Raw genomic sequence first — 57,671 nt, forward strand, 5'->3', positions numbered from 1 at the left:
CACATTTGCAGCATGGAAATAATCGGATATCTCGCTTCTATTGTTATTGGCATTTCGTTAGGACTCATCGGCGGAGGTGGTTCTATTCTGACAGTACCGGTTTTGGTCTATCTGTTTGGTGTGAACCCGGTATTGGCAACCGCTTATTCCTTATTTATTGTTGGAGCCACTTCACTGGTAGGCGTTTTCCCGAAATACAAGCATGGACTGGTAAATATTAAAACAGCTTTGATCTTTGGCGCACCAGCCATTGCAGCCGTTTATGCCACACGGAAATTTATAGTACCGGCTATTCCCGATGAAGTGTTTACCCTTGCTGGTTTCACAGTAACCAAACCCATTTTAATGATGCTGCTGTTTGCAGTACTGATGGTGTTTGCATCCTATTCCATGATCAAGGGAAAAAATGAAGATGAAAACGGTAATGGCGGCGAACAGAAATTCAATTACCCTTTAATACTCGTTGAAGGAACGGTGGTAGGCATCTTAACAGGATTGGTTGGTGCCGGTGGTGGTTTCCTCATAATTCCTGCATTGGTATTGCTCAGCAAATTGCCAATGAAACAGGCAGTTGGTACTTCTCTTTTAATTATAGCAGCCAAATCATTGATCGGCTTCCTTGGTGATATTGGCCATCAGGTTATTGATTGGAAACTACTCATCATTGTAACAGCATTGGCCATTGCAGGTATTTTTATTGGCAATTCACTCAGCAAAAAAGTTTCAGGTGATAAACTGAAGAAATGGTTTGGCTGGTTTGTGTTGGTGATGGGCATTTACATTATTGTGAAAGAATTGTTTATTCGCTAAACTTCTTTTCCTCCGGCGCTTCTATGTGACAAAAGTCATAGTTCACTGTCTCCTGAAAACACAACTTTGTATCATTCAAATCAACAATTAAAAAATAAAAAAAGCATATGAAAATTGAACAGATCTATACCGGTTGCTTAGCACAAGGTGCTTATTACATTGAAAGTGAAGGCGAGGCCGTAGTGATCGATCCGTTGCGTGAAGTAAAACCTTACCTGGAAAAAGCAAAACGCAACAATGCCAAGATCAAGTATGTATTTGAAACACACTTTCATGCGGATTTTGTGAGCGGACATATTGATCTTGCAAAAGAAGCTGGTGCAAAGATCGTGTACGGTCCGAATGCAAAACCTGATTTCGATTTTCATTCAGCAAAAGATGGTGAAGAGTTGAAAGTGGGTAAGCTTACATTCAAGGTGTTGCATACACCCGGCCATACAATGGAAAGTACCTGTTACTTATTGAAAGATGAAAACGGAAAAGATATTGCCATTTTCACGGGTGATACATTATTCATTGGTGATGTTGGTCGCCCTGATCTTGCTCAAAAAATTGTAGCGGATCTTACACAGGATATGCTTGCAGGTTATTTGTATGATTCATTGCGTAACAAGATCATGCCACTTTCTGATGATTTGATCGTATATCCGGCGCATGGTGCAGGCAGCGCATGTGGTAAGAACATGAGTAAAGAAACATCTGATACATTGGGCCATCAAAAAGCAACCAACTATGCGTTGCGTGCCAATATGACCAAAGAAGAATTTATTAAAGAAGTTACAACAGGTTTAGTGGCGCCTCCACAATATTTCCCGCTGAATGTAATGATGAATATTCATGGATACGACAGTATTGAAGAAGTGTTGAAGCGTGGTACGCAGGCGCTGAGTCCTGATGCGTTTGAAACAGCCGCTAACGAAACGGGTGCGTTAATTCTTGATACAAGAGATGCAGAAGTTTTTGCAAAAGGATTTGTGCCAAACTCCATTAACATTGGTATCGATGGAAGTTTTGCGCCCTGGGTTGGCAGTATGATTCCCGATGTAAAACAGGAAATCTTACTGGTAACTGATGAAGGACGTGAAGAAGAAGTGGTTACCCGTTTGGCCCGTGTAGGTTACGATTATTCGCTGGGGTATCTGAAAGGGGGATTCAATGCATGGAAAGAAGCTGGTAAAGAAATTGATCAGATCAAACGTGTATCTGCAGAAGAGCTGGCAGAGATCGTAACAAAAGATAACAATGCAAACATTCTTGATGTGCGTAAAGAAAGCGAGTATAAGAGCGAGCATCTGCTGAATGTAGAGAACACACCCTTGGACTTTATTAACGACAGCATGTTAAAGGTTGATAAAAACAAAACCTACTATGTGCATTGTGCAGGTGGTTACCGCTCTATGATTTTTGTTTCTATTCTTCGTGCACGTGGATATGATAATTTAATCGATGTGCGTGGTGGCTTTAAAGCAATGAAAGAAAGCGGCAAGTTTAATTTAACCGATTACGTTTGCCCAACAACACTTTTATAATCAGTCATTTTTAAACTGATGAAAGGAGGTTGTTATACAACCTCCTTTCATTTCAAATCATACTATGAAAAACCGAATCTTTTTCCTGGCAGTTGGATTCTTTGCTGTTCTCTCAGCAATGGCGCAAACAAAAAATGTATCGCCAGCATTTGCTGAAAAGAAATTCAATAAAAAGAGAGTGGTAGTACTGGATGTACGCACCACACAGGAATTCAACGAAGGACATTTGCCCAATGCAGTTCATATTGATGTGATGGATTCAGTTGCATTTGTGCAACAGGTAGCTACACTTAAAAAAAGTAAGACCTACCTGGTTTACTGTAAAAGCGGACGACGCAGTGCCAAAGCAGCAACCATTATGGAGCAACAGGGATTTCGCCATATCTGGAATATGGAAGGCGGTATTACTGCCTGGAAAGGAACAATTAAACAATAAACGAAAAACCATTTGATATGAATCTAAAAGAAATCGTTCAGAACCCACAGACAAAGTTTGTGGATGTACGTTCAAGAGAGGAGTTTGCCGACGGACACTTTCCTGGTGCAACGAATATTCCGTTGCCGGAAATTGCTGCGAAAGCAAACGAATTAAAAGCATTTGACAGTCCAGTGGTATTGTATTGCCGCTCCGGTGCAAGAAGTATGAATGCGTACTTTCTTTTGAAACAACTGGGGCTTGAGAATGTACATAATGCCGGCGGCTTGCAAGATTTATTAACCTTGAAAAATCTTAATTAACATGTTCAACTTCTTCAAGAAATTATTTGGCCCGGGTACAGATTTTAAGGCATTGCAACAACAAGGTGCAGTCATCATTGATGTACGTACGCCAGGCGAATTTAGTGGTGGCCATATTAAAGGCTCCATTAACATTCCGGTTGACAGTATCCGTTCAAAGATCAATGACATTAAGAAAAAAGGAAAGCCTGTCATCACCTGTTGCGCCAGTGGAATGCGCAGCGGCTCTGCCACCTCTATTCTAAAAGAGGCTGGTGTAGAAGCATATAATGGCGGATCATGGATCAGCTTACAGAATAAAATAGCAGTATGATCATTCAGTGGTTAAAACAATGGAACGGGCTGCGGCTACTTCGTCTTGGCATCGGTATCGCAGCAATTGTACAAGGACTTTATTCGCCTACCCCCTTACTTTGGGTAATAGGTGCAGTGTTGGTGATCCAGGCTGTTATGAATATCGGATGCATGGGCGGCGCCTGTGCTGTTCCGCAAAACAAACCACAAATCAAGAAAGTAAATAAGCATGAAGAATCTCTTTAAAAAAGCAATCTGGGTTTTACCGGGATTGGTTTTGGGCGCTGTTGGTGGTTTTTTATATTGGAAATTCTATGGTTGCGATGGCACCTGTTTAATCACTTCAAGCCCGATAAGAAGTATGATCTATTTTGGGGTGATGGGAGCCATTGCCAACAGCATGTTTCAACCAAAGCAAAAGGAAACAAAAGAACAAAACGAGGTTTCGAACAACAATTGATTGTATCCGTTTTATTCTTCTGTACCTTACAGAAACAACACTTTCCAGTGTAATATTTATCACATAATTCCGGCAGGTGGAACTCTACCTTGCATGAACTTAAACGAAACAATACATGAGCCTGATTGAATTTATTAAACAACCCTGGCCCTGGTACGTAGCCGGTCCGTTGATTGGGTTAACAGTGCCCACATTGCTTATCATTGGTAACAAAACCTTTGGTATTTCTTCTTCGCTGCGGCATATCTGCGCAGCATGCCTCCCGGCGAAAATTCCATTCTTCAATTACGATTGGAAAAAAGAGATCTGGAATTTGTTTTTTGTAGGAGGTATTTTATTAGGAGGCTTTATTGCTTTTCTGTTCCTGCAAAATCCTGAGCCAATGATCGTGAATCCAAACCTGAGTGCCGAGTTGGCGACGTATGGAATTACCAATTATGATTCGCTTGTTCCTACAGAGGTATTTAACTGGAGCAGCCTGTTTACACTGCGTGGTTTTATCATGATGGTGGTGGGAGGTTTCCTTGTTGGCTTTGGAACACGTTATGCAGGTGGCTGCACCAGCGGGCATGCGATCATGGGTCTTTCCACATTGCAATGGCCCTCACTAATAGCAACCATCAGTTTTATGGCAGGCGGCTTCATTATGGCCAATCTTCTTCTTCCGTTCATTCTTAAACTCTAATTCGAACTATTCATGGAACAAAATAAACATATAGCAGAAGAGGAATTGGTGGTGGAACAAAAACACCATGAGTTCCTTACCGAGAATACCGATTTTGAAATGCGATCGTTGGATGCTACCTGCTTCAACGAATCAGAACTTCAACATCCGTGGTGGCATAATTTCAAATATGCGTTTGTAGGATTATTGTTTGGTATTCTCTTCGTAAAAGCAGAGGTAGTTTCCTGGTTCCGTATCCAGGAGATGTTTCGCCTGCAAAGCTTCCACATGTATGGCATCATAGGTTCTGCAGTTGTGGTAGGTCTTATTAGTGTATTGCTTATCAAAAAATTCAAAATCAAAACCATTTATGGTGAACCGATTGAATTTGTAGATAAGAAGTTCAACAAGGGACAAATTTATGGCGGACTTCTTTTTGGTTTAGGTTGGGCCGTTACAGGCGCATGTCCGGGACCGTTATTTGCACAGATAGGAAGTGGCGCCACTGTTATTGCTGTTACACTGTTAAGTGCAATTGCCGGCACCTGGGTATATGGTAAATTCAGAGAGCAACTGCCACATTAAATTTCGGATTACTAAAAAGTGAATACACAGAAAACCATACTTGTTTTTATCATCCTGTTGTTATTAATTACAGCTACACAGTTTAGTTGTAATGATTCAGGCAAAGAGGAATCAACTGCAGTTGACTCAACCATTCAACAAACTGTTTGGATGGGGCCACCTGCAAACCAGATTCCGTATTATTCAAGAGAAGATGGTAAACTCATTTGGTATGGTCATCAACTAATATCAAACACATCAAAATATCTTGGTCCAAAGGGTTCTGTTATGCAAATCAGCAATGGCATGAATTGTCAGAACTGTCATTTAGATGCGGGTACAAAACCATGGGGGAATAATTATAGCGCTGTTTATACAACCTATCCGAAATTCAGAGAACGCTCCGGTGGCATTGAAACCATTTACAAACGGGTGAATGATTGCATCGAACGGAGTTTAAACGGAACAGCACTTGATACATCTTCAAAAGAGATGCAGGCTATTTATGCCTACATCAAATGGCTGGGCGAAGATCTGAAGAAAGGTGATAAACCAAAAGGCTCAGGTATAGTTGAACTTCCTTACCTCAACCGTGCTGCTGATCCGCAACAAGGTAAAACAGTGTACGTGCAGAAATGCCAAACCTGCCATGGAACAAATGGTGAAGGATTACTGAACATGGAAGGTAATGCGTATACTTATCCACCACTATGGGGTAAGAACAGTTACAATAGCGGCGCTGGTTTATTCCGTTTATCACGCTTTGCAGGTTATGTAAAAAATAATATGCCGCAGGGAACCGATTATCATGCACCGCAATTGAGTGATGAAGAAGCATGGGACGTAGCAGCATTCGTTAACTCGCAACCACGCCCTTCAAAAGATCTAAGCGGTGATTGGCCCGATATTTCAAAGAAACCAATTGACCACCCGTTTGGTCCCTATGCTGATTCATTTACTGAACAGCAACATAAATATGGTCCTTATGGTCCCATCAAGGATTTTAAGGAGCAGCAAAAAAAGTCCGTTTCTCAAAAATCAAAGTAAACGATTGCAATGCCAGACACAAACATTACCCACCTGAACAATTGTTCATGCAACAGTTGTTCAGATGGTCAACAAATCGCACCCATCTCTCAAAACTCAAGAAGAGATTTTTTTAAATCAGCATCGGCTATTGCTGCCGGCGCAGTGTTGCCATCATCAATTGTAAATGCAGTTAGCGGAGATGAATATCATGCAAAAGAATTATTTTCAAATAAAGCGGTGAAAGATGGTAAAGCAAATGTGTTTACTCTTTTGCACACATCCGATATTCATGCACAGCTCCACACACACGATGAATTCTTTTTTGAAAACAACCAACCGGTTTATAAAAAACGGGGTGGTTTTGCGGTATTAAAAACAATGCTGCACACACTCAAAGCACAAAACCCGACCAATACAATTATTATTGATGGTGGCGATTGCTTCCAGGGTGGTGGTGTGGCGGCATTAACTGAAGGAAAAGGAATTGTACCGCTGATCAACAATATTGGATACGATTTGATTCTGCCGGGCAACTGGGAAGTAGTGTATGGAAAAGATATGATGCTGAAAGATCTTGGTGGTTACAACAGTGCAAAGATCTGCGCCAACATGTTTCATGACAGTACTGATGAGTATAAGAACGATCTGATTTTTCCTCCCTATTGGACAAAAATGTTGGGCGGTGTTAAAATCGGCTTCATTGGATATAACGATCCGCTTACACCCAAGCGTCAATCACCTGCTTATAGCAAAGGCATCAGGTTTACAAAACCGGAAATGAATGTGGCGAAGTATATCAAAATTCTGAAGGAGTATGAGAAATGCGCCATGATATTTTTAGTTACCCATATGGGTTTGGCGCAACAGGTTGATCTTGCCAACCAACCCGAATTACAGGGAGTTGATTACATACTGGGTGCCGATACACATGAACGTGTTCGTGTTCCCATACAAGGCAAATATGCAAAGGTTACTGAGCCGGGTGCTTTTGGTTCGTTTGTTGCAAAACTTGATATCGTGATTGAGAACGGACAGATAAAAGATGAGAACTATCAATTGCTTGATGTAGATCCGGAAAAATATAAACCAGATCCTGCAATGGAAAAACTGGTTGAAAAAATAAGTGCCCCACTTAAAAAAGAACTCAATAAAGTAATTGGCAAAACCAAAACAACATTGGTGCGCTATTATGTTATTGAAAATCCGATGGACAATTTGATCACAGATGCGTTGATGTGGAAATTTAAAGACGCAAACGTTGATGTGGTGGTGAGTAATGGATTTCGTTTTTGTCCGCCGTTAGTGGCTGATCCCAAAAAGGGATATGCAGAGATCACAAATGATTTTTTATGGAGTATGCTCCCTGTTGAAAGCGATGTAAAGATGGGCGAAGTGAGCGGCGCACAAATACATGATTGGATGGAACAGGAGTTGCACAATGTGTTTGCAAAAGATCCTGCCAAACGTTTTGGAGGCTGGGTGGTTCGTTTCAAAGGAATGGAAATGAACTTCACCATGAACAATGAGTTGGGAAAACGGGTGAACCGGATAACCATCAATGGCAAACCGCTTGATAAGAATAAGCAGTACACGATGCTTGCCTGCGAACGTGAAGGTGATCCTGATGATACCTTGTGCCGTCTGGAAAAAGTAAAAAACCCACGCAAACCCGGCTATACTTTGCATGGCATTATGCGTGAATACCTGGCTGCACATCCAATGGTAGCCCCAAAAATTGAAGGCCGTGCAACAGCAACTGATGCCCCGTCAACATTATTATCGCAATTGGAAGGATATAATTATACATTTATCTGATAAAACAACTCATATGCAAGGATTAAAATTCTTTCTCGTATCAGCACTGGTTATCAGTTCATCTTTTTTAAAGGCGCAATCGAAAATTGTTTGGGAAATGGCATCAGGCGATACTGCCCAGCAACGCATCCTGTTCAGACAGGTAGGTAATGTACTTGCAGCTGCTCCTGATACAAAAATTGAAATTGTATTTCATGGAAATGCTGTTTGGGGATTGCTGAAAGACACTGGTTATTTTAAAGAACAGATCATTGGCTTTCATAAAAAAGGAGTAGTAATGGCTGTTTGTAACAATGCTTTAAAAATGAGGAATATTAAGACAGACAGAGTTATACCCGAAGGGACTGTTGTTCCTGTTGCCATTCTTGAATTAGTAAAAAAACAGGAAGAAGGCTGGAGTTATATTAAAGCAGCCAATTGATCTGATTGAAAAGAGGAGCGTGAATGATGAAGCAAGGTTTACACGAAAATAGAAATCAATTTATTCTACTGGTGCTTGTAAATGCATTCGTAGGTGCAATGGTTGGTTTGGAACGAACAGTGATGCCCGATTATGCAGCTGCACGTTTTCAAATGGATTCAACGGTTGCATTGGTTTCATTTATTGCAGCGTTTGGCACAACGAAAGCAATATTCAATTTGCTTACGGGTTATTTGCATCAACATTACAACCGTAAACAGATCTTATTACTAGGATGGGTTGCAGCCGTGCCCGTTCCCTTCCTGTTACTTTATGCGCAAGACTGGTGGATGGTGATTGTTGCCAATATTTTCTTAGGAATCAATCAAGGGTTGGCATGGTCGTCAACGGTTGTGATGAAAGTAGACTTGGTAGGATCGAAAAATCGTGGACTGGCAATGGGCATTAATGAATTTGCAGGTTATGTTGCTGTGGGCTTAGCCGGGTATCTTGCAACAAGTCTTGCACATACATACGGTGCAGGATTTTATCCGTTTGTACCCGGAATCTTTTTTGTGGTGATTGGTTTTTTGTTATCGTGGTTATTAGTAAAAGATACCACTGCATTTGTAACCCATGAACAGCAGGCAACTGAACAACGAACATTCAAATCACTTTGGAAAGAAGTAAGCTTTCGTCATTTCAACATGGGTAGCGTTAACATTAATGGTTTTGTCAATAATCTGAACGATGGTGTATTGTGGGGTCTGTTACCCATTTGGTTACTATCGAATGGTTACAGTATTTTAGAAACGGGAAGTATTGCTGCCATCTATCCTGCTGTGTGGGGCATCAGTCAGTTGTTTGCAGGAAAACTGGGCGATCATTTTTGTAAAAAACAATTACTTACTGTTGGTATGTTGTTGCAGGCCGCAGGTATTGTGCTTCTTGTAATTGGCACTGCAAAAATATTTGTGATCACGGCCATGGTGCTGATGGGATTGGGAACAGGGTTAGTGTATCCAAATTTCCTCACCGTTATTGCAGAAAATCTTTCACCTGCGCAACGTTCAAAAGGATTAAGCATTTTCCGTTTCTGGAGAGATTTGGGTTATGTGGCCGGCGCACTGGGTGCCGGACTTATTGCTGAACTCTTCAGCATACCTGTTGCATTTACAGTTGTTGCTGTATTAACAGCAGCAGCCGGCATAATGGCCAATGTACGGATGTGCTGCACCTTTAAACTATTATGGCGCAGCCACACCTGCACTGAAGCTGCTGCTTTTTGAGCCGCTCCAATTAAACAAAACAACTACGTTCGCCAGCTATATAAACAGCATGTGAACGCCTTCGCCTTCGCTGCGTTTATAAAAATCACCTACGGTTATAATATCATCAACGCCTTCGTATAAGTCTTCTTCTTTGTAATGGAACATATCAAACGCAAGTTTGCAGGCCCACATTTTTACTCCTGATGCATAAAGGATATCTAGGAATTCAGGTATCTCCGGCATATCCACTTTCTCCATTTCTTTCTTCATCATGGTTGTTGCCAGTGCTTCCATACCGGGGAGCCCGCCAATCATTGTGGGTATATGCATAGCAGGATTACCTACGGTAGCAACGTGCAGACTGTCCAGTTTCTTTTTATTGATTGCTTCCAATCCAAAGAAGGTAAAGAATATCTCCGATTCAATTCCCTCCATACGTGCTCCATTTGCTAATACAAAAGCAGCATATACATTTTCCAATGATGCTTTTGATAAGATGATCATCATCTTTTTTATTTTGCCTTTATTCTCGGTCATGGCTTTAATTTTTTTGATTGTTAAATACAACTGGCAGGCTTGGGTATACCGGCAATTTTTGTAGATGTTTTCAATGGTGCATTGGGGAATAAAGAATAGAATTCTTTAATATCCACCACACCGCTTTTTCCCACACGACGGATGCTGAGTGCAACCTGGTTCTGCTGTTCTTTTTGCAGATACTTCAGTACTTCCCAATGGCGGGGTGTAAGATCAATATTGGCTTCGGTTGCTAATTCCTTTCCTACATTCTCATCCCATTGGCTGAAATCAGTTAAATAACCTTCTTCGTTAACGGCAATTGTTTTACCGGCTATTGTCTTTTCCATAACATGTATTTAATTAGTGAATGATTTAATTATAATGTTTTCCGCTTTCGCTCATAGTTGCTGATACAAACGGAATATGTCTTCCTTTGAGTAATACATTCCAATAGATCCATCGAAAGGCGAGTTTACCCATGTGGTTCATGCGACTTTCTTTCAACAAACGCAACGGACCAATTCCTGCAAAAGGAAAACTTCCTTCCACCGGTTCGTGTGTATAGTTGAAGTCGATCAGTAATGCTTTCCCTCCACCTGTTTCAATAAAGCAGTTTGCATGTCCATCAAATTCTTCTTTCAATGGCTCGCCTTTTACATAGCGAAGAATATTTTCTGTTAAGATCTCCGCTTCAAAGTGTGCAACCGATCCTGCCTTGGATGCAGGTATATTACTTGCATCACCAATTACAAATACATTCGCATAATCTTTCGATTGCAGGGTTGCTTTATGAGTCGGCACATAGTTGAGATCATCGCCCATGCCTGAACGTTCCATCAATGCATCACCTTTGTTTGTAGGAACTGTAACAAGAATATCAAACGGAATTTCTCTGCCGCCATAGTCAACAATGGTTTTGTTTTCGTTATCTACATGCTCAATTGCAAAATCACTTTCAATGTTAATTCCTTTTTCATGCAGCAAATGTTCCAGCGCTTCTGTTGCTTTGGGTTTTGTAAAGGCTCCGCTTAAAGGCGTTACATAAGTGATCTTTACTTTATCACGCATGTGCTTATGCTTAAAGAAAGAATCGGCCAGGAAAGCAAATTCCAACGGTGCAACCGGGCATTTGATCGGCATTTCGGTGATATGCACCACCAGCTTACCTCCTTCCCAATCTCTCAATTTATTACGTAATGCCAATGCACCTTCAAATGTGTAGAAATCAAAAACAGATTTCTGCCATTCTTTTCCTCCCATGCCTTCTGTTTCTTCGGGTGCAATTTTTGCCCCTGTAGCAACAATGAGAATATCATAATTTAATTCAGCACCATCTTTCAATTGAATTTTATTTTCGGTTGGAACAATGCGTTCAATTTTACGTTTCAGCAGTGTTACATCATTTGGAATAAACTCTTCTATTGTTTTAACAATATCATCGGGTGTATAAATATCAAACGGGAGAAAAAGATAACCGGGTTGATAGTGATGTTCATTGCGCTCATCGATAATCGTGATCTGCCAATCGGGTTTCTTTAATTCATGATGCAGATGATTGGCCATCATGGTACCTGCAGTTCCGGCTCCGAGTATAACAAGACTTTTCATTGTTCCTTATTTTATTGCTTGATTTATGACGCAGTAAAAGTCGATCAGCAACAGTTATTGTTTAATGACCACTATGCGTATGTAAAATGATCCTTATCAAGAAAAAATGCAGAATCGTTTATAAGCTTGCTGTTGTGTGATTTTTGTCACAACAAAAACTGCTGAAACCCTTGTTCTATGTGACTTTTCACACATAACAAGGCCTTTCCAATAACAGGACTTTATATGATTAAAATCACAAGTTGCACTTACTGCTTACTCTACTTTTGACTCATTAAAAAAGTATAAAAAGTAAAGAATGAAGTACATCATTGTAGGTGCCGTTGCAGGCGGAGCGAGTACAGCAGCAAGAATCAGAAGATTAGATGAACATGCAGAGATCATCATTTTTGAAAAAGGTGAATATATTTCGTTTGCCAACTGTGGACTGCCATACTATATCGGCGATGTGATCAAAGACCGCAACAAACTCTTTGTACAAACAGCAGCTGCTTTCAATCAGCGTTTCAATATTGATGTGCGTGTACAAACAGAAGTAACTGCAATTAACCCATCAGCCAAAACCATTACTGCGGTTAAACAGCTAACCGGAGAAATATATGAAGAATCTTACGACAAACTGATTCTCTCACCGGGTGCAGAACCTGTTCGTCCACCTTTACCCGGCATTGGAATCGAAGGTATTTTCACCTTACGCAATGTACGAGACACTGATTATATTAAAGCGTATGTACAGCAAAAGCAGGTAACCCGTGCAGTGATCATTGGTGCAGGTTTTATTGGACTGGAAATGGCAGAAAACTTTTATGAGCTTGGTTTGGATGTAACCGTTGTTGAAATGATCAACCAGGTAATGGCTCCTGTTGATTATCCCATTGCTTCGTTTGTGCAGCAACATATCCGTTCAAAAAGAGTACAACTTCGTTTGAACACAGCCGTTACCGGCTTTACAAAAGTGGGCGAACGAATTGAAGTGACATTGAATAATGGCGAAATATTGATTGCCGATGTGGTGTTACTTTCCATTGGTGTTCGTCCCGATACAAGACTGGCAGCAATGGCCAACTTAAAAATCGGACCGGCAAAAGGCATCTGGGTAAATGAATTTCTGCAAACATCCGATCCGGATATTTATGCAGTAGGTGATGCAATTGAATTTGAAAATCCCATCACACATCAACCGATGATCACTTACCTCGCAGGCCCGGCTAACAAACAAGGACGCATCTGCGCCGATAATGTGGTGCTTGGTAATGTTCGCTCCTACAAAGGTTCAATCAATACGGCAATTGTAAAAGTATTTGATATGACGGTGGGTACAACCGGTACTGCATCCAAACATTTAACTGCTGCAGGTATTGAACATATTGTTTCCACCACACATAGCGGATCACATGCAGGTTATTATCCCGGCTCAAAACAAATGACGATACAACTTTCGTTTGCACCAAAAGACGGACGTTTACTCAGTGCACAAATTGCAGGTTACGATGGGGTTGATAAACGTCTCGATGTATTTGCATCATATATCAAACAAGGAAAAACAGTTTACGACTTGATAGAGTTTGAACATGCGTATGCACCTCCCTATTCATCAGCCAAAGATCCGGTGAACATGGCTGGCTTTGTGGCAGAGAATATTTTATTGGATCGGTTGCGTGTGTTTTATTGGAATGAAATTGAACAACAAAAACCAGCTGATCTGTTGATTGATGTTCGCCGCAAAGATGAGTTTGAAGCAGGTAATATTCCCGGAGCAATCAATCTGCCTGTTGATGAATTAAGAAACAGGTTAAGTGAAATTCCTAACAACAAGACAATTTATATCTATTGCGAAGCAGGTTTGCGTGGCTACCTGGCACAGCGTATACTCCGTCAGAATGGATATAACAAAGTAGCCAATCTTTCCGGTGGCTATATTTTGTGGAATGCATGTACAACTGAAGCCAAAAAGCTGATAACTGTTGCCGAGGATTTTCTTGTTCATCAATAATAATGAGAACTGTTCCTCGCCTACCTTTGCCAACGTTATGACGCAAACTTCCACTTCGCAAAAAGCCGTTGCCAACTGGTTACTCTTCGGCGTGTTCATGTTAATTATTCAGATCTTACTAGGCGGCATCACCCGTTTAACGGGAAGCGGCTTAAGTATAACGGAGTGGGAAGTTGTAACGGGCACCTTGCCGCCATTGAATGAAACGAAGTGGCTGGAAGAATTCGCAAAGTATAAAGGAACACCGCAATACCAATTACTCAATACTGATTTTACACTCAGCGATTTTAAATTCATTTTCTTCTGGGAATGGTTTCATCGTTTATGGGCTCGTGTAATGGGGATGGTGTTTGCAGTAGGTTTTATTTACTTTTTAGTACGCAGGTATTTTAAACAGGAGATGATCAAACCGTTGCTCATCTTGTTTTTGCTCGGCGGATTACAAGGTGCCGTAGGTTGGATCATGGTGGCAAGTGGTTTAGTGGGAGATGCTGTGTATGTAAAACCCACAAGACTGGCACTGCATTTTATTTTAGCAATGGGTTTGCTTTGTTACACGTTTTGGTTTGCATTGCAGCTGCGTGTAAAAAAAGAACAGATCACACATAACCGTGCTATCAACAGCTTTACATTGTGGCTATTGGTTTTGCTGGTTGTACAATTAATGTTTGGTGCATTGATGGCTGGGCATAAAGCAGCCACCGCTGCACCATCGTGGCCCATGATCAACACCGAATGGATTCCTGCTGCATTATTTAAAGATTCACCGTGGCTCATCAACTTTATTGAGAACAAAATCACCATTCATTTTGTACATCGTGGTCTTGCATACTTACTTACTGCACTCATCATTGTTTGGTATTACAAAGCTGCCAAAGTAAAAGGCTCCGATCTTTTTCAGGTAACACGTTTTCTTCCTTTGTTCCTGGTAGTTCTACAGGTAGTATTAGGTATTGCTTCGGTACTAACATCGCCACAAATTATTCCCAACCGCTGGGGTTTGTTTGAATGGATGGCGCAATTGCATCAACTGGTGGGCATGTTCTTATTGCTCAGCTTTATCTGGGTACTTTACCTGGTACGCAGAAAACAAGTGGCATAACATTTACATCCAAGCAGCGTTCTAACGTAAATTGTTTTCTTTTACGTAACTTCTGTCCCATGAAGAAATACCTGCTTGGCATATGGTATTCATTCCCTGTTCAATTGATTTTTCTGCATTTCAGGAAATATCAACTCATGTTACTATTCTGGATATTGCTGACAAGTGCTGCGAGCGGTGGCTTTATGAGTGACTATGGTGCTAATTCACTTTTTCTTTCACCAGAATATTTAGGCGAAGTAAATTTTTTCAGTGCTTTTTTTGTTGGGGTTGCGTTTGGTGGTTTCGTTATGAGCTGGAACATTACAACATTTATTCTGTTCAGTGGTTACTTTAAATTTTTAGCCACTACTTCCAAACCATTTTTAAAATACTGCATCAACAACGCAGGCATACCGGTCATTTTTATTATCAATTATTTTATCCAGGTTGTCCGGTTTGGCAAATACAAAGAGCTGATGGATAACGGAGAGGTCATTTTGATTATGTTTGGTTTTATTGCAGGGCTTGTGATCTTTCTTCTGTTCTCTATGCTGTATTTCTATGGCTCGGAAAAAGCTATCCTTCGTGATATGCAACCAGTGCTGAGAGATCCGCAACAATTCAAACAACAGTTTAAGCCACATCATAAAGCAGAAGATCATCAACAGGTAATTAAAGTTCAGTATTTTTTAACCAGCTTTCTTACCTATCGAAAAACAAGAAACGTAACACATTACAGTCGCTTGTTTCTGGATGTGATCTTTAAACGCCATCACTTTTCTGCAGTGCTTGCAATCATTCTTGCATTTCTATTGCTGATGGTGTATGGTTTGTTTCTCGACCGGCCTTCGTTGCAGCTTCCTGCAGCAGCCAGCATCTTTGTATTCTTTGCAATCCTCATCGGCGCATCAGGTGCACTGGCACATTGGCTCGATACATGGAGCATTCCTGTAGCAATACTTCTTGTTCTTGTTTTCCATATGTTATTCCGATACGAATACATTGATATCCGCAACAAAGCATTTGGATTGAATTATGAAGATCGTAACAAGCGACCTGTCTATTCGCTGGCTTCAATGGTGAAACTGTGCACACCTGAGCAAATGCAGAAAGATAGTTTGAATATGATCAATGTACTGGAAAACTGGAAACGAAAACAGTCAGAAGAAAAACCATTCTTTTATGTAATCAACGTAAGTGGCGGCGGCAACCGTTCTGCTACGTTTACGGCGAACATGTTGTGCAGGATCGATAGTTTTATGAATGGGAAACTGATGCACAAGACTGCAATATTTTCAGGAGCATCCGGTGGCATGTTGGGTTTAACTTATTACCGGGAGTTATACCGCCAGCAGCAAAAAGGAAAACCATTATCATTTACGAATGAAATGATTTCTGCCAATATTTCAAAAGACTTACTCAACCCTATTTTCTCTGCTTATGTTACAAGAGACCTTGTTACACCTGCACAAAAATTTTCGGTTGGGCCTTACCGTTTTGTGAAAGACAGAGGCTACGCATTTGAACAACAATTTAACTTCAACACAGGAAATATTCTTACTGATCAATTAATCGATTACCGAACTGATGAGTTTGAAGCAAAAATTCCATTGGGCATTTTTAGTTCAACCGTTTCACAAGATGGAAGAAAGCTGATGATCTGCAGTCAGCCCATCAGTTTTTTAATGCGGCCAAAGTTCGACAGTTCAAAAGGTATCACTGCTGAGCCTGATGCGATTGATTATACAGCTTTCTTTAAAGATCTTGATCCTTACAATCTCCGGATGCTTACTGCACTTAGGATGAATGCAACATTTCCTTATGTGCTGCCCAATGTATGGTTGCCTACCAAACCAATTGTAGATGTAATGGATGCAGGCTTACGTGATAATTTCGGACAGGAAATTACTTTGCGATTCCTTCATGTGTTTGCAGATTGGATAAAAGAAAATACTGCCGGAGTAATTTTTATTCAGATACGTGACCGGAAAAAAGGTGAATGGCATGATGATTTGCGTGAACCGGGTGTGGGTGATATTCTTTATAAACCTGTTACAACACTGCAGAATAACTTTTATAAAGTACAGGATTACATGCAGGAAAGTATGCTCAGTTATTCAAAAGAAACAGTACCAATAAACAGATTCATGTTTATGTATCAACCTTCTGCAAATAAAAAGGGGGCAGCACTCAGCTTTCATTTAACAGAAAGGGAAAAACTGGATATTTCAAGAGCTGTGTTTGATAATACAAATGAACAGACCATACAACAGTTGATGCGTCTGCAGGAAACGCAACGTCCTGCTCAACTTGCTCAGGGCACCAGCAAAGAATAAGCAGCGGGCAATACTTTTACATAAAAGGATGCTGCTGTTGGTTTACCATCGCCATCAATGTGCAAAGGCGCATTGTCAATATTGGTAATGGTTAACTCAGCCGTCTGGAAATAAGTGATCCCTCTTCGTTTTGTAAAATCACCGGTAAACTTACCGAAACGTATATGCCACAAAATGCGCATCAGCACAAAAAAGATATTTGTTTTTTCTACAGCTACAATATCAAGCAATCCATCCTGTAAACTTGCTTTTGGTGCTATGGTGAATTGATTTCCGAATTGATTGCTATTAGCAATACTGATGAAGTAAGCCCTTAATTGCAGATCTGTTTCTTTTGCTTTGATCACAAAACGATAGGTCTTTATTCGTTGAAGATTTTTTAATGTGAGCTGAATATATTTTTTCAATCCTCTTTTCTTTTCTCTGTCGAATTCATGTGCAACCTGCGCATCGAAACCAATACCGCTCAACATGCAGGAAAAATGATCGTTGATTAGAAATGCATCAACCCGATTTGCATTTCCATTGAAGATAATATCAATCGCCTTGTTCACATCTTTTGAAATACCTGCTGCCAGTGCTAATCCATTTCCGGAACCTCTTGGAATAATACCAATGTTCACCGGAAGATCTTTAATGGATGCAACAATAGTACTGATGGTTCCATCTCCTCCTGCAATAACAACGTCAGTTACTGCTTCATTTATAATCTTTTCTTTTAGTGAGGAATAATCGCCATCTGCACGGCTGTGCTCAATACTGAATTGTACAGCTGCCCTTTGGCAACGCTCGGTAATGATCTCTGCCAGAGATTTTCCCTTTTGTACACCTGAACGGGGATTGAATAAAAAGATAAAGCGACGTTGCATTGCGTGGCAAAACTACAGGCGAAAATGTAAACCGACGAAAAAAGCTCTAAAGGCGTAGATATAAGACATCACGGTTGTAAGACCAGATTGCATCTTGAAGATAACTGCCGGCCTTTCGACGAAACAAAGAACCAATGAGATTGATCGTGTTACCGCTAATGACCGTGATATAACCCGGTGTTCGGTTTTTTTGTGCCACAATAATTCCTGTAATAACCGCAGCAGTTCCAAATATTGGTAACACATTGCCAACACGTTTATTCTTGAGGTATTGTTTGTAGTATGCAGTTGCCTCGGGAGAAATGAGCATCAGGTTCTTTACCGTTTGCGGGCCGAGCAACGAACCGTTTATGGTAATACGGTTGTTAAAGCGCAGGGTTTTTTGATTGTATTGCATGCGCAGGGAATCGATATTGAGTTGTGCATCACTATCCGCAGCAATAACAAGAAAAAACAGAAACATTAATGATCGCATCATGCCTTAAAAATAAAATCGTTGTTAGTTTTATTTCGGTTATTCATGACTGAAAGTATTCTTTTCTGTGATGAGTTATCCTGTTTCTTCAAGTAATGATTAAACAAACATGATTTCATCTGCTGATAACACAGTAAGGTTGTCAATCTGATGCCGTTCCCTTACATTTGCCGAAACTTACGATTACCAGATGCAACATCACACCTTACGAATAACGCTTTCTATTTTACTAACAGTTGCTGCGTTTGTTTTCTTTGCACAATTCATGACCCTTTCGCTTAATGAAGATCAACGTTTTTTTCTTATTGTGCAGGCGTTATTATTCTTATTTCTTTCTTCAGCAAATTACACCGATCGAAAAAAGGCCCTACTTGGCAAAGCTAAAACTCATTTAGCTATACTCATCATTCTTGCTGTTGTACTGTCAATCAATGGATATTTCTTGGTAAAAAAAGAAAACATTGATGTTGTTACTTCACAATCTTCGAATGGAAACAGGACTCTTTAATTAAGTCCCTTTCACTTACCATTTCAGTAATGCACTGGCCCAGGTAAAGCCACTGCCAAAAGCTGCAAGGCACACGAGATCACCTTCGTTAAGTTTACCTGCTTCCCAAGCTTCGCATAATGCAATAGGTACCGATGCTGCTGTTGTATTACCGTATTTCTGAATATTGTTATAAACCTGGTCGTCTCTGAGCTTTAATTTTTGTTGTACGAATTGCGCAATGCGCAGGTTTGCCTGGTGTGGTATCAGCAATTTCAGATCAGCCGGTTGATAACCGTTAGCAGTAAGCGCTTCTACAATTACTTCAGGAAATTTTACAACAGCTGTTTTAAATACTGCGGGACCATCCATATTCGGGAAGAGTTCGGCTTTATCAATCATTTCATGACTCATAAACATATCCGCCATTTCGGCGTCATTAAAACTCGCCAGGTTTTCTTTCCAATGATTGGCATGCGTGCCCGGATTGTACATGGCCAGTATTTCCGCATCATTCCCATCACTGTGTAAATGAGTGCTGAGGATGCCCCGGTTCTCATCGGTTGTAGGTTGTAATACAACAGCACCTGCACCATCACCAAAGATCACACTTACATTTCGTCCTCTTGTACTAAAGTCTAATCCAAATGAATGCTTCTCTGCTCCAACAACTAATATGTTTTTATACATACCCGTTTTTATAAACTGATCGGCTACGGAAACAGCATAAACAAAACCGCTGCATTGATTACGCACATCCAATGCGCCCACCTGTTTCATTTTCATAGCACGTTGTAACAATACGCCGCAACCGGGAAAATAATAATCGGGACTTAATGTAGCGAACACAATAAAATCAATATCCTGTGGAGTAATACCTGCACGTTTGATTGCAATGGTTGCTGCCTCAACACCCATCGTCGTTGTAGTTTCTTCCGTTCGATGAGCGAAGCGACGTTCTTTGATACCGGTCCGTTCCTGGATCCATTCATCGTTGGTATCCATATACTTTGTGAGATCGTTGTTTGTAACAACGTTGGAGGGTACATACATACCTATCCCTGCTATTTTACTGCGAACCATATGGCAATCAATTTTAAAGAAAGTTAGGAAATAGAACCCAAATGAAACTGTTACAGACAGAACCGTTACAAATGCGCATTAAAAAAGGGGCATAGCCCCTTCCTTATTTATTCTTTATAGTGAACATCATGCCATGATCTCCCACACTTCGTTACCACGTAAGAGTTTATCAAGATTGCCAACTCCTTTTGTTCCGATGGCTTCATCGATCTGCAGTTGCATCACATCTTCGTAACAAGCACGTTCTGTTTCATAAAACACACCGAAAGGACGTGGTAAATGACCGGCAATGCGAGGATCATCAAACATGCGCACTAATATCTGAGCTTTGTAAAAATCCTTTTCATTATGGATCCACAGATCATCTTTGCTGAATCCTTCGTCGAGATCAACGATCACCGGACTAAAACCATCAAGCTTAATTCCCTTATTTTTTGCAGCACCAAATACCAATGGCTCACCATGTGTCAGGAACAATGTTTCGTCTTGTTTACTTGACTTTTCGGTGAACACTTCAAATGCACCATCATTAAAGATGTTACAGTTCTGGTAGATTTCTAAGAAAGAAGCGCCCTTATGTTGTTGGCTGCGGATCAGTGTTTCCTGCAAATGCTTCGGATCACGATCCATACTGCGTGCAATAAATGTTGCATCGGCACCCATCGCCAAAGCCAACGGATTGAACGGATGATCGATACTACCCATTGGTGTACTCTTTGTCACCTTCTTTTCTTCGGAAGTAGGGGAATACTGTCCTTTTGTTAAACCATATATTTGGTTGTTGAACAAAAGAATATTCACATCGAAGTTGCGGCGTAACAAATGGATGGTATGATTACCGCCAATACTCAAGCCATCACCATCGCCGGTAACGATCCATACACTCAGTTCAGGTCTTGCTGCTTTTAATCCACTGGCAACTGCGGTTGCACGACCGTGGATGGAATGCATACCATAGGTATTCATATAATAAGGGAAACGGCTGCTGCAGCCGATACCACTTACGATCACAATATTTTCTTTTGGGATACCAAGTGTTGGCATCACTTTCTGTACCTGAGCTAAAATGGAATAATCACCACAACCGGGGCACCAGCGAACTTCCTGGTCGGTTGCAAAATCCTTAGCGGTAAGGGCAGGGGCGGTCGTTACTTCACTCATAGAATTGTATTGCCTCAAATTTACGCAGAAATTCAACTGCACAGCATTTTAAACAACTGTAATTGATCATTTCGCTGTTAATTCCTCCCAATATTCTGCTGCTCTTCTTGTGTGTGGGATCACAATTGTGCCGCCAACAATATTGGCCACAGCAAAGATCTCATACATCTGTTCAGTACTGATACCTTCCTCATGGCATTTACCCAAATGATACTTGATACAGTCATCACAACGCAATACCATGCTGGCAACAAGACCCAACATTTCTTTTGTTTGGGTTGAAAGGGCGCCTTCAGCATACGTATTGGTATCGAGGTTCCAAAGGCGCTTGATCACCAGGTTATCTTTACTCAAAATCACCTCATTCATTTTGGTGCGGTATTCATTAAACTCCTGTACAAGATTGCTCATAGCTTATTTTTTGCCAAAGATATTTGATTGCATTGCTGAAAAAACAAACCCCCGATGAATCGGGGGCTAGTTATCAGGTATCTTAAGAAGATTAGTAACGGTTGTTGCTGAAGCTTCTGTTACCAGAGAAAGAACGACGGTCGCTATTGCTGCGTTCTTCACGTGGTTTAGCTTCTGTTACTTTAATAGCACGGCCTTCTACCATACCACCATCGAGCTCGCTGATTGCTGTTTTGGCAGCCTCATCATCACTCATTTCCACAAATCCAAAACCACGGCTACGGCCGGTGAATTTGTCGTTGATCACTTTAGCACTGGTTACATCACCATAGCTTTCGAAAAAACCCCTTAAGTCATCATCGGTTACGTTGAAGCTTAAGTTAGAAACATAAATGTTCATGTTGTTAATTAAACATTGAATTAAAAAAATCTGAGAAAATACGGGCGTAAAAGATGACTAACTATTAGCAGATCCTTCGATAAACTCAGGACAAGGGCGTAGCAGATAATACGATTCACTTACAAAACACTGTATAACTCAAAATAACGGCGCAAAGATAAGGTGGATACAGTTGCAGACTATCGTAAATATCCGTTGTATGCTCAGTTTATACCTTTTTTTAAAAATATTTTTTTGACTAAAGAGTCCCAATTAATGCATTAAACCACAATTGCTTAGCTGCGCTTAATACGAAGCTAGTATCGTAGATTAACGATACTCTGTAAGAAAAATACTGAAAAAGATTAGGATAATTTAAAACTACCTTATACTTTTGCTAAGCATTTACCCCTAGAGAACGATACATACACAACTAAATAGCTAATTCTCAGCTGTTTTTTTACCATCGCACTTCTTAGGGTATTTACTAGAAAACTAAACGTACCCGTACCATGAAACAAAAATTTACCCCCGTAATTTGTGCAATTGTTATTGCCCTCACTTTTCTCTCAAACAACATTTTCGCTCAATCTTTATTAATCGGTGAGTATCCAGCCGCTTCAGAAACTCTGTTGGGTGTTCGTTACCGTAAAATGAACTTTGGAAACAGCAATCAAAGTAGTGCAGTATTTTCAGGCATTCCTGATCTTACTAACGGAAACAAAGCAACCGGTGATTTAACTTATGGCACTACAGGATCATTTTCATTCTCCATTACTTTTAACAGCGGCAACAATACATTTACAACCGTAACAACCGTTAACGGCAACCCGGTTAGCACTTCATTTGCAAACGTATCTGGTAACTTATCAAGTGCCGGTAAGATTGCTTCTGCAAACAATATTAATATGTTGACATTGGCTATTAAAACGCCAAACAACGGAACTATTACTGTCTCTGATCTTACGATTGATGGCATGGCCATCATCGGTAGCTATACACGCAGCAACTCAAATGGCACTTCAAACTGGTATATGCCTTCATCAGCCTTAACAGGCGGGTTTGTGGTGACCGGCACAGTTACCATGTCTGGAACAATGGGTAATGGTAACGAAGCTCAATTGGTAGAATTAGGTTTTGCTAATTCATCTTCAGCTCCCGGTCCTCTTCCTGTAGTTTGGGGTGGTTTTGCCGGTAAGCGTGTAAACAGTTCAACAGTTGGCTTGCAGTGGAGAACGTTACAAGAACAAAACGCTTCACACTACAACGTACAACGTTCTGAAGATGGTATCCGTTTCCGTACAATAGGTATGGTAATGGCTCAAGGTACTACTGCTTCAATTACTGATTATACTTTCAATGATAAGAATGCAACCGGTACGATGTATTATTACCGTTTGCAACAGGTTGATCTTGATGGCAGCATTGACTACTCATCAATCATTAAACAAGGTAACGGTGGTCAAAAAACTTTGGTTGGTGGCTTAGGCAGTAACAAAATCATGGTACAGTTCTTTAGTAATGATACACGTAACCTTCGCATCGTAAGCAACAGCGGTATCATTGTAAAACAAATGAACAGCTCTGCACAACAACAGGTGTTAGATGTAAACAATCTGCCTGTGGGTGTTTATGCTCTCCAAATAATTAACAGCGACGGTACCTCAGAAGTACACCGCTTTGTAAAATAATTTCCAGGTTCTCTTATGGTACGGATCTGAGGGCATTGGTTTCTACTTAAGCCTGAACAAGATCTAAAGAAAAAGCCCCACATTAAATATGTGGGGCTTTTCTGATTATATTACTAATGCAATTATGCAGTTACTGCTTCACCATATAACTCCTGCTGCAATTGTTTTACTCTTGCATCTTCAAGATACTCATCAAACGTTGTAAGCCTGTCGATGATTCCACCCGGCGTTAGTTCAATAATACGATTAGCTGTTGTATGCATGAATGTATGATCATGTGATGTTAACAGCACCACACCTTTGTATTCAATACATTGTTCGTTAAAGCTTTGGATACTTTCCAGGTCGAGATGGTTTGTTGGCTGATCTAACACGATCACGTTTGGATTCTGCATCATCATTTTGCTAACCATACAACGAACTTTTTCGCCACCACTCAGAACATTGGTTTTCTTCATAATATCATCACCACTAAACAACATCTTACCTAAGAAGCCACGCAGGAAAGGTTCATCTGCATCAGTTACATGACTTGGTACATATTGACGCAGCCATTCCATCAAATTCAATCCTTCAGTAAAAAAGCTGTTATGCTCAACAGGTAAATATGCTTTGGTAATTGTTGATCCCCATTCGTAAGATCCGTGATCTGCAATTTCTTCAGCGTTAATAATATCGAAGAAATGAGTTACTGCCAACGGATCTTTACTTACAACAGCGATTTTATCGCCTTTATTAACTGTAAACGTTACTTTATCGAAAAGCACACGGCCATCGATTGACTTTTTCAAATTCTCAACGTTGAGGATCTGGTTACCCACTTCACGCAACGGCTGAAAAATGATACCCGGGTATTTCCTGTTTGATGGTTCAATTTCTTCAATCGTAAGTTTTTCGAGGGCTTTCTTACGGGAAGTCGCCTGCTTACTCTTCGAAGCGTTCGCACTGAATCGGGCAATAAAGTCGAGCAAAGCCTGGCGTTTCTCTTCTGTTTTCTTGTTCTTATCACCCATCTGTCTGGCCATCAACTGACTACTTTCGTACCAGAAGCTATAGTTACCTGTGAAAACCTTGATTTTTGAACGGTCCACATCGGCCACATGCGTACAAACAGCATCAAGAAAGTGACGATCATGGCTCACCACCAGTACAATATTTTCATAATCTGCAAGGAAGTTTTCTAACCAACCGATGGTTTCAATATCAAGTCCGTTGGTAGGTTCATCCAGCAACAGGATGTCGGGGTTGCCAAACAAGGCCTGCGCCAATAACACCCTCACTTTCAGATTAGAGGGAATCTCCTTCATCAAACTCTGGAGATATTCTTCCTTTATTCCCAATCCGCTCAGAAAACTTGCCGCATCACTTTCGGCCGTATAACCACCCATTTCGCCAAATTCAGCTTCCAACTCCCCGGCACGCATACCATCTTCTTCACTGAAATCAGGTTTCAGGTAAATAGCATCTTTTTCCTGCATCACCTCCCACATTTTTTTGTGGCCCATGAGTACAGTGTTCAATACGGTTTGCTCATCAAACTCGAAATGGTTCTGTTTCAATACCGCCATGCGTTCGCCCGGGGTTATTTCCACTGTTCCTTTATTGGGCTCAATTTCGCCACTCAGGATTTTTAAAAATGTACTCTTGCCGGCACCATTGGCACCAATTACACCGTAACAGTTGCCCTTGCTGAAGTTGATATTCACTTCATCGAACAACACCCGCTTACCGTAGGAGAGGGTTATATTTCTTGCACTGATCATAGTTGTGATTGTTGCTCACTGATTGAAGCATGTTCACAGATGTTTGTTTCTGAACATTTTCTGTAACCAGTAAGATTTTTGAAGCTGCAAAGGTATGGAAAAACGGGCAGGGAAAGGGTTTGAAAGATCGATGGATTCAGAATAACCGCTCTTTAACTTATATAAACAAGACTTGAGGTTATATTTCACGAATGCAACGCCAAAAAGGAATCAGCTGTCAACCTAAAACCAACTAATCATATTTGTGAGAAATACGTTGATTATTATACTCTTCTGCACTTTTGTTTTTTCCTGCAGTAAAGATAGCAGGCTTGAAAATTTTAAAAATCAGATTGCAGGGAAATGGGAAATCGAGAAAAGAGTTTGTGGCGAATGCATGAGCCCACTTATAATATATCCTGAAGGAAATGGTAGTATTATCGTTTTACTTAATGATGGAACATTTGAAAGACGCATACATGATTCCGTAACTTTTAAAGGCAAGTTCTTTTTAAACAAAAGTGATGAATGTGGCAAGCCGGATTCGGATATATCCATGTCAACAAATGAGAGCTTAAATTCAACTCCGCTTTTTGTGAAAATAGAATCCGGCAAGCTGCAATTAAGTACTCCGTATTGTTATGCCGACGGTGTAAGTACTTCTTACAGAAGGATTCAATAAAAAAACACCAGATATGGGGGAACCTCCGTTTGCATGATTCAGATTGATACCTGAAATCATTCTTCTTTCTTCACTTCTCTCTTAAACAAGTATAAGTAATCACTGTTATCAGTACTGTTGCTTACAGTGTGTACCAATTTCCAACCTTGCTTACCCATATAGTTCAATGCATCAACCGGTGATTTAAAACGTATGAGATTATTACTGCTGTCACGCAGTCGCTTACCGAGCCTGTGCATTATCTCATCATCTTTGCCTTCATCAATTGTAATGGTTGCTCCGTCAGCAATAATGGAATAATAGATCTTCATACTGCAATACTGTTCAATTGTATTTGTCTGTTGCGCCATAACAAACGCAGTCATGAAAAACAATAAGGTTGTAATAAAAAGATGTTTCATCTGAATTTTTTAAGCAAGCTACTCACTCAATTGAAAAACTGCCGTTAAAGCAAAAGCTGCGGCACAAGAAGTGCCGCAGCTTTTGCAGTTTATTAACGTGTGTCTATGCTTTATAATTTCCTGATCTTAATATTCCGGAACCATACTGCATTATCATGATCCTGCAATACGATCTTTCCTTTTTTAAATGTACCAAAGCCGGGCCATTGTTTAAACTTGCTGGCAGCGATCATCTTTGTCCAGTTATCATCCCACATGGTAGTTGTTACAACCGTTACACCATTCAAACGGTGTTCAAGCTTACCGTCTTTTATAATGATCTCTGCAAGATTCCATTCACCAACAGGTTTTACTGTTTCAGGTGAAGCAGCAATCAAATCATACAAATCACCAGCACGGTGTTTGTTGATTTTTGCATCGGGATGACCATTATTATCCAGTACCTGCATTTCAGGACCTGATTCATATGGATGCTTAAACTTTGCTGTGTCTTCATTAGAAAGGAAAATGATGCCACTGTTACCGTTTGGCGATATCTTCCATTCAATTTTTAAATGAAAGTTTTCATATTCTTCATCTGTAAGAATATCGCCACCATCAACTATTTTTCCTTCTTTTCTTATTGATGTATCAAGATACAATGCACCATCCACAACTTTCCAGGCATTGCCTGCAGACGTGCCGCCATACTTATGCCAACCCTTCGTACTTTGTCCGTCAAATAATGACACCCAACCTTCTTTCACTTCTTCATCAGTTAATAGTGGCGGTGTGGGTGCAGGCAATTCGGCTGTTGAGGTATCATTTGTAATTGAAGTTTCGCCTTCGTTGTTACAGGAAGCAAATAAACCCACGGCAGCAATCATTAAAATTGAACGAATCATGTTTATTTGTTTTTAAGTAAGAGAATATACTTTACCATTTGTTCCGCATCTGCTATAGTTACAACAGCATTTGGCGGCATAGCAACATCACCCCAAACTCCACTACCACCTTTCACTACTTTTTCAGCCAGCATTTTAATATTCGCTTCTGTTGGTTCATATTTATTTGCAACATCACGATAAGCAGGACCAATTACTTTTTCATCAATCTTATGACAGGTTAAGCAAAGGTTCTCAGGTTTGGCAACAAGTGCAAGACCCTTTTCGTAATCGGGATTATCACTTGGTGATGGAGGAGTTGCTTCCGCTTCCTGTTTTGGTTCTTCTTTTGTTTGCTCTTTATTTTCTGTACCTGCACCACCACAGGCAATTAATGCAAGCATTACGGCTGAGGTAAATAAAATCTTTTTCATGTGTATGTTTTTTAATTGTTTTTAATTGTCACATAGTATGCCCATAATCATTTTCAATTGTTATGATAAGCTTATGGGCATTTCATGATGTATTATTTTAAAGTTGAAAATGAGATTAATCGAGACCTAAAATACGTCGGTTAGTTGCAACATCGCTGCCGCCACCTGCAAAATCATCGAATGTTTTGTCAGTTACACGAATAATATGGTTTTTGATGAACTCCGAACCTTCTCTTGCGCCATCTTCGGGATGTTTAATGCAACATTCCCACTCCATTACGGCCCATCCATCGTAACCGTATTGAGTAAGTTTACTGAAGATAGTTTTAAAATCAACCTGACCATCACCAGGTGAACGATAACGACCTGCTCTGTTTAACCAACTTTGATACCCACCAAATGTTCCCTGCCGGCCGGTTGGATTGAATTCTGAATCTTTTACATGAAATGCTTTGATGCGTTCGTGATACAGATCGATGTATTCAATATAATCGAGTTGCTGTAATACAAAATGCGATGGATCATACAACAAACAGGCACGTGGATGATTATTTACTTTCTCTAAAAACATTTCATAAGTAATGCCATCAAACAGATCTTCACCGGGATGAATTTCATAACAAACATCTACACCACATTCGTCAAAATAATTCAGAATCGGCAACCAACGTTTGGCCAATTCTTTAAAACCTTCTTCTACCAATCCATCAGGACGTTGCGGCCACGGATGAAATGTATGCCATAACAAGGAGCCACTGAATGTTGCATGTGCTGTGATACCCAGGTTCTGCGATGCTTTTGCGCCATACATTAATTGTTGCACTGCCCATGCTTGTCTTACTTTGGGATTGTTCTTTACTTCATCTGCTGCAAATGCATCGAACATTGTATCGTAAGCCGGGTGCACTGCAACAAGCTGACCTTGTAAATGTGTACTGAGTTCAGAAATCTCTAACCCATAACTGTTGATCTTTCCCTTCAACTCATCAGCATATGTTTTACTTTCTGCTGCGAGTTTCAAATCGATCAATCGTTTTTCCCATGTTGGTATTTGCACAGCTTTAAAACCGAGTGATGCTGCCCATTCACAGATTGTTTCCAAACTGTTGAAGGGAGCTTTGTCGCCCATGAACTGTGCTAAGAAGATGGCTGGTCCTTTTATTGTTTTCATAAACCCCAACCCCTAAAGGGGCTTTTTAGTTTTAGTTATGTAATGATCAACTGAATATTTTTTCAACAGTTGAGTTTCAAATTAAAGATCATTAAAGATTTGCAGCAGCAAGTCTCCCTTTAGGGAGATTTAGAGGGTAAACTCTTTCCACTTCTCTTCACTCTGTCCACTCTCGATCACATTATTCACAAATGCCATTCCACGAATACCTTCATTCACACTCGGGAAATCGAGCCACTCGTCTTTTGGTTGTTCGTTATTCATTTTTGCACGAACGGTTAATACAAAGTTGCGGTAAAGATTACCAAAGGCTTCTAAATAACCTTCCGGGTGACCGGCTGGTACACGTGTATTGTGTGCCGCAAAAGAACTATTATAACCACCACCGGTTCTGTAAATCTCTGCTGGTTTATCGAGCCATTTTACCAATAAAGTATTTGCATCTTCCTGTTTCCATTCAATACCACCTTTCTCTCCATATACACGAATCTTTACATTATTTTCTTCGCCTGCTGCAATTTGTGTTGCCATCAACACACCTGTTGCACCATTATTGAATTTTAAAAATGCAGCACCATCATCATCCAGCAATCTTCCTTCTACAACAGTATTAATATTGGAACAAAGATGTGTTACTTCTAAACCTGTAACATATTCTGCAAGGTTAAATGCATGTGTGCCGATATCACCCATTGCGCCGGCCTTACCACTTTTCTTTGGATCAGTACGCCAGCTGGCTTGTATATTACCGGTTCCTTCAAGGAACGTACTTAACCAACCTTGCGGATACTCCACATAAATTTTTCTGATCTTACCCAATGCACCACTTTTCAAAAACTGTTTTGCCTGTTTCACCATCGGGTAACCGGTGTATGTATGACAAAGCAATAACGTCAACCCTGTTTCATCCAGTTTTGCTTTGATTTGCTTTGCCTCTTCTAATGTAAACGTGATGGGTTTTTCAATCACCACATTAAATCCTTTTTCCAATGCCATCATTGCCGGGTCGAAGTGAACAAAGTTGGGCGTAACAATGCTGACAAAATCAATACGCTTATCAGCTGGCATTGCTGCTTCTTTTTCCAACATGATTTTGTAATCGGTGTAAATGCGGTCTTCATCAAGAAACAACATTTTACCCGATTCAATTGCAACAGCAGGAACTGCGCTTAATGCACCTGCAACCATTTCAACCTGTCCGTCCATGTTTAACGCAATGCGGTGTACGGCACCAATAAAGGCATCTTTACCGCCACCAATCATTGCCATTCGAAGTTTTCTACTCATAGTATCAATCGTTCTAAATGAAAAAAATATTTTGTTATCGTCGTTTGGTTCTTTGTGTGGCTGTTGTTGCCACGCTCGCTTGTGCGTTTGGTAATTCTATTCAACAACCCACCCCTTTCAGTTATTGCACATGTTTAAGATTTTGCTGCCCCTCCAAGGAGGGGATGAACACACTCATTATTCATTCACCTTCTTACCACCCCGTTCTATACTCCCTCTTCACAAACTGGTTGGCTTCATCAAAGTTGGTGATCTTCATGTTCGCCGCATCCCACAATAACTTTTTGCGACCAAGATATTTATCACCCCAACCTGTAAGCTTAGGATTCTTGATCATCCATGAACGGATAGCAAGATTACCCATTAATATACTTTCAGTAAATGGACCTGCATATTCAAATGGTGAACTTGTTTCACCTTTACCATAACCTTCAATACATGCATTTACCCATTGAACATAATGACCTTCGGGTACACGTTTTAATTTTTGTGCAGGAAGTTTTTCCTGTTTCATGCGTTTTGTTGGTAACAATGTTGGCTTTTCTCCGTAGCATCCACTCATCATCTTACCTTTTGTTCCTTCAAAAATCACTCCACCATCCCAGTTACCCATTGCTTCATCAGGTAATAATTCTTCCGGACGTTTAGGTAACAATCCACCATCCATCCAGGTAACTTTTATTTGTCCTTTACCATCGGTACGAGGATAGTTAAGATGTATTATTGAAGCTGGCGGACAGCTATCAATATAACCTGCTTCTGTCCATGCAGCGGTAAACTGATTTGGCAGACTACATTCTACTTCGTTTGGATAAAGAATTGGTAAGATGCGATAAATAGGATCCATGATATGACAAGCCATATCGCCCAATGCGCCTGTACCGAACGACCACCAACCTCTCCAATTAAATGGATGATAGGCCGGGTTATAATCTTCAAATTTTGATGGACCGATCCATAGATCCCATTTGAAATTTGCGGGAACAGCATGTGTTCCTGTTGGCTTTGCTAAACCTTGTGGCCATACTGGACGATTGGTCCATGCATTAACACTGGTTACTTTACCAATAAGACCGGCATCATACCATTCTTTCATTAAACGAACGCCATCGCCGCTACCACCCTGGTTTCCCATTTGTGTAACCACTTTATATTTTTTTGCAGCTTCAGTGAGCATACGTGCTTCATAAATATCATGCGTTAACGGCTTTTGTACATACACATGTTTGCCCATTTCCATTGCAGCTAACGTTGCAATAGCATGTGTATGATCGGGTGTTGATACTGATACTGCATCAATATTATTCTTTTCCTTCTCCAGCATTTCACGGAAATCGTAATAGAATTTCGCTTTAGGGAAACGCTTAACCGAGCCTGCAGCCTGTGCTTCATCAACATCGCAAAAAGCAACAATATTTACTTTCGGACTTTTTGCGAATTCAGCCAAATCACTTGCTCCTTTACCACCGGCACCAATACCTGCAATATTCAACCGATCACTTGGTGCAACGTAACCGGGTCCGCCCAATACATGCCTTGGTACAATAAAGAACCCTGCTGCAGCAATAGATCCTGTGCGTAGAAAATCCCTTCTTGTTTTGTTTTTGCTCATTTAAATAGTATATGGATCAAATAAAGTATTATGCTTTTGTATCGAATGAAACACATTCTTTCAATTCCTTTTCGGTGTAAGCCAACCCGTATTGTTTTAACACATCATCTGGTACACCATTCCATTGATTAGGTTTGTTACCCATATAGCCCAGATCTTTTACACCAATTTCTGATGTATAAAAGCCTGTAGATGTTAAGTTGCGCATGAGATTGAAAAATGCAACACCTTGTTTCATTTCCGCTTTTGCTTTTTCAGGATAAGCAATATCATCAACAATAGCGATCTGTTGTTGAGTAGTGCAATCTTTGAATGCTTTTTGAAAACGTTTGCTGCTTTCCAGATCGAGCCAACGCAAACCACCACGCATTGGTGTTTTATGTTGCGGCATATCTTTTACAATAAACTCAATAAAATCGGGAACACCCGCTTCACTTGCGCTGCCACTCACTTCATCTTTTGGAATAATGATATCAGCAAGTATGGTGATGGTAGCCATTTCATGTGGCGTAAAGAATGTTTCCGCCATCAGCTTTGCTTCTATCTCTGCTTCAACTTTTGTACGGTCGATGGTACTTGCAGGTGTTGTTGAAGATGAAGCTTCAGGAGCGTTTGCTTTTTCATCAGCTGTTTTACACGCATCAACTAATACCGATGATGCAACTGTACCAACTAAAATGGCTTTGATGGAATCTCTTCTTTTCATAAAAAAATATTTCACGCAGAGACCCTGAGGTCGCTGAGAGTTATAAGTTATTTTTTTTGAGCTGGTCAACAATGTATTCACTTGCCCGCATGCTCAGTGCCAAAATCGTCCACGTAATATTCTTATCAGCTTGCGATACAAATGCAGCACCGTCAACTACAAACAGGTTTTTACAATCGTGTGCCTGGTTGTATTTATTCAATGCACTTTTCTTTGGATCGTTACCCATGCGTGCAGTTCCTGCTTCATGAATAATTTTTCCGGGTGCTTCCAAACCATAATCATTTTCGGGACCATCGTCTCCACCCCATGTAATAATAGCGCCCATGTTATGCATCACCTCTTTAAAGGTTTCCTTCATGTGCTTCGCCTGTTTTATTTCATGTTCACTCCACTTTACATTGAACTTCAACACAGGGATACCATACTGATCTACCACATCCGGATCTATTTTACAATAATTACTTTCTAAAGGAATTGCTTCACCACGACCTGCCATACCTACATTGGCACCATAGAAATAACGCTGGTCTTCTTTCAATGATGCACCATAACCACCTGCTTCTTTTTGTTTTCCTGCCACCGCATATTTCCCGTTCATCATTTGAATATTCATGCCGAAGCCATAAGCCGGTTGACCCATGCCTCCCCAATATTCAATATGATAACCCCGGGGAAAATCAAGTTTCTTATTATCTAACCACCAGGGCGAATACACATGCATTCCACCCACACCATCTTCATTGTATTTTTTTCGGCCAAAGAGCTTAGGTAATACACCCCCTAATGCTGCACCTGTACTATCATGTAAATATTTCCCAACCACATCGCTGCTGTTAGCCAACCCGTTTGGATGACGTGGCGATTTTGAATTGAGTAATAATCGTGAAGTTTCGCATGCGCTTGCAGCAAGGATCACTACTTTACCATTTACCTGGTATTCATTAAGATCATCTTTGTTTACATAGCTAACACCTGTTGCCAACCCTTCTTTATTCGTAAGCACTTCACGTGCCATTGCATTTGCAATAACATCAACATTTCCTGTTTTAAGTGCGGGGTAGATCAATACATTGGTTGATGAAAAGTCGGCTTTCGCCATGCTGCAGTTGCGGCCACACTGTGCACAATAAAAACAAACACCCCTTTCAGTTGTACTTTCTATTTTTTTTGTAAGGATCGATAAACGTGAAGGAATAACCCGAACACCAGCCTGCGTTGCTGCATTTTTAATAAACAGTTCGTGCAAACGTGGTTTAGGTGGCGGAAGAAAAAATCCATCAGGATCATTTTCCAAACCTTCGTTAGTACCAAAGATGCCAATGAGTTGATCTACTCTGTCGTAATAAGGTTTTATATCATCATAACCTATCGGCCAGTCATCACCTAACCCATCAATACTTCTGCGTTTGAAATCTTTTGGACCAAAGCGGAGAGAAATACGACCCCAGTGATTGGTACGTCCGCCCAACATACGTGCACGCCACCAATCCCATTTTGTTCCGGCCTCTTTAGTATACGGTTCACCATCAAGTTCCCATCCGCCGTAGCATGCATCAAAATCGCCAAAGGGTCTGTACTTTGTGCTTGCACCTCTGCGTTTACTTTCCCACGGATTCTTTAATTGTGTAACGTTCTTCTGCGGATCATACATGGTGCCTGCTTCAAGCAAACACACTTTCAATCCTGCTTTACTTAACTCGTAGGCAGCCATTCCGCCACCTGCGCCAGAGCCAACTATTACAACATCGTAACTTTTGGGCTGAACTTTTACCTGGAAATCTCCCATGACATGCAATTGGTTTGAAGGTTCTAAAGGTAATGACTAAATGAAAACAACAAAACGAAATAAAACTGAAACGAACTGTGAATATTAAATGACTCAAATAGATTATTCGAATCTTACCAGTACTATTTTATCAACCAGTGATGCTTTTTTGTCCAACCGATAATACGCATATAAACAGTTGATAGTTTCAAACGATTGCAGTTGCTTTTTTTTAAAAATTAACAGCTTGCTCTATGCATAAATACCCTAAATTTATTTTTTGCTTTAACCAACCTAAACTTTAAACGATTGTAGAATGAATTCCATAAACCGTAATCAACTATTTATTGGCAGCTGTCTTGCATTATTAGTTACTTCTTTATCATTTGGCATCAGAGCCGGTATACTTGGTAAACTTGGAACTGATTTTAATTTAAGTGCCACACAATTGGGTACAATTGCTGCCACAGCCTTTTGGGGTTTCCCTCTTGCCGTAATTATTGGCGGGTTGGTTGTTGATTTTATCGGCATGAAGCGCCTGTTAGAACTTGCATTTTTCTTTCACCTTGGCGGTATTTTGTTGACCATTTTTGCAGGAGGATTCTGGAGTTTATTCTTTTCAACTTTATTAGTTGGTATTGCTAACGGTACTGTAGAAGCAGCCTGCAACCCTTTAGTAACTACATTATACCCCGATAAAAAAACGACAAAACTAAACCACTTTCATTTATGGTTCCCCGGTGGTATCGTCATAGGGACATTGATCAGTTTTTATTTTTCGAAATTTAATATCGGCTGGCAGGTACAGGTAGGCACCATGCTTATACCAACACTCATTTATGGGTTCCTCTTTTTAAAACTGAAATTCCCTGTTACAGAACGTGTGGCAGCTGGAGTAAGTACAGGTGAAATGTATAAATCATTGGGCAATCCATTATTCCTGTTTATGATCATCTGTATGTTTGGTACAGCTATCACTGAATTGTTTACCGGCCAGTGGATCGATGTATTACTTCGTAATGTAACTGACAATGCACTTCTGATCCTTACTGTAACAACCCTGGTTATGGTGATAGGACGTGGTTTTGCAGAACCAATTGTTCACCGCCTTTCACCAACAGGTGTATTACTTATTTCAGCTATTTTATCTGCCGCTGGTTTGTATTTATTAGGACACAGCAGTGGTAACACTCTTTTTATAGGAGCAATTGTATTTGGAATGGGTGTATGTTTTTTCTGGCCAACCATGTTGGGCTTTGTTGCCGAATATTTACCTAAAACCGGAGCAGTTGGGTTAAACCTGATGGGTGGCGCCGGTATGTTTGCCGTTTCGGTTTATATGATGTTTATGGGTAAGTTTTATGATGAAAAACTCATTGCTAAACTTCCTGCAAATTCCAACTTAGCCGACTACAGCGCCGCTGCAGCAGATTCTGAAATGGGAAAAGCATTGGCACAGGCAAAAGTTACAGCGGGTCCTGAAATAATCAACGCCACACTTATTATACCCATCATATTAATTGTTGCATTTGCAGGCTTGTATTTGTTCATGCGTGGTAAAAGCAAACAAAGTTTAACAACAGCATAATCTTATCACTCAAGTCAAAAAAAATCAGTAGCAATACAATGAGTAATACAAGAAGAGAAGCCATTAAGAAATTTGCTGCCGCAACTGTTGCCGTTACAGCCGGCAATGTTGTAACCGCAGGCACAATTGAAAGAGTTATGGGAGAAGAAAAGTATAAATTAAAAGGCAACATCAACCATTCAGTTTGTAAATGGACACATAGCTATTTATCGCTCGAAGAATTATGTATAGAAGTAAAGAAGATGGGCTTTACTGCCATTGATTTACTTACACCCGATGAATGGCCCATTGCAAAAAAACATGGCATCCATTGCTCCATGTGCTATACAAAAGGCAAGGTGAGTTTAACAGAAGGTTGGAATGACAAAAAAAATCATCCACAACTGATTGCTGCTTTTACAGAAACGATTCCTTTGGTGGCGGAAGCAGGTTATCAGAACCTGATTTGCTTTAGTGGAAACCGTAATGGCATGGATGATGAAACAGGTTTGCAGAATTGTGTGGAAGGTTTGAAACAGATCATGCCATTGGCAGAAAAGCATAATGTCATCATCCAGATTGAAGTGTTCAACAGCAAAGTAAACCATCCGGATTATATGGCCGATAATACCAAATGGACGATCGAATTATGCAATCGCCTTGGTTCACCCAACTTTAAAATTCTGTACGATATCTATCACATGCAGATCAGTGAAGGTGATATCATTAGTACGATCAAAAAGAATCACCAATACTTTGGTCATTATCATACAGCAGGTGTTCCCGGCCGTCATGAGATCATTGAAAACCAGGAACTGTATTACCCGGCCATTATGAAAGCAATTCTTGAAACAGGTTACAAAGGATACGTAGCACAGGAATATATACCCACCGGAAAAACAAAAGAAGAAAAACTGGCTGCATTAAAAGATGCAGTAATGAGATGTGATGTGTAAAAAGTGAATGGTCAATAGTGAATAGACAATTTGCAAAACAATGATCGTATTCACCATTGACAGTTCTCAAGTAATTTAAGCTTAGTTCATATAAACAATAACCACTCAAATAAGACAATATGCCGGATAGTTATGTATATGATGCCATTGTAATTGGCTCAGGAATCAGCGGTGGATGGGCCGCCAAAGAACTCACTGAAAAAGGTTTAAAAACGATCATGCTTGAGCGTGGACGTAACATTGAGCATATCAAAGATTATGTAAATGCTACCAAAGAAAGTTGGGAGTTCCCTCACAGAGGTGCAAGGCCAACGCAGCAAATGCTTGAAGATTATCCTGTTTTAAAACGTGATTATGCGTTAAACGAAACTGTACTCGATTATTGGGTAAAGGATAAAGAATGTCCTTACACAGAAGAAAAACGTTTCGACTGGTTTCGTGGTTACCATGTTGGCGGTCGTTCATTGATGTGGGGTCGCCAAAGCTATCGTTTCAACAAATGGGATTTTGAAGCTAATGCCAAAGAAGGTATTGCAGTTGATTGGCCTATTCGTTATGATGATATTGCTCCATGGTACAGTTACGCCGAACGTTTTGCGGGTATCCAGGGAACAAAAGACGGGCTTGAAGTTTTGCCTGATGGTGATTTTATGCCGGGCATGGAACTCAACTGCGTAGAAAAGGAAGTAAAAAAACGTTTGCTCGAACACTATAAAGGTTCTCGACATATCATTATTGGCCGCAGTGCAAATATTACGCAACCACATCACAACCGTACAAACTGTCAATACCGTAACCGTTGCTGGAGAGGTTGCCCTTTTGGTGCGTATTTCAGTACACAATCAGCAACATTGCCAGCTGCAATGGCAACCGGAAATTTAACGCTTCGTCCTTTTTCGATCGTTACAAAAATTCTCTACGATAAGGATACAAAAAAAGCAACCGGTGTTGAAATACTTGATGCTGAAACAAACCAAACATATGAGTACAAAGCGAAGATCGTTTTTGTTTGTGCATCTTCATTTAACTCTACTTGGGTGTTAATGAACTCTGCTACAGATGTATGGGAAGGTGGATTAGGAAGCAGCAGTGGCGAACTTGGTCATAACGTAATGGATCATCATTTCCGTTGCGGAGCAAGTGGTAAGGTGGAAGGCTTTAGCGACAAATATGTTTATGGCCGACGACCCACAGGCGTTTATGTACCCCGTTTCAGAAACATTTATGATGATAAACGTGATTACCTCCGTGGCTTTGGCTACCAGGGTGGTGCCAGCAGAGGAAGAGGTGTTGAAGTTGCAGAGATGACGTTAGGAGCAGAATTGAAAGATGCGATGAGTGTACCTAACGATGAATGGAATATGGGTATTACCGCTTTTGGTGAGATATTGCCATATCATGAAAATAAAATATCACTCGATAAAACTGTAAAAGATAAATGGGGTTTACCTGTTTTGAAGATGGATGTGGAGATAAAAGAGAATGAAAAGAAGATGCGGGTGGATATGATGAATGATGCAAAAGAAATGCTGGAAGCAGCAGGAGTAAAAGATGTAAATACATATGATCATGGTTATGCCGTTGGTATGGGTATTCATGAAATGGGTACTGCACGTATGGGTCGTGATCCAAAAACATCTGTTCTCAACGGCAACAACCAGGTATGGGATGCCAAGAATGTATTTGTTACCGACGGCGCTTGTATGACATCAGGATCATGTGTAAACCCATCTTTAACTTATATGGCATTAACAGCTCGTGCCGCTGATTTTGCTGTAAGCGAATTAAAAAAAGGCAACCTGTAATTTAACCATTATGGCAGATAACACATTTGATGCAATTGTAATCGGGTCGGGTATCAGCGGAGGCTGGGCAGCAAAAGAGCTTTGTGAAAAAGGTTTGAAGGTGCTGATGCTGGAGCGTGGTGCAGAGCATAAACATATCACCGATTATAAAACTGCCAACAAAATGCCATGGGAATTTGAACACCGTGGCAAAACAACTTGGCAGCAAAAAGAAGATTATCCTGTTATACACAGAGGATGGGCTGCTAATGAACGTGTAATGGATGCGTGGGCAAATGAAAAAGATTCGCCCTATACAGAAGTTAAACCATTTACCTGGTGGCGCAGCTACCGTATGGGTGGCCGTTCTGTTTTATGGGGACGGCATAGTTATCGCTGGAGCGAACTTGATTTTGAAGCCAATGCTAAAGACGGGTTTGGTATTGATTGGCCTATCCGTTATAAAGACATTGCTCCATGGTATGATCATGTTGAACGGTTTGCAGGTATCAGCGGCTCAGTGGAAGGTTTACCTTATCTCCCCGATGGACAGTTTCTTCCTCCTGTGCCGTTGAACATTGTTGAAAAAGATGTGGCAGCAAAGATCAAAGCGTTTTATAAAGGAGAGCGGCAAATGATCAACAGTCGTGTAGCCAATATTACGGTGCCACACAATGAAAGACCTGGCTGCCAGTTTCGTAACCGTTGCTGGGAAGGTTGTCCTTTTGGTGGTTATTTCAGTACGCAATCTTCAACATTGCCTGCTGCTGTAAGAACAAACAATCTCACTGTTCGTCCATTATCAATTGTAACAAAGATCCTTTACGATAAAGACAAGAAAAAAGCAAGCGGAGTGGAAGTGCTCGATACCATGGATAATAAAACCTATGAGTATAAAGCAAAGATCATTTTCGTTTGTGCATCAGCTTTAAACTCTACCTGGCTTTTATTCAATTCAGCTACTGATATATGGCCGGGTGGTTTAGGCAGCAGTAGCGGTGAGTTGGGACATAATGTAATGGATCATCATTATAATCTTGGTGTAAGCGGCGAAATAGATGGTTATGAAAATGTAACAGAATATGGTCGCCGCCCTGCCGGGTTTTACATCAGCCGTTTTGCCAACACACCGGGTGATAAAAAAAGAAATTTCTTAAGAGGATATGGTTACCAGGGAAGCGCAAGCAGGCAAGGCTGGGGAAGAGTTGTTGCTGAACTTACTATTGGCAGCGAACTGAAAGAAGCACTTACTGAACCCGGCGGATGGCGTATAGGTGCAACAGGCTTTGGAGAAATACTTCCTTATCATGAAAATAAAATTTCACTGGACAAAGAAGTAAAAGACAAATGGGGTTTACCTGTTCTGTCAATGGATGCCGAATTGAAAGAGAACGAAATGAATATGCGTAAGGATATTAAAGAAGATCTGCAGGCAATGTTTGAAGCTGCCGGCGTAAAGAATATATCTTCTTATGATTCAGGGCATGCAATGGGCCATGGTATTCATGAAATGGGAACAGCCCGCATGGGTCGTGATCCCAAAACATCAGTACTTAACGGCAACAACCAGGTATGGGATGCGCCTAACGTTTTTGTTACTGATGGAGCATGTATGACAAGTTCATCCTGCGTAAATCCTTCTTTAACTTATATGGCGTTAACAGCACGTGCTGCTGATTATGCTGTAAGTGAATTAAAAAAAGGTAACTTATAATAATATAATTAAGCAATTTTTAAATCAACTTTTTATATGAATCGTCGTGATCTTCTAAAACAAATAGCATTACTAACCGGTGGTGCAGTAATTGGTGGCGAATTGTTTTTAGCCGGTTGTAAAACCGGGCCAAAAGCAGCAGCAGATTTTTCTGCCGCCAATATTTCGTTGCTCGATGAAGTGGCCGAAACTATTATTCCGGCAACATCAACGCCAGGCGCAAAAGCTGCCAAGGTTGGTGAGTTTATGAAAGTAATGGTTACAGATTGTTACACCCAACGCCAGCAGGATGCATTCATGAGTGGCATTGGCGAGTTAGATGCTGCCTGTGAAAAAATGCACAGTAAATCATTTATGGAATGTACACCTGAACAACGCAATGCATTACTGGTTAGTTTAGAAAAAGAAGCAAAAGAGTTTAACCAGAAGCGTGACGAGGCTGATAAACCGCTTCGTGAAGAACATAAGAAGAAGAACGAAGCATTGGCGTGGAAAGATCAAAAAGAATTTGAAGGCGCACCAAGTCATTATTATACCATGATGAAACAATTAACCCTGCTTGGTTTCTTTACATCAAAAACCGGTATGACAGAAACATTACGTCATGTGCCTATACCCGGCAAATACGATGGTAATCTTGCCTACAATAAAGGAGATAAGGCCTGGGCGGAATAAGGAACAAAGCAACGGCTTAATTCCTGCAACCGTCTTTCAACAGTAAACGCTTACTTTAAACATACACTTCCGCTAAATGAATGTTTAGCGGAAGTTTTTAATCTTACAAAACATGGCTTACAATCGCAGATCATTCTTAAAAACTTCGGCAGCAGCCACTGCGGGTATTTCACTGGCAGGTTTGCCGTTAATTTCATGTGCAACTAAATCACTGGCTGATACAAAGAAGTATGGTCTTCAGTTGTACACTGTGCGTAATGATGTGGCAAAAAATCTTGCAGGTACACTTGACTATGTTGCCAAAGCCGGTTATTCGCAAATAGAATTATATGGGTTTGATGGTACCAACTTCTTTGGAAAATCTCCAAAGGAATTCAAAGCTATGTTTGATGGATTGAAACTAACATCACCCAGCGGTCATTATAATTTCGGACCGGTGTTACAAAGTGGTAATCTTGATTTCTGGAAAAAAGTGCTGGATGCAGCCAACATCATGGGGAATGAATATGCTACTGTTCCTTGGTTAGATGCAAATCAACGTGGCGCCGATACACTTCCAAAATTGGTGGAGCTGGTAAATAAAGCCGCCGAACTTACAAAAGCAGCAGGTATGAAACTGGCTTATCATAACCATGATTTTGAATTCAAGAAAATCGATAATGGTAAATCTTTCCTGCAAACATTGTTAGATGGTACCGATCCTTCTATGGTTGATTTTGAATTGGATATTTACTGGTCATCTTTTATGAATGAAGATGCTGTGGAATGGTTCAACAAATATCCCGGTCGCTTCACCATGTGGCATGTAAAAGATCTTACTGTTAATAAAGAAGGGAAAAAAGAAAGTACACAGGTTGGTGATGGCACAATTGATTTCAGCAAAATTTTTGAACACAAGAAACACGCAGGACTTAAATATGCATTTGTTGAGCAGGAAGCATATACAATGCCCGAAGAAGAGTGCATTAAGAAAAGCATTGCTTACATGAAGAAGAAAAACTGGGGTAACGGTTGATCTTTGTTCATCAATGATGCAAAGCACAGGACAAACGCCTGTGCTTTTTTATTTACGGTCAGTTCATAAAATTCGTGTAATTGGTGGCTTCATTTTTACTACATTCAAATTATGAAACAACTATTCTTCCTTTTCTTGCTGATTACAGCAATCAGTTCAAACGCACAAACAAAAGATGAGCAACGCATCCTTTCCATACTTGACGCACAAACCAACTACTGGAATGCAGGTGATCTTGAAAATTTTATGAAAGGCTACTGGAAAAGTGATTCACTTATGTTCATCGGCAAGAGCGGTGTTACGTACGGTTACAACAATACATTAGAGAATTACCGCAAAGGATATCCCAACAGGGATGCCATGGGTATACTCAAGTTCAATATCCTGAAAGTAGAAAAGATATCGACTGATGCATACTTTGTTGTGGGCAAGTGGCATTTAACAAGAGAGAAAGTTGGTGATGTTGAAGGACATTACACCCTACTGTTTAGAAAGATAAAAGGTGAGTGGGTGATTGTGGCTGATCATAGCAGCTGATCACATCTTCCCCTTCCACAACTTGTAATAGAAATAGATGAGCCCTGCAAACGAAGCAAGAAAAACAATGTAGTAAATGATATTGCCAATACCGGGGCTGCCTTCAAAGAAACCCCAGTTGAGATATAAACCAAAGGTCATGTGCAGTAACAGAAAAAGTATGCCCATTGAAACCGTTTGAACGATCCGCTTCAAAAAATCCTGGGCTTCCGGTTCCATACCACTCATAGCAAGTAAATTTTAAGGAAAGTTACGAACATAAAAAATGCTGTTGCACAAGAGTACAACAGCATAAATATGATTTTGTTTTGTTACAGCGTAAAACGAATGGCAAAACCACCCCAGTTACCATAAAAGCCGTTGCGGTCAGCACCACCTAATTCAAAAGCTGGTTGCCAATCGAGCGCAAGATTCAATGGAATATTACTGAATTTATAATCAATACCCACAACACCATCAATACCCACTGCAGTAGAGTTTTTGTATAAACTTACGTGCGCACCAGGTCCTACATACCATTTCAACGACCCTTCTGTACTCAGGTTACCGTGAAATTCATACAAGCCCGTAATGCGTGTACCAAACCGATCGAAATAACCGACAAGCTCTATTGCATTATTCTCCTTAATAAATGTTTTGATGGATACGCCGGCACCTGCCCACACTTTTACACCAATGGCTGTTTTATATTCGGTACTATTGGCGGTGCTGTTCTGTGCCAATACAACATTAAGCGATGCTGCAAATAAGAGAGAGAGTAAGATTTTTTTCATCTGTCTGATTTTTTAAATTGATTGTTCCTTTAGACGCTTTTATAAATACGGATGTTGCAAAAATAGTTATTTCAACAGCAGATTTTCAAATTGAGTACTATCACCACTGAATACATTAAAATCAACTTTACCGGCAATACCATTTACACGACCGCTTTCGCTGTGTTGCCAGAAATGCCAATCACGTTCAATACGTGGTGCAACCGGACGAAGATAATGCGCCACCCACAATGGATAATCATCAAATTCTTCTTTTAAGTATTGTTTGTAAAAATCAGAGTTGGTATAAATAATCGGTTTTACTCCATAGGCCAATTCGGCAGCATACAAAAAAGCTTTTACCCTTTGTTGTAAAACCGTTTTGCTAACACCATAGGTTTGTTCCACATCAAGCACAGGCGGGAGATCTCCTTTCGACAATTTTACAGATTGCACAAAATTTCTTGCCTGCACAGTTCCATCCTTTGTAGCAATAAAGAAATGATAAGCGCCACGTGTCATGCCCGCTTCTTTTGCTTTGCGCCAGTTACGTTTAAAATGAGAATCGATGCTGCTGTTTCCTTCCGTTGCTTTTATAAATGCAAAACTGATCTTTATCCCTTCAACGTTCATGCCTTTCACTGCATCCCAATTTATGGTCTGTTGGTAGCGACTTACATCAATACCATGCATGGTATAATTCGTAGGAACAGCTATTCCAAACTCACGGTAGCGGATCATGCCTGCCTGCCGCTCGAGCCACCAGTTGCGGATATACAAAAATGCACCGCCTGCAAAAACAAGAGCCATGATAATAACAGGGAGATAGCGAAGTGATTTCTTTTTCTTGCGGGCCATAAACGGTTGCAAATCTAATTTCAACAAACAGAAAAACAGACGATCAGCAGGTTTTTAATTTTTTATTGGCGATTGGTTGCCGCAGCATTGTTATTTTGCAGCATGCTGTGGCTGCTGCTTATACTTTTACTGTTAGTTCCTTATTCAATCCTGTTGCTGCTGTATCGGTACTGGTGGAGTAAATGTGTAACACGCAACGTTCCAGCATCGTTTGTTCCAGCCACATCTTTTAGCATTCTTATCCCCGCACGCAACGAAGAAAAAAATATTGTTGATTGTCTCCAAAGCATTCAGCAATTAAACTATCCGACAGAGTTGATCGAAGTAATTGTGATCGATGATTTCAGCGATGATGCAACTGTTGCAATTGCAAAGCAATTTTCAGCTGTACAGGTGATTGAGTTGAAAGAGCTGGTAAAAGAAAAGATCAACTCTTATAAAAAGAAAGCTATTGAAGCGGGTGTTGAAAAAGCAACAGGCAAGTACATTGTTACGACCGATGCAGATTGTACTGTTCCGAACAACTGGCTGCGCAACTTTGCTTACATCATTGAACAACAGTCAACGGTTTTTATTGCAGCACCTGTTGCGATGAAAGAAGAAAGTTCATTCATCAAAGTATTTCAGTCGCTCGATTTTTTAACACTGCAGGGAATTACAGCGGCTTCTGTTGCTGCAGGTTTTCACAGTATGTGCAATGGCGCTAATCTTTGTTACAGCAAAGAAGCATTTTATACAGTTGATGGTTTTAAAGGAGTGGACCATATTGCCAGTGGTGATGATATGCTGCTAATGCATAAACTGTACAGCCATTTTCCAACTGAAGTACATTATTGCAAAGCAGCAGACAGTATTGTGCTCACCAATCCTGTTGAAACGGTAAGTGAATTTTTCCGTCAGCGGATACGCTGGGCCAGCAAAGCCGATCAATATGATGATAAACGTATCTTCTGGGTATTGCTGTTGGTATATCTGCTCAATGTATTCTTTGTTGTTCTTTTTGTGGCTGCCTGTTTCAACAGCAGTTTATGGATGCTGTTTGCAGGAAGTTTACTCTTCAAAACAATCATTGAACTTATTTTTCTGATACCTGTAGCCGGTTTCTTTCACAAGGAAAAACTGTTGTGGTGGTTTCCGCTTGCACAGCCTTTTCATATTGTGTACACGGTTATTGCAGGTTGGTTGGGTAAGTTTGGCAAGTATGAATGGAAAGGAAGAACAGTGAAGTAAGTCACGGAACTGGCAGCAAAGCTTTATTTTTATTCAATGTCCAACACAGAATATTCCTTTACAAAGATCTTCTGGAAAAAACTACGCCGGAACAAAGGTGCTGTTTTCGGCTTAAGCATTATTGTGCTGGCATTATTGACTGCTGTGTTTGCCTATATCCTTGCGCCCGATGCCACACCCGATGCAAACAGGATCATTGTTGAGATTGCTGCAAAGAAGCCCGGTTATAAACAGCAGTTCATTAAAATTGAACGTGAGCAGCAGAACAATTCGTCGTTCTCTGATCTTTTCTTTGGGGCAGAAGATCAGTATCAATACATTCCTATCAGCTCTTATAAGCAAATTGAAAATCGTTATGATGTTGAGAAGTTTGTTGATGAAGGCGTAACTGAGCCGTTGACATTTCGTTTTACTGGTCAGCAAAATAAGAGCCCGATCGTTACCAAAACCTTCTGGCTTGGTACCGATAAATTCGGCCGGGATATTTTAAGCCGGCTTATTGTTGGTGTGCGGGTGAGTTTAAGCGTGGGCCTAATTGCCGTAGCCATTTCGCTCACCGTCGGCATTTTTCTTGGTGCAGTTGCCGGTTATTTCCGTGGCTGGATCGATGAAGCTATTCTTTGGCTCATCAATGTAGTGTGGAGCATCCCCACTTTATTACTCGTGTTTGCCATTACGCTGGCTTTGGGTAAAGGTTTCTGGCAGGTGTTCATTGCAGTTGGCTTAACGCTTTGGGTGAATGTTGCCCGCTTGGTTCGTGGCCAGGTGCTCAGCATCCGTGAGCTTAATTATATTGAAGCCACCAAGGCCATGGGTTTTTCGCATGCCCGTACCATTTTCAAACATATTCTGCCAAACATCATGGGTCCGGTGATCGTGATTGCGGCCAGCAATTTTGCGAGTGCCATCGTGATTGAAGCAGGTTTGAGTTTCCTGGGAGTTGGCGTGCAGGCACCGCAACCCAGTTGGGGTCTCATGATCAAAGAGAACTATAACTTTATTATCACCAATAATCCAATGCTGGCCATTGCGCCGGGCATTGCCATTATGTTGCTGGTGCTGGCCTTTAACTTGCTGGGTAATGGGTTGAGGGATGTGCTGGATGTGAGGAGTTGATCTTTTGCCATTCCGTGGCACGAGGAATCTGCCCTGTATCATTTACAACTCTCTCCAATAGATCCTCCTTCGTCGGGATGACAGACTGAGCCGCCAATCCTTATTGCTGTTAGCTTTCCCGATAAATCCCTATTTTTGATGGAATTGACCTGTGGTAAAGGATTTGAGAACAGAAAAGGTCAACCATTGAAGAAGGATTTTGTGAGTGAGCTTTTGAATGACTGATCGTCTTTTGTTGCGTCGCATGCAGACGCTTTCGGTCTGCATCGAGACAGAATCGTCTCGACTCTTGTACTTGATTGTTCGTTGCTTTTTGCAATGATCTTCAACATATCTACTGAATTTCAGGCTTTAACAGCTGAATAGCCAACAAAGCGTACAAGTGAGTGACACAACCAAAGCTTCATAGACATTCCTCAGCTTATCCCATCCTCTCTTCTTCTTATTATTAACTTTTTAATCTCTCATAATAATGAGTTGTACAAGTTGTAGTACGGGTAAACCGGGCGGTTGCAAAAGCAACGGTGGCTGCAGCACAGGCGGCTGTAACCGGTTAAATGTGCACGATTGGCTGGCGAACCTGCCATTCAGCGACCCCGACAGCGATTGCCGCATTGTGGAAGTAACTTTCAATAACGGAAGCCGGAAAGAATTTTACCGTAACAATACCTTACAAACTTTCACCAAAGGCGACATGGTGGCGGTGGAAGGTGTAAGTGGTTTTGATGTTGGTATGGTAAACATCAGCGGTGAGTTGGTGCGTTTGCAGATGAAGAAAAAGGGTGTGAAAGAAGATAACCCGGAAATTAAAAAGATCATGCGCCGTGCCAACGAAATGGATCTGCAGAAATGGAGAGAAAGCAAAGAGCGGGAAAAACCTACACAGGTTAGGGCAAGAGCTATTATTATTCAGCTGAACCTGGATATGAAACTGATTGAGGTGGAATTCCAGGCTGATGGACGAAAAGCTACGTTTTATTACACTGCCGAAGACCGTGTTGATTTCCGTGAATTGATCAAGATCTATGCGAGTGAATTTAAGATAAAAGTGGAGATGAAGCAGATCGGTATTCGCCAGGAAGCAGCCAAGATCGGTGGTATCGGCAGTTGCGGCAGAGAGCTTTGCTGCAGCAGCTGGCTCAGCGATTTCAAAAGTGTGACCACTACGATTGCCCGTTACCAGAATCTCACCATCAATCAAACAAAACTCAGCGGCCAATGCGGTCGTTTGAAATGCTGTTTGAATTATGAACTGGATACCTACCTCGATGCGTTGCAACATTTCCCGAATAATGCTGATACGTTAGAGCTTAGTCGTGGTACAGCACAGCTCATTAAAAAAGATATTTTCAAAAACCTGATGTGGTATGTGTTGCCCGACAGCAATAAACAATACCCAGTTCCTATTGAACGTGTAAAGGAGATCAGGTTTATGAATGTGAAAGGCCAACGTCCTGATGAATTAGGTGCCATTGAACTTTCACCTGCAAAAGCTGAAGAGAAAGAACATGCACATGTTGAGTTGGTTGGACAGATCAGCTTGCGCACGCTGGAACGTAACAGCAAAAAACGTAAAGACAAAGAGCGTTCGCAACAGCAGAAACAACAGGGCGGAGGACAGCAAGGACAACAACGTCCGCCACAACAACAAAGACAACAGCAGCAACAGCGGCCACCGCAACAGCAACGTGGCCAACAGGGGCAAGGCGGTCAGCAAAATAAACAAGGTGGACAAGGGCAGCAACGTCCGCCACAACAAAGACAACAGCAGCAACAGCGACCACCGCAACAGCAGCGTGGCCCGCAGCAACAACGCCCGCCGCAGAACAAACCACCTCAACAAAACAGGCCGCAAATCGAAAAGAAAAAAGATCCGCCGCCGCAAAACGATAATGCATAAGCAAACAAAACCCCAACTCTCGTTGGGGCTTTTTGTTTTACCACACTTCTCATTTCGTTAACAGCTGCACACAGTGTTAGTGAATAAATTAGTATAAAAAACTATGAAACATTTTCTACACCTCTTAGTACTGTCTCCGTTTTTTTGTAATGCACAAAACGATAGTATTATTGAATACAGCAAACTGGTAAAGATGACCATGCAGCCGGGCATATTTGTAAAGCTGCATTACGATACCATCGGTTCAACTGAAGATGTACATATTGGATTAATTACCGCCACTTCTTTAAAAGATGGCTCAGCTGAACGTTCTGTTTGTTTTACAAGCAATGGATTCTTAAGCAATACAATTCTTTTTAATGAGCGAAACATACAGATAGCGGTTGAAGATCTTTCAGCATTTATAGATGCACTTGTTGTATTTAATGTTGAAACTGATCTCAACAATACTAGAGCTGTTGAAAAATACCGATATGTTTCGTCCAACTTCACTGTATTAGAAATGCAAAACCGTCATGTTAATACCAGGCGTTGGGATATTAATCTCTACGCCCGCTACCGGAACATCAATGCACCGGTGCCCGGCATGGTGCTGACGATCAATCAAAAGAATATTGGCAGCATGCTCACCATTCTTCAGAAATTAAAAAAGGACCTGGGTGATGACCTTTATAAAAAACTATAACGATGTTTGGCAGAAGTGAAACGCAACATCCTGCCTGCTGATATTTTTCATAACTTACTTAAACTATGCCACGCTGGATGAAACGCTCCTTTATGGTTCTCGGAATTATTTTATTGCTCTGGCTTGTTATGGCACAAAGCTGTATGAAAATGCGCATGAGCGATAGTAAAGCCAAACTGCAATTTGAAGAAGCTGGCGTGCAGCTAAAAACACCTGTTAAGACGATCAATGGCTTTCCGTTGCATTATGCACAAACCGGGAGCGATACATTACCTACCTTGTTATTTGTACATGGTACTCCCGGGAGTTGGGATGCATTTGCTGCTTACCTGCGCAACAAAGAATTGCTGCAACACTATCGGATCATTTCCATTGATCGTCCAGGTTTTGGTTACAGCGATTTTGGTAATGCCATGAATTTAACTGAACAAACAACCATCATCAGTGAATGGATGGATTCTGTATATAACAACAAACCATTTATCATCATTGGTCATAGTCTTGGCGGACCAATGACCATTAAACTTGCAGCAGCACGACCACAATACACAAAAGCGTTGGTAATACTCGCAGGTTCGCAAGACCCCGCAGCAGAAAAGCCTGAGAAGTGGCGGCCCGTTTTATTTAAAACCCCGCTGAACTATTTAGTGCCCGGTGCCATGCGGCCAAGTAATGAAGAACTATGGTATTTGAAAAAAGACCTGGTTGATATGAAACCAGAATATGAAAAGGTCACTTGTCCTGTTTATATTTTACACGGAACAAAAGACATCCTTGTTCCATACAGCAATGTGGCTTACACCCAACAGATGCTCACGAAAACAGATTCAGTGTTTGTTACCACATTCGAAAAAGAAAATCATTTTATTGTGTGGACGAGGGAGAAAGAGATTGTGGAATTGTTGATGAAGTTGAAGTGAGATGTCATCCCGAGGAACAAGGGATCTGACGGGCAGTAGTACATCATTTCAACGGATCCCTCATACGTCGGAATGACAGCAGATTTTCATCGGTGTGCGTCATGTCGACGAAGGAGACATCTCTGAATAATTTTCAAGTCACATTTTATCTGAGTAATTGCAACATACTTACGATGTAGAGATGTCTCGTACCTCGACATGACGATCGAAGAGTTTGAGCCAATGATGCATCATAATTATTCAGGAGTCGATTTCTCCAACAACACCTTATACAACGCATCCTGAATCTTCCCTCTCACATTCATCGTTAACAATTTTGTATTTGTTCCGCCTTCGGGATGCACACGGTTGCTTAAAAAGATATACACGATCTTATTCTCAGGATCGGCCCACACCCCGGTGCCGGTATAACCTGTATGCCCAAACGTTGAAGGTGATACACTTAATGCCGGATAAGGATCTTTTCGTGTAAGGTTATCTTTCTCAGGTTTGTCAAAGCCCAATCCTCTTCTGCTGATCTCACTGCCGTATGCAATAAATTTCTGCACCGTTTCCGGTTTAAAGAATGTTTGCTGTCCGATAGTACCACCGTTGTTCAACATTTGTAAGATCACTGCCAACTCATACGCTGTGCTGAACAATCCTGCATGTCCTGCAATGCCACCAAACATAGCTGCACCGGGATCATGCACATCACCTCTTAATAACTGCCGGCGAAACTGCACTTCACGTTCGGTTGGTACAATTCGGTTAACAGGCATGCGCTGCAACGGCAGAAATCCTGATGATTCTAAATGCAATGGTTCATAAAATGTTTTACGTACATATTCATCGAGCGTCATACCTGTAAGTTGCTCAACAACTTTTCCGAGAAAGATAAAATCATTATCACTGTACACATATTTACCATACGGTCCCATTTCACTTTGCAGAATACGTTGATACATGGTATCACGCCAGTCATTCCTCATATAAAAAGTGTCGGCCACACGAATGTTATAATCTTCACTCGGTCCGTTTGTATATAATTGTGCAGAAGGAATGCCGCTGTTTGTATCAATGGTTTCTTTGTAAAAAGGAATCCATGATTTTAAACCGGCCTGGTGTAGCAATATATCTTCAATGAGCAGATCCTGTTTATTTGTACCATTTACCCACGGAATATAATCGCCCAATCGCTTTTTAAGATCGATCTTTCCTTCTTCGTACAACTTCATGACTGAAATAGTGGTTGCACAGATCTTTGTTACCGATGCCATATCAAACACCGATTCCAATGTCATTGGTTCTTGCTGCTCATATGTATAATAACCATAAGCTTTTTCAAACATGATCTTGCCGTCTTTCACTGCCATCACCACACAACCGGGCATTGCTTTTTTCTGAATGGCATCTGCTACAATTGAATCGACTGTTACAAACTTTGATTCATCCAATAAATTGCGTTGCAGATCACCCATGGCAGGCATCATGTATTCAAGCCCTGTTCCGTATTTAATATTGTCGCATACTGTAACAGGAAGTTTGCCTGTTGGTCGTTGTTTACCGATCAACACATCAAAAGCAGCAGCTTGGGTATGAGCATCATCTTCGTAACAAACCACGCTTGTCTTTACATCACAGAAATTTTTCAATGCATATGGATTGCCAAACATGAGCAAAGCAGATTGTGGTAATTCTGATAAACGTCTTGCTAATTGTAAAGCTGATGCACTGATGCCGAAATTATTCTGTGGTCTGCGGCTGTAATTATGCATGCCAATTACCACATGACTGTAATTCTGTTTGATCAATTCAACCAATGATAAGATCCGTCCGGCATCACTTTTATAAGAGAAGAAAAAGATGTCTGCCTTCAGTTCATCCTTCATCTTTTGCGTAATAAAATTCGATGTAGTTGCACCAATAGCTATATAGGCGATCTTCTTTTCTGTATTGGTTGCTTTTCCCATAAAAGATAAAGCAGCTGAAGAAAGCGGCAACAGGCTTTGATCATTCTTTACAAGTGTTACCGAACGCTGAGCGATCAGTTTACGGATAGCTTCTGTACTGCTGTTAAGATCACTCACCAGGTTATTGGTATCGATCGGTTTTACTTCACCCAAACCATATAAATATTTCGCCATCAATACACGGTGTACACGACTATTCAGATCATCCCAACTCAACTTTTTCTTTTTGATGGCTGCTTTAATTTTTTTAATAGCAGCAGGAATATCAGAAGGCAAACACAAAAGATCATTTCCTGCGATCAGTGATTGCACACTGGCTGCACCATCAGGATAAAACTTTTTCACGCCCTGCATTTCCAATGCATCAGTGAACGTAAGACCTTTGTAACCGAGTTCTTCACGCAACAACTTTGTTACGTTGTTGTATGATAAAGATGTTGCCTGGTTTTTTGTATTGTCAATTGCAGGAATATACAAGTGACCGATCATCACGCTCCCAACACCGTTTTCAAAAATTTCACGGAAGGGATAAAGTTCCAATGAATCAAGTTGCTGTTTTGTTTTGTTGATGATGGGCAGATCGTAATGGCTATCTGTTTCTGTATCACCATGACCGGGAAAATGTTTGGCACAAGCCATCACACCCATGTCCTGCATACCCTTCATCACCTGCACACCAAACAATGCCACTTTGTAACGGTCTTCACCAAAAGAACGATCATTGATCACGGGATTGTTTGGATTATTATTGACATCAACAACAGGTGCAAAGTTTACCTGTATGCCTATGCGCTTGCATTGTTCGCCTAATATTTTTCCATAATCGTATGCAATTGCTGCATCCTGCACCGCACCCAACATTAATTGTCGGGGTAACGATACCACACTATCCAAACGCATACCTAAACCCCACTCACCGTCAATGGTGATCATCAAAGGTGTTTTTGCAATGCTTTGATAGAAGTTGGTAAGATTAGCCTGGCGAACCGGACCACCCTGGAAGAAACAAAGTCCGCCTACATTGTATTTCCGGATAAGATCGGTTACCTGTTTTACATGCGCCGCTCCAAGATTACTGTGGGCACGAATGATCATTAATTGAGCAATACGCTGATCGTTGTTAAGGGTTTGCATCACACTATCGGCCCAACGTTTGGCAAGTTCCTGTTTCGATTGCGAATAACTGAGAGAAATGGCCGCAATGCCCGCCAGTATAAGGATTAATTTTTTCATGTGAGAATTATTATTGTCATTTGGCCACATAGTTTAACCATAAAAATTGCCATCTCAGTGTGCAAAATAAGCCTGCCAATTTTTTATGGTTATTTCATGTAAGTTTTCTGCTTTTTTCGATCCGCTTAAAGGTAACGAATTATCCTTCGACGGTTGGTTGAGTTAACGTAAATTTGCCATTTCAAAAACACAGAAGCGTACGTGCCGGATATCATTCAATTATTGCCCGATCATATTGCAAACCAGATTGCAGCAGGTGAGGTTATTCAACGCCCTGCCAGTGCAGTGAAAGAATTGCTGGAGAATGCAGTTGATGCGGGTGCAACAGAAATACAACTCATCATTAACGATGCAGGCAAGCAACTGTTGCAGGTAATTGATAATGGCGGCGGCATGAGCGAAACTGATGCACGCATGGCTTTTGAACGCCACGCCACTTCCAAGATCAAAGAAATTGATGATCTCTTCCGCATTAAAACAATGGGCTTTCGTGGTGAAGCACTTGCTTCTATTGCAGCCGTTGCACAAGTGGAAGTAAAAACCAAACGTGCAGAAGATACAGCCGGTACTTATATTGAAATTGAAAACAGCGTGGTAAAAAAGCAGGAACCTGTTGCAACAATCAACGGTACCAGCATTGCCATGAAGAATTTATTCTTCAATGTTCCGGCACGCAGGAATTTCTTAAAAAGTAATGCAGCGGAAATGCGTCACATTGTGGATGAGTTCATTCGTGTGAGCATGGCTTATCCTGATATTTTCTTTTCGCTTACAGCAAACGGGCAACAGATGTTTCACCTCGACAGAGGCACATTGAAACAACGTATTGTTCAGTTGCTCGGCAATCAATACAATGCAAAATTGGTTTCGGTTGAAGAGCAAACGGATTACATGAATATCTATGGCTTTATCGGCAAACCAGATACAGCCAAGAAAACAAGAGGTGATCAATACTTTTTTGTGAACCATCGTTTTATTAAAAGTGCTTATCTCAATCATGCTGTAGCCGGTGCTTTCCAGGAAATGATCGCCACAGATAGTTTTCCAACTTATGTGTTGTTTATTGATTTGGATCCTGCGCAGGTTGACATTAATGTACATCCAACAAAACAGGAAATAAAATTTGAAGATGAAAAGATCGTGTATGCATTTGTACAATCGGCGGTAAAACATGCATTGGCACAGTTCAGCATTACGCCTACATTGGATTTTGATCTTGATCCAACCATTCAACATCTTGATGCAGTAAGCAAACCATTTACAAGCGAACAGAAATCACAGGCGTCTTCTTCATCGCTGTACAACACGTTCACACAAAAACATGCAGCACATAAAATTGATCCGCAGCAGAAGAGTGAATTGAAACATTGGCGGGATTTTTATGAACCATCAAAGGCAAACAGGCAAGAGGCAATAGGCAATGAGCAACAGACCGTTGGTACGTCTGCAGATTTTTCAGCGATCAGTCAATCAACGGTTTTTATACCAGAGCAGGATTTTTCGCAGCAACATAATACCTACATTCTTGCATCAACAGCAAAAGGCATGTTGATCATTCATCAGCAGAATGCACATGAGCGTGTGTTGTATGAACGTTATCTGGCAGCAGCAGATGGGAAGCCCATTGCTGCACAACGAAGTTTGTTTCCTTCCACGTTACATCTTTCAACTGCTGATGCTGTTTTGTTAGGTGAATTAAGTGATGAACTGAAACAACTTGGTTATTTGATTGAACCGTTTGGAAAAGATACGTTCGTCATTCAAGGTACACCTGCAGATGTGGAACAAGGCAATGAAGCAATGGCGATTGAGTTATTGCTTGAACAGTTCAAACATTACACCAGCGACTTGAAATTTTCCAAGCGTGAAAAGCTCATCCGCTCATTGGCGAAACAACACAGTATTAAGGCCGGTCGTTCGCTTACACAAAAAGAAATGAAACAGTTGGTGGAAGATCTGTTCAACTGTGCACAACCAAACTCAACCTCTAATGGGTTTCCTGTTTACATGGAAATTAAAAAAGATGAGTTGGAGAAACAGTTTGGACGTTAATTCTCCCGTCTCACCTGTTGTAAAAATTTCTCTACCGCTCTTCGCACATTTGGTGCCGAGGTGTTGTGATTATTAACAATAACCGAAAATACCAGCAACTTATTTTTTGGCGTGATGAGAAAACCACTCAATGCTAAATGCCCGGTTAATGAACCTGTCTTAGCAAAAATTAATCCTGTTTCATCTTTATAATAATTACGCAATGTGCCTGTGTTACCTGTCGGCAGAATTGTTTTCAATCGTTCCAAACCAAACTCATCTTTCATCTTTATCAACAGCCAAACAAAATCTTCCGGTGTAAATAGGTTGTATCTGCTCAGCCCGCTACCATCAACCCATTTTGGTTTTTGTGGAAAGCCGCTTAAATCAGTCTTCAGTAAATGAGCGATCAGTTTCTGTTCGTCCATTTCAGCAAACAGTTGATTGCTCACCATCATCAGCGTTTGTTCCGCAAAGAAATTATCGCTGCGGTGCATGAGTGGTTTGAACATCGAATCAACCGGCTGCGAATAAATTACTTCCGGGTTTGAAATTTTAAAACCTTCTGCTGTGATGGTTTGATGCACAGTATCTTTTAATAACTCCAATGCCGATTGTAATCCATTCGTTACAAACGGCACTTCCAGTTCTTTCTTCAACTCTTTTCCTTCGGTGATCGTGTATTTGTTTTCAGTGCGTGGACGGGTTACATCAAACGACGTGGTCTTGCCTGTTTTAAATTGTACATCCCAGTTTACTTCAGGGTCGGTAAAAACAATGCCCGATGTATCCATCTTCCCATCACGTTCTTCAACATTCCGTTGCTGGATCCATTTAATATAGTTACCATACACCGGCAGCGGACTACGTTCCGTCATATAATAACCGAGATAATCATCCCATGCCCAACCATAACCAAGCGCTTCTGCTTTCCAGTTGCTGTTATTAATGACGATCGGCTTGGTTTGCTTCTTTAAAAAATCAACAACGGGTTGTGTTTTATAATCAACATGCAACAATGTTGGATCGCCTGTTGGTTGAATGTATAAGGTGTCATTTTCTTCTTTGTATTGCAATCCGGGAAGTTGTGTCCCGAGATATTTCATACCTGCATACAACGTAGGCAGTTTGATATTGCTCGCCGGTACAAAATATTTATTGCTGTTGTATTGATGAAGATAGGTTCCGGTTTCAGTATCATATACCGCAATACCTACAAATGCATTCGTTAATGCAGAATCAGCAATGAGTTGCTTTTGTAAAGGCGAAACTCTTGTCTGTTTTTGCGTTGTGCAGGAAAACAGGAAGACAGAAATAAAAAGAAAGCCTATGCTTTTTTTAACGGAGAACATCAGCACTTGTTTTATGACTAAATATACAGTTTTCGTTGGTTACATTAGGTATGCCACACCTGACAACAACGTGCAATTTTCGCAAGGCCTCTAAACAGGTATGGTATACCTTTGAAGCGATGACGCTGAAAGAAAAAATACATAAAGCCTGTGTTGAAATTGTACAGCAAAAAATTAATGTGCTGCAAAAAAATCTGCATGAATTATCAGATAGTGCAGGTAACGAAACCAAACGCACTGCCGGCGATAAACATGAAACTGCCTTGGCCATGCTGCAGATTGAACAGGAAAATAACAGCCGTCAATTAAAAGAAGCATTGCAGCAAAAAGCAACACTTGAAAAACTTGATCCACATTTGAAAACTGAAACAGTAGTTCGTGGCAGCCTTGTGCATACCAACAAAGGCATCTTTTACATCAGTCTTGGTTTGGGTAAATTGAAGGCAGATAATGAAACTTTTTTTGCTGTTTCACCGGATGCGCCACTGGGAAAATTATTGTTGATGAAAAAAGCAGGTGACGCATTTCAATTCAACAACACATCTTACGAAATTCTTTCGGTAGAATGATTGCTCACAGATTTCGCAGATGTACACTGATAAGAAAACATCTGTGCAAATCCGTGCAATCCGTGAGCAAAAAAATCAATCTCTCTCCTGTGCCCGCAACCAACGCTCCGGTATTTCGCTATGTATCGCTAATTGATAATCGGTAGCACTGCAGGCAATGAACTTTTTATTCGGCATCTGCATCCACCAACGGCCGGTTTTATGACTGCGTAAGAACAATACATCGGCGTCATTGATGGTCGTATGGTATTCGCTGAACTGATGACGGTCTTCCAGCGATGCTTCTGTTTTTCCTTTGCTCAACCCATCAATAAAATACCAGATCATCTGTGCAATCTGTATCGCTGTTAATTCATCCACATCAAGTTTTGCATTGTAACCATAAATACCCAGCGTACTTAACTGGTCGCTCAATCCTGCATATCTGGTAAGTGTGCAGATATCCTGTCCGTTTAATCCATTAGGCGACGTACGGTTGGCAGGTGCATA

The 57,671-nt window shown here is 40.8% G+C and carries 57 protein-coding genes (1 of these 57 running past the window's edge); 33 read left to right on the plus strand and 24 right to left on the minus strand.

What is annotated here, in order from left to right:
- The 13 genes from VK159_RS13645 to VK159_RS13705 form a co-directional block, all read left to right on the plus strand.
- On the plus strand, positions 1-810 hold an 810-nt coding region (locus VK159_RS13645; RefSeq protein WP_324230705.1), incomplete at its 5' end, for a sulfite exporter TauE/SafE family protein.
- Positions 811-917: 107 nt separating this feature from the next.
- Positions 918-2,339: an MBL fold metallo-hydrolase gene (locus tag VK159_RS13650; RefSeq protein ID WP_324230706.1), complete on the plus strand. Its 1,422-nt coding sequence runs from the start codon at positions 918-920 to the stop codon at positions 2,337-2,339.
- A 64-nt stretch (positions 2,340-2,403) separates the two neighbouring features.
- Complete coding sequence (locus tag VK159_RS13655; RefSeq protein WP_324230707.1) at positions 2,404-2,775, plus strand: rhodanese-like domain-containing protein; 372 nt, start codon at positions 2,404-2,406, stop codon at positions 2,773-2,775.
- 17 nt (positions 2,776-2,792) lie between these two features.
- Positions 2,793-3,077, plus strand: a complete 285-nt coding sequence (locus VK159_RS13660) for a rhodanese-like domain-containing protein (RefSeq protein ID WP_324230708.1) — start codon at positions 2,793-2,795, stop codon at positions 3,075-3,077.
- Between the two features lies 1 nt (position 3,078).
- Positions 3,079-3,390, plus strand: a complete 312-nt coding sequence (locus tag VK159_RS13665) for a rhodanese-like domain-containing protein (protein WP_324230709.1) — start codon at positions 3,079-3,081, stop codon at positions 3,388-3,390.
- On the plus strand, positions 3,387-3,617 hold the full coding sequence (locus VK159_RS13670; protein WP_324230710.1) for a hypothetical protein: 231 nt from the start codon (positions 3,387-3,389) through the stop codon (positions 3,615-3,617). Before VK159_RS13665 ends, VK159_RS13670 begins: the two co-directional genes overlap by 4 nt.
- Complete coding sequence (locus VK159_RS13675; RefSeq protein ID WP_324230711.1) at positions 3,601-3,831, plus strand: hypothetical protein; 231 nt, start codon at positions 3,601-3,603, stop codon at positions 3,829-3,831. The genes VK159_RS13670 and VK159_RS13675 overlap by 17 nt, the downstream gene beginning before the upstream one ends.
- Positions 3,832-3,946: 115 nt before the next feature.
- On the plus strand, positions 3,947-4,516 hold the full coding sequence (locus VK159_RS13680) for a YeeE/YedE family protein (protein WP_324230712.1): 570 nt from the start codon (positions 3,947-3,949) through the stop codon (positions 4,514-4,516).
- Positions 4,517-4,528: 12 nt separating this feature from the next.
- Positions 4,529-5,080 carry a DUF6691 family protein gene (locus VK159_RS13685; RefSeq protein WP_324230713.1) on the plus strand — a complete coding sequence of 184 codons (552 nt, stop codon included), beginning with the start codon at positions 4,529-4,531 and terminating at the stop codon, positions 5,078-5,080.
- A gap of 18 nt (positions 5,081-5,098) precedes the next feature.
- A complete protein-coding gene (locus VK159_RS13690) occupies positions 5,099-6,106 on the plus strand; it encodes a c-type cytochrome (RefSeq protein WP_324230714.1) in 1,008 nt (335 codons plus the stop codon).
- Between the two features lie 9 nt (positions 6,107-6,115).
- Entirely contained in the window at positions 6,116-7,903 is a 1,788-nt protein-coding gene (locus tag VK159_RS13695; RefSeq protein ID WP_324230715.1) for a bifunctional metallophosphatase/5'-nucleotidase, read from the plus strand.
- 13 nt (positions 7,904-7,916) lie between these two features.
- Positions 7,917-8,324: a DsrE family protein gene (locus tag VK159_RS13700; protein ID WP_324230716.1), complete on the plus strand. Its 408-nt coding sequence runs from the start codon at positions 7,917-7,919 to the stop codon at positions 8,322-8,324.
- 23 nt (positions 8,325-8,347) lie between these two features.
- Entirely contained in the window at positions 8,348-9,592 is a 1,245-nt protein-coding gene (locus VK159_RS13705; RefSeq protein WP_324230717.1) for an MFS transporter, read from the plus strand.
- Positions 9,593-9,628: 36 nt separating this feature from the next.
- On the opposite strand, the gene VK159_RS13710 is transcribed toward VK159_RS13705, so the two are convergent.
- The 3 genes from VK159_RS13710 to sqr are packed head-to-tail and all read right to left on the minus strand — an operon-like array spanning position 9,629 to position 11,701.
- Positions 9,629-10,111 carry a DsrE/DsrF/DrsH-like family protein gene (locus VK159_RS13710; RefSeq protein WP_324230718.1) on the minus strand — a complete coding sequence of 161 codons (483 nt, stop codon included), beginning with the start codon at positions 10,109-10,111 and terminating at the stop codon, positions 9,629-9,631.
- A 20-nt stretch (positions 10,112-10,131) separates the two neighbouring features.
- On the minus strand, positions 10,132-10,440 hold the full coding sequence (locus tag VK159_RS13715; RefSeq protein ID WP_182802676.1) for a TusE/DsrC/DsvC family sulfur relay protein: 309 nt from the start codon (positions 10,438-10,440) through the stop codon (positions 10,132-10,134).
- A gap of 25 nt (positions 10,441-10,465) precedes the next feature.
- Positions 10,466-11,701: a type III sulfide quinone reductase, selenoprotein subtype gene (sqr, locus tag VK159_RS13720; RefSeq protein WP_324230719.1), complete on the minus strand. Its 1,236-nt coding sequence runs from the start codon at positions 11,699-11,701 to the stop codon at positions 10,466-10,468.
- 298 nt (positions 11,702-11,999) lie between these two features.
- Between sqr and VK159_RS13725 the strand changes: the two genes are divergently transcribed.
- The 3 genes from VK159_RS13725 to VK159_RS13735 are packed head-to-tail and all read left to right on the plus strand — an operon-like array spanning position 12,000 to position 17,114.
- Positions 12,000-13,694: an FAD-dependent oxidoreductase gene (locus tag VK159_RS13725; RefSeq protein ID WP_324230720.1), complete on the plus strand. Its 1,695-nt coding sequence runs from the start codon at positions 12,000-12,002 to the stop codon at positions 13,692-13,694.
- A gap of 37 nt (positions 13,695-13,731) precedes the next feature.
- A complete protein-coding gene (locus tag VK159_RS13730) occupies positions 13,732-14,796 on the plus strand; it encodes a COX15/CtaA family protein (RefSeq protein ID WP_324230721.1) in 1,065 nt (354 codons plus the stop codon).
- 59 nt (positions 14,797-14,855) lie between these two features.
- A complete protein-coding gene (locus VK159_RS13735) occupies positions 14,856-17,114 on the plus strand; it encodes a hypothetical protein (RefSeq protein WP_324230722.1) in 2,259 nt (752 codons plus the stop codon).
- Here VK159_RS13735 and VK159_RS13740 read toward each other — a convergent pair.
- Both VK159_RS13740 and VK159_RS13745 read right to left on the minus strand, forming a co-directional pair.
- Positions 17,093-17,983, minus strand: a complete 891-nt coding sequence (locus VK159_RS13740; protein WP_324230723.1) for a diacylglycerol/lipid kinase family protein — start codon at positions 17,981-17,983, stop codon at positions 17,093-17,095. The genes VK159_RS13735 and VK159_RS13740 overlap by 22 nt on opposite strands.
- Positions 17,984-18,029: 46 nt before the next feature.
- Positions 18,030-18,461 (minus strand): hypothetical protein, encoded by a 432-nt coding sequence (locus VK159_RS13745; protein ID WP_324230724.1) that lies wholly within the window; start codon positions 18,459-18,461, stop codon positions 18,030-18,032.
- 187 nt (positions 18,462-18,648) lie between these two features.
- On the opposite strand from VK159_RS13745, the gene VK159_RS13750 reads away from it, so the two are divergent.
- Positions 18,649-18,966 carry a hypothetical protein gene (locus VK159_RS13750; protein ID WP_324230725.1) on the plus strand — a complete coding sequence of 106 codons (318 nt, stop codon included), beginning with the start codon at positions 18,649-18,651 and terminating at the stop codon, positions 18,964-18,966.
- Positions 18,967-18,981: 15 nt separating this feature from the next.
- Here the strand turns inward: VK159_RS13750 and VK159_RS13755 are convergent, their stop codons facing one another.
- The 4 genes from VK159_RS13755 to VK159_RS13770 form a co-directional block, all read right to left on the minus strand.
- Complete coding sequence (locus VK159_RS13755) at positions 18,982-20,028, minus strand: beta-ketoacyl-ACP synthase III (protein ID WP_324230726.1); 1,047 nt, start codon at positions 20,026-20,028, stop codon at positions 18,982-18,984.
- A gap of 126 nt (positions 20,029-20,154) precedes the next feature.
- A complete protein-coding gene (locus tag VK159_RS13760; RefSeq protein WP_324230727.1) occupies positions 20,155-21,189 on the minus strand; it encodes a 2-oxoacid:ferredoxin oxidoreductase subunit beta in 1,035 nt (344 codons plus the stop codon).
- A 66-nt stretch (positions 21,190-21,255) separates the two neighbouring features.
- On the minus strand, positions 21,256-21,600 hold the full coding sequence (locus tag VK159_RS13765; protein ID WP_324230728.1) for a carboxymuconolactone decarboxylase family protein: 345 nt from the start codon (positions 21,598-21,600) through the stop codon (positions 21,256-21,258).
- Positions 21,601-21,691: 91 nt separating this feature from the next.
- Positions 21,692-22,000: an RNA-binding protein gene (locus VK159_RS13770; RefSeq protein ID WP_324230729.1), complete on the minus strand. Its 309-nt coding sequence runs from the start codon at positions 21,998-22,000 to the stop codon at positions 21,692-21,694.
- A 491-nt stretch (positions 22,001-22,491) separates the two neighbouring features.
- Here VK159_RS13770 and VK159_RS13775 point away from each other — a divergent pair, with 491 nt between their 5' ends.
- Complete coding sequence (locus VK159_RS13775) at positions 22,492-23,670, plus strand: T9SS type A sorting domain-containing protein (RefSeq protein ID WP_324230730.1); 1,179 nt, start codon at positions 22,492-22,494, stop codon at positions 23,668-23,670.
- Between the two features lie 122 nt (positions 23,671-23,792).
- On the opposite strand, the gene VK159_RS13780 is transcribed toward VK159_RS13775, so the two are convergent.
- Positions 23,793-25,433, minus strand: a complete 1,641-nt coding sequence (locus VK159_RS13780) for an ABC-F family ATP-binding cassette domain-containing protein (protein WP_324230731.1) — start codon at positions 25,431-25,433, stop codon at positions 23,793-23,795.
- 244 nt (positions 25,434-25,677) lie between these two features.
- Between VK159_RS13780 and VK159_RS13785 the strand changes: the two genes are divergently transcribed.
- Positions 25,678-26,094, plus strand: coding sequence for a hypothetical protein (locus tag VK159_RS13785; protein ID WP_324230732.1), 417 nt, complete (start codon positions 25,678-25,680; stop codon positions 26,092-26,094).
- Positions 26,095-26,150: 56 nt separating this feature from the next.
- Here VK159_RS13785 and VK159_RS13790 read toward each other — a convergent pair whose 3' ends face one another.
- The 8 genes from VK159_RS13790 to VK159_RS13825 all read right to left on the minus strand — a co-directional run bounded on the left by VK159_RS13790 (position 26,151) and on the right by VK159_RS13825 (position 34,357).
- On the minus strand, positions 26,151-26,495 hold the full coding sequence (locus tag VK159_RS13790; protein ID WP_324230733.1) for a hypothetical protein: 345 nt from the start codon (positions 26,493-26,495) through the stop codon (positions 26,151-26,153).
- 110 nt (positions 26,496-26,605) lie between these two features.
- A complete protein-coding gene (locus VK159_RS13795; RefSeq protein ID WP_324230734.1) occupies positions 26,606-27,379 on the minus strand; it encodes a DUF1080 domain-containing protein in 774 nt (257 codons plus the stop codon).
- A gap of 2 nt (positions 27,380-27,381) precedes the next feature.
- Positions 27,382-27,792 carry a c-type cytochrome gene (locus tag VK159_RS13800; RefSeq protein WP_324230735.1) on the minus strand — a complete coding sequence of 137 codons (411 nt, stop codon included), beginning with the start codon at positions 27,790-27,792 and terminating at the stop codon, positions 27,382-27,384.
- A gap of 115 nt (positions 27,793-27,907) precedes the next feature.
- Positions 27,908-28,963, minus strand: a complete 1,056-nt coding sequence (locus VK159_RS13805) for a sugar phosphate isomerase/epimerase (RefSeq protein ID WP_324230736.1) — start codon at positions 28,961-28,963, stop codon at positions 27,908-27,910.
- 129 nt (positions 28,964-29,092) lie between these two features.
- A complete protein-coding gene (locus tag VK159_RS13810) occupies positions 29,093-30,250 on the minus strand; it encodes a Gfo/Idh/MocA family oxidoreductase (RefSeq protein ID WP_324230737.1) in 1,158 nt (385 codons plus the stop codon).
- 193 nt (positions 30,251-30,443) lie between these two features.
- Positions 30,444-31,862 (minus strand): Gfo/Idh/MocA family oxidoreductase, encoded by a 1,419-nt coding sequence (locus tag VK159_RS13815; RefSeq protein ID WP_324230738.1) that lies wholly within the window; start codon positions 31,860-31,862, stop codon positions 30,444-30,446.
- A gap of 28 nt (positions 31,863-31,890) precedes the next feature.
- Positions 31,891-32,568, minus strand: coding sequence for a gluconate 2-dehydrogenase subunit 3 family protein (locus tag VK159_RS13820; protein WP_324230739.1), 678 nt, complete (start codon positions 32,566-32,568; stop codon positions 31,891-31,893).
- 40 nt (positions 32,569-32,608) lie between these two features.
- Positions 32,609-34,357 carry a GMC family oxidoreductase gene (locus tag VK159_RS13825; protein ID WP_324230740.1) on the minus strand — a complete coding sequence of 583 codons (1,749 nt, stop codon included), beginning with the start codon at positions 34,355-34,357 and terminating at the stop codon, positions 32,609-32,611.
- A gap of 295 nt (positions 34,358-34,652) precedes the next feature.
- On the opposite strand from VK159_RS13825, the gene VK159_RS13830 reads away from it, so the two are divergent.
- The 7 genes from VK159_RS13830 (at position 34,653) to VK159_RS13860 (ending at position 42,584) form a co-directional block, all read left to right on the plus strand.
- The gene (locus VK159_RS13830; protein ID WP_324230741.1) at positions 34,653-35,924 is read left to right on the plus strand and encodes an MFS transporter; all 1,272 of its coding nucleotides are present in this window, start codon (positions 34,653-34,655) and stop codon (positions 35,922-35,924) included.
- A gap of 38 nt (positions 35,925-35,962) precedes the next feature.
- Entirely contained in the window at positions 35,963-36,859 is an 897-nt protein-coding gene (locus VK159_RS13835; RefSeq protein WP_324230742.1) for a hydroxypyruvate isomerase family protein, read from the plus strand.
- 119 nt (positions 36,860-36,978) lie between these two features.
- Entirely contained in the window at positions 36,979-38,664 is a 1,686-nt protein-coding gene (locus tag VK159_RS13840; protein WP_324230743.1) for a GMC family oxidoreductase, read from the plus strand.
- A gap of 10 nt (positions 38,665-38,674) precedes the next feature.
- A complete protein-coding gene (locus tag VK159_RS13845) occupies positions 38,675-40,357 on the plus strand; it encodes a GMC family oxidoreductase (protein ID WP_324230744.1) in 1,683 nt (560 codons plus the stop codon).
- A 36-nt stretch (positions 40,358-40,393) separates the two neighbouring features.
- The gene (locus VK159_RS13850; RefSeq protein ID WP_324230745.1) at positions 40,394-41,032 is read left to right on the plus strand and encodes a gluconate 2-dehydrogenase subunit 3 family protein; all 639 of its coding nucleotides are present in this window, start codon (positions 40,394-40,396) and stop codon (positions 41,030-41,032) included.
- Positions 41,033-41,144: 112 nt separating this feature from the next.
- Positions 41,145-42,047 (plus strand): TIM barrel protein, encoded by a 903-nt coding sequence (locus VK159_RS13855; protein WP_324230746.1) that lies wholly within the window; start codon positions 41,145-41,147, stop codon positions 42,045-42,047.
- Positions 42,048-42,158: 111 nt separating this feature from the next.
- Complete coding sequence (locus tag VK159_RS13860) at positions 42,159-42,584, plus strand: nuclear transport factor 2 family protein (RefSeq protein ID WP_324230747.1); 426 nt, start codon at positions 42,159-42,161, stop codon at positions 42,582-42,584.
- Here VK159_RS13860 and VK159_RS13865 read toward each other — a convergent pair whose 3' ends face one another.
- The 3 genes from VK159_RS13865 to VK159_RS13875 form a co-directional block, all read right to left on the minus strand.
- Entirely contained in the window at positions 42,585-42,812 is a 228-nt protein-coding gene (locus VK159_RS13865; protein ID WP_324230748.1) for a hypothetical protein, read from the minus strand.
- Between the two features lie 83 nt (positions 42,813-42,895).
- A complete protein-coding gene (locus VK159_RS13870) occupies positions 42,896-43,357 on the minus strand; it encodes a hypothetical protein (protein WP_324230749.1) in 462 nt (153 codons plus the stop codon).
- A 66-nt stretch (positions 43,358-43,423) separates the two neighbouring features.
- Positions 43,424-44,194: a glycoside hydrolase family 25 protein gene (locus VK159_RS13875; protein WP_324230750.1), complete on the minus strand. Its 771-nt coding sequence runs from the start codon at positions 44,192-44,194 to the stop codon at positions 43,424-43,426.
- 102 nt (positions 44,195-44,296) lie between these two features.
- Between VK159_RS13875 and VK159_RS13880 the strand changes: the two genes are divergently transcribed.
- From VK159_RS13880 to VK159_RS13900, 5 genes are all read left to right on the plus strand, one after another.
- Positions 44,297-45,424: a glycosyltransferase gene (locus tag VK159_RS13880; RefSeq protein WP_324230751.1), complete on the plus strand. Its 1,128-nt coding sequence runs from the start codon at positions 44,297-44,299 to the stop codon at positions 45,422-45,424.
- 36 nt (positions 45,425-45,460) lie between these two features.
- Positions 45,461-46,540 carry an ABC transporter permease gene (locus VK159_RS13885; protein ID WP_324230752.1) on the plus strand — a complete coding sequence of 360 codons (1,080 nt, stop codon included), beginning with the start codon at positions 45,461-45,463 and terminating at the stop codon, positions 46,538-46,540.
- 472 nt (positions 46,541-47,012) lie between these two features.
- Entirely contained in the window at positions 47,013-48,440 is a 1,428-nt protein-coding gene (locus VK159_RS13890) for a regulatory iron-sulfur-containing complex subunit RicT (protein WP_324230753.1), read from the plus strand.
- Positions 48,441-48,543: 103 nt separating this feature from the next.
- Positions 48,544-49,125, plus strand: coding sequence for a hypothetical protein (locus VK159_RS13895; protein ID WP_324230754.1), 582 nt, complete (start codon positions 48,544-48,546; stop codon positions 49,123-49,125).
- A gap of 92 nt (positions 49,126-49,217) precedes the next feature.
- Positions 49,218-50,045: an alpha/beta hydrolase gene (locus VK159_RS13900; RefSeq protein ID WP_324230755.1), complete on the plus strand. Its 828-nt coding sequence runs from the start codon at positions 49,218-49,220 to the stop codon at positions 50,043-50,045.
- 236 nt (positions 50,046-50,281) lie between these two features.
- Here the strand turns inward: VK159_RS13900 and VK159_RS13905 are convergent, their stop codons facing one another.
- Entirely contained in the window at positions 50,282-53,230 is a 2,949-nt protein-coding gene (locus tag VK159_RS13905; protein ID WP_324230756.1) for a glycoside hydrolase family 3 N-terminal domain-containing protein, read from the minus strand.
- A 201-nt stretch (positions 53,231-53,431) separates the two neighbouring features.
- On the opposite strand from VK159_RS13905, the gene mutL reads away from it, so the two are divergent.
- Positions 53,432-55,282, plus strand: a complete 1,851-nt coding sequence (gene mutL / locus VK159_RS13910) for a DNA mismatch repair endonuclease MutL (protein ID WP_324230757.1) — start codon at positions 53,432-53,434, stop codon at positions 55,280-55,282.
- Here the strand turns inward: mutL and VK159_RS13915 are convergent.
- Positions 55,279-56,613, minus strand: a complete 1,335-nt coding sequence (locus VK159_RS13915) for a D-alanyl-D-alanine carboxypeptidase/D-alanyl-D-alanine-endopeptidase (RefSeq protein WP_324230758.1) — start codon at positions 56,611-56,613, stop codon at positions 55,279-55,281. The genes mutL and VK159_RS13915 overlap by 4 nt on opposite strands.
- 119 nt (positions 56,614-56,732) lie before the next feature.
- On the opposite strand from VK159_RS13915, the gene VK159_RS13920 reads away from it, so the two are divergent.
- On the plus strand, positions 56,733-57,182 hold the full coding sequence (locus VK159_RS13920; RefSeq protein ID WP_324230759.1) for a hypothetical protein: 450 nt from the start codon (positions 56,733-56,735) through the stop codon (positions 57,180-57,182).
- 75 nt (positions 57,183-57,257) lie between these two features.
- On the opposite strand, the gene VK159_RS13925 is transcribed toward VK159_RS13920, so the two are convergent.
- Positions 57,258-57,671: the final stretch of an arginase family protein gene (locus VK159_RS13925; protein ID WP_324230760.1), read on the minus strand. 723 nt of this gene lie beyond the right edge of the window; 414 of the gene's 1,137 nt are visible here — the last part of the coding sequence; the start codon falls outside the window, past its right edge; its stop codon occupies positions 57,258-57,260.

The organism is Lacibacter sp. (genome assembly GCF_035299325.1).
In the GTDB taxonomy this organism is placed as follows: Bacteria; Bacteroidota; Bacteroidia; order Chitinophagales; family Chitinophagaceae; genus Lacibacter.

Coding starts and splice junctions, on each gene's coding strand:
- VK159_RS13725 (WP_324230720.1), top strand. CDS start 12,000: ATGAAGTACATCATTGTAGGTGCCGTTGCAGGCGGAGCGAGTACAGCA.
- VK159_RS13705 (WP_324230717.1), top strand. CDS start 8,348: ATGATGAAGCAAGGTTTACACGAAAATAGAAATCAATTTATTCTACTG.
- VK159_RS13790 (WP_324230733.1), bottom strand. CDS start 26,495: ATGAAACATCTTTTTATTACAACCTTATTGTTTTTCATGACTGCGTTT.
- VK159_RS13665 (WP_324230709.1), top strand. CDS start 3,079: ATGTTCAACTTCTTCAAGAAATTATTTGGCCCGGGTACAGATTTTAAG.
- VK159_RS13885 (WP_324230752.1), top strand. CDS start 45,461: ATGTCCAACACAGAATATTCCTTTACAAAGATCTTCTGGAAAAAACTA.
- VK159_RS13855 (WP_324230746.1), top strand. CDS start 41,145: ATGGCTTACAATCGCAGATCATTCTTAAAAACTTCGGCAGCAGCCACT.
- VK159_RS13750 (WP_324230725.1), top strand. CDS start 18,649: ATGCAACATCACACCTTACGAATAACGCTTTCTATTTTACTAACAGTT.
- VK159_RS13865 (WP_324230748.1), bottom strand. CDS start 42,812: ATGAGTGGTATGGAACCGGAAGCCCAGGATTTTTTGAAGCGGATCGTT.
- VK159_RS13745 (WP_324230724.1), bottom strand. CDS start 18,461: ATGATGCGATCATTAATGTTTCTGTTTTTTCTTGTTATTGCTGCGGAT.
- VK159_RS13900 (WP_324230755.1), top strand. CDS start 49,218: ATGGTTCTCGGAATTATTTTATTGCTCTGGCTTGTTATGGCACAAAGC.
- VK159_RS13730 (WP_324230721.1), top strand. CDS start 13,732: ATGACGCAAACTTCCACTTCGCAAAAAGCCGTTGCCAACTGGTTACTC.
- VK159_RS13840 (WP_324230743.1), top strand. CDS start 36,979: ATGCCGGATAGTTATGTATATGATGCCATTGTAATTGGCTCAGGAATC.
- VK159_RS13820 (WP_324230739.1), bottom strand. CDS start 32,568: ATGAAAAGAAGAGATTCCATCAAAGCCATTTTAGTTGGTACAGTTGCA.
- VK159_RS13830 (WP_324230741.1), top strand. CDS start 34,653: ATGAATTCCATAAACCGTAATCAACTATTTATTGGCAGCTGTCTTGCA.
- VK159_RS13700 (WP_324230716.1), top strand. CDS start 7,917: ATGCAAGGATTAAAATTCTTTCTCGTATCAGCACTGGTTATCAGTTCA.
- VK159_RS13815 (WP_324230738.1), bottom strand. CDS start 31,862: ATGAGCAAAAACAAAACAAGAAGGGATTTTCTACGCACAGGATCTATT.
- VK159_RS13765 (WP_324230728.1), bottom strand. CDS start 21,600: ATGAGCAATCTTGTACAGGAGTTTAATGAATACCGCACCAAAATGAAT.
- VK159_RS13670 (WP_324230710.1), top strand. CDS start 3,387: ATGATCATTCAGTGGTTAAAACAATGGAACGGGCTGCGGCTACTTCGT.
- VK159_RS13755 (WP_324230726.1), bottom strand. CDS start 20,028: ATGGTTCGCAGTAAAATAGCAGGGATAGGTATGTATGTACCCTCCAAC.
- VK159_RS13780 (WP_324230731.1), bottom strand. CDS start 25,433: ATGATCAGTGCAAGAAATATAACCCTCTCCTACGGTAAGCGGGTGTTG.
- VK159_RS13680 (WP_324230712.1), top strand. CDS start 3,947: ATGAGCCTGATTGAATTTATTAAACAACCCTGGCCCTGGTACGTAGCC.
- sqr (WP_324230719.1), bottom strand. CDS start 11,701: ATGAAAAGTCTTGTTATACTCGGAGCCGGAACTGCAGGTACCATGATG.
- VK159_RS13905 (WP_324230756.1), bottom strand. CDS start 53,230: ATGAAAAAATTAATCCTTATACTGGCGGGCATTGCGGCCATTTCTCTC.
- VK159_RS13845 (WP_324230744.1), top strand. CDS start 38,675: ATGGCAGATAACACATTTGATGCAATTGTAATCGGGTCGGGTATCAGC.
- VK159_RS13715 (WP_182802676.1), bottom strand. CDS start 10,440: ATGGAAAAGACAATAGCCGGTAAAACAATTGCCGTTAACGAAGAAGGT.
- VK159_RS13870 (WP_324230749.1), bottom strand. CDS start 43,357: ATGAAAAAAATCTTACTCTCTCTCTTATTTGCAGCATCGCTTAATGTT.
- VK159_RS13695 (WP_324230715.1), top strand. CDS start 6,116: ATGCCAGACACAAACATTACCCACCTGAACAATTGTTCATGCAACAGT.
- VK159_RS13860 (WP_324230747.1), top strand. CDS start 42,159: ATGAAACAACTATTCTTCCTTTTCTTGCTGATTACAGCAATCAGTTCA.
- VK159_RS13685 (WP_324230713.1), top strand. CDS start 4,529: ATGGAACAAAATAAACATATAGCAGAAGAGGAATTGGTGGTGGAACAA.
- VK159_RS13850 (WP_324230745.1), top strand. CDS start 40,394: ATGAATCGTCGTGATCTTCTAAAACAAATAGCATTACTAACCGGTGGT.
- VK159_RS13710 (WP_324230718.1), bottom strand. CDS start 10,111: ATGACCGAGAATAAAGGCAAAATAAAAAAGATGATGATCATCTTATCA.
- VK159_RS13770 (WP_324230729.1), bottom strand. CDS start 22,000: ATGAACATTTATGTTTCTAACTTAAGCTTCAACGTAACCGATGATGAC.
- VK159_RS13800 (WP_324230735.1), bottom strand. CDS start 27,792: ATGAAAAAGATTTTATTTACCTCAGCCGTAATGCTTGCATTAATTGCC.
- VK159_RS13890 (WP_324230753.1), top strand. CDS start 47,013: ATGAGTTGTACAAGTTGTAGTACGGGTAAACCGGGCGGTTGCAAAAGC.
- VK159_RS13760 (WP_324230727.1), bottom strand. CDS start 21,189: ATGAGTGAAGTAACGACCGCCCCTGCCCTTACCGCTAAGGATTTTGCA.
- VK159_RS13915 (WP_324230758.1), bottom strand. CDS start 56,613: ATGTTCTCCGTTAAAAAAAGCATAGGCTTTCTTTTTATTTCTGTCTTC.
- VK159_RS13805 (WP_324230736.1), bottom strand. CDS start 28,963: ATGAAAACAATAAAAGGACCAGCCATCTTCTTAGCACAGTTCATGGGC.
- VK159_RS13740 (WP_324230723.1), bottom strand. CDS start 17,983: ATGCAACGTCGCTTTATCTTTTTATTCAATCCCCGTTCAGGTGTACAA.
- VK159_RS13825 (WP_324230740.1), bottom strand. CDS start 34,357: ATGGGAGATTTCCAGGTAAAAGTTCAGCCCAAAAGTTACGATGTTGTA.
- VK159_RS13795 (WP_324230734.1), bottom strand. CDS start 27,379: ATGATTCGTTCAATTTTAATGATTGCTGCCGTGGGTTTATTTGCTTCC.
- VK159_RS13735 (WP_324230722.1), top strand. CDS start 14,856: ATGAAGAAATACCTGCTTGGCATATGGTATTCATTCCCTGTTCAATTG.
- VK159_RS13650 (WP_324230706.1), top strand. CDS start 918: ATGAAAATTGAACAGATCTATACCGGTTGCTTAGCACAAGGTGCTTAT.
- VK159_RS13660 (WP_324230708.1), top strand. CDS start 2,793: ATGAATCTAAAAGAAATCGTTCAGAACCCACAGACAAAGTTTGTGGAT.
- VK159_RS13775 (WP_324230730.1), top strand. CDS start 22,492: ATGAAACAAAAATTTACCCCCGTAATTTGTGCAATTGTTATTGCCCTC.
- VK159_RS13835 (WP_324230742.1), top strand. CDS start 35,963: ATGAGTAATACAAGAAGAGAAGCCATTAAGAAATTTGCTGCCGCAACT.
- VK159_RS13880 (WP_324230751.1), top strand. CDS start 44,297: ATGCTGTGGCTGCTGCTTATACTTTTACTGTTAGTTCCTTATTCAATC.
- VK159_RS13810 (WP_324230737.1), bottom strand. CDS start 30,250: ATGAGTAGAAAACTTCGAATGGCAATGATTGGTGGCGGTAAAGATGCC.
- VK159_RS13655 (WP_324230707.1), top strand. CDS start 2,404: ATGAAAAACCGAATCTTTTTCCTGGCAGTTGGATTCTTTGCTGTTCTC.
- VK159_RS13875 (WP_324230750.1), bottom strand. CDS start 44,194: ATGGCCCGCAAGAAAAAGAAATCACTTCGCTATCTCCCTGTTATTATC.
- VK159_RS13920 (WP_324230759.1), top strand. CDS start 56,733: ATGACGCTGAAAGAAAAAATACATAAAGCCTGTGTTGAAATTGTACAG.
- VK159_RS13895 (WP_324230754.1), top strand. CDS start 48,544: ATGAAACATTTTCTACACCTCTTAGTACTGTCTCCGTTTTTTTGTAAT.
- VK159_RS13675 (WP_324230711.1), top strand. CDS start 3,601: ATGAAGAATCTCTTTAAAAAAGCAATCTGGGTTTTACCGGGATTGGTT.